Consider the following 57,671-nt stretch of genomic DNA (forward strand, 5'->3'; position numbering starts at 1 on the left):
GTATATAAAAAAACCGAACCGCTGGTGCGCGTTGGCATGATGGAAAAGGTGGAGCTCGATCAGCTTTCGGTGCAGGTGAACTCGCTGAAAAATGCAGTGCGTTCGGCCGAACGGCAATACGAAATGTCCAAAAACCTGTTGCGGGTTCAGATCGGGGTTACTGCCGAAACAGAGCTGGAACTTACACAGTCGCTAACCGATTTTTTGGCTGAAAATCCTGTGGATGGAACAGCCAATTCTTTTGTTCCGGAGCAAAACCTGGACTTTCAGTTGCTTGAAGTTCAGGAAGAAATAACCGAAAAACAAATAACCATGCAGAAAGCCAGCTATTTGCCCACAGTTTCGGGTTATTACAACTACACCGAGAAGATTCTGAAACCGGCATTCGACATGTCGCCGAGGCATATGATTGGTTTTCAAATGAATATTCCTGTTTTTTCGAGCGGCGAACGCAGAGCCAAAGTACGACAGGCAAAAATTGATTTGGAAACCATGCAGAACAACAAAGCGCTGATGGAAGAACAACTCGACATTCAGTTTAAGCAATTGCAGTTTAATTTAAGAAGCGCCATTGAAAGTTACCAGGTTCAAAAGAAAAATGTGGAAGTTTCGCGCGAAGTATATCAAAACCTGCGCAGAAAATACGAGCAGGGAATGATTTCGAGCCTGGAATTAACCACTGCCGACAATAACTATCTGCAAGCCGAGTCGGAGCACCTGACTGCTATGCTTGAAGTGTTACAGGCACAAAATGCTTTGAATACACTAACCGGAAAAATAATAAACAATTAAGACGATAATGATGAAACAGATTAAAAAATTGAATGCCGCATTAATTCTGGCAATTGCCGTTTTAAGTGCCTGCACTCCCAAACAGGAAGAATCATCTGCAAATCAGACTGATAATTCTGCTGAAAACAAAGAAGTAGTTAGGGTAATGGAGCTTCAAATGCAAACCGTAGCCCGCTCTGTTGAATACCCGGCAACACTTGAGCCCTACGAAGAAGTTCATTTGGTTCCGGCTTCTCCGGGGCGTATTGAGGGAATTTTTGCTGAAGTGGGCGACCAGGTTTCGTCAGGTAAATTGCTGGTGCAGATGGATCGCACCCAATTGCATCAGGCCGAAGTGCAGCTTAAAAACCTTGAAGTTGATTTCAGACGATTGGATACACTGGCCAAATACGGAAGTGTGCCCCAGCAGCAATATGACCAGTTGAAAACTCAATACGAAGTGGCCAAATCGAACGTAGAATTTTTAAAGGAAAACACCCAGCTTTTAGCTCCTTTTTCAGGGGTAATTTCAGGAAGGTATTTTGAACCGGGTGAAATGTATTCCGGCGCGCCAAATACTCAGGCCGGGAAAGCAGCCGTTCTGTCTCTGGTTCAAATAAACCAGCTAAAAGCACTGGTTCCGCTTTCTGAAAAATACTTTCCGCAGGTAAAAACCGGAATGGAAACAAAAATTAAGGTGGATATTTACCCCGACCGGAATTTTACAGGCAGAATTGAAAGGATTCATCCTACCATTGATGCAACAAACCGTACATTTCATGCAGAGTTGAAAATCAGCAACAGCGAAAGGCTGCTCAGGCCGGGAATGTTTGCACGTGTTACCCTCGATCTCGACAAAGAGGAGGCTATTTTAATGCCCAGTATTGCCGTGCTGAAAATGCAGGGATCTAATGATCGTTACCTTTTTGTGGAAGAAAACGGAATTGCCAGACGAGTAGCCGTTACTATCGGAAAAAGGTACGACGACAGTATTGAAGTGTTTTCGGATGATCTGGAGCCGGGCGATAAAGTTATAATTAGTGGCCAGGCCCGCTTGCTCGATGGCGTTCCGGTTAAAGTAATTCAGTAAAATCCTCCAAAATTCTTCATTAAAAAGAAAAGAAAATGAGTATTTATAAAAATGCAGTAAATAAGCCGATTACCACGGTCATGATTTTTACGGCAATCGTGGTAATGGGTATTTATTCGCTGGTGCAAATTCCTGTCGATCTTTACCCGGAAATGAACCCGCCGTTTATTTCAGTAATGACGACTTACCCGGGTGCCAACGCCAGCGATATTGAAACCAATGTTACACGAACCATTGAAGACGCACTAAACTCGGTGGATGATTTGAAAGAGATTACATCAACTTCAACCGATAACCTTTCGGTAATTAATCTTGAATTTGACTGGGAAACAAATCTCGATGAAGCTACCAACGACATTCGGGATGTAATTGATTTTGTAATCAATACTTTACCCGAAGGAGCAGAACGTCCGCAAATATTCAAGTTTAATACCAGCATGATGCCCATTGTGTTTTATGCGGTTACGGCCCAGGAAAGTTATTCTGGTCTGGAAAAAATTCTGGATGAAAAAATTGTGAATCCCTTGAACCGTATTGAGGGCATTGGTTCCATTGGGCTGATGGGTGCGCCGCGGCGTGTGGTTTATGTGGATGCCGATCCCAGGCTTCTGGAGGCTTATAATCTTACTATTGAGCAAATTGGCAGCACCATTTCCGCAGAAAATATGAACCTGCCCTCAGGAAACATAAAAATGGGAAAAATTGACTACCAGTTGCGGGTTCAGGGTGAATTTACAACAAGTTCGCGTATAGAAAACCTGGTAGTTGGAAATATGGCCGGTAAGCCGGTTTATATTCGCGATGTGGCGGTGGTGCGCGATTCCATAAAAGACCTTTCGCTCGACGAAAAGATAAATGGCCAAACCGGCCTTCGGATGTTTGTGATGAAACAGTCGGGAGCCAATACGGTAAAAGTAGCACGCGAAGTACGGGCAAATATCGAAGAACTGCAAAAAACACTTCCCCCTGATGTCGAAATTAACCTGATTATGGATACTTCGGAATTCATTAAAGGTTCGGTTAACAACTTGTCGCAAACACTTTTGTATGCCCTGTTTTTTGTTGTGCTTGTGGTTTTGTTTTTCCTCGGAAGGTGGCGGGCAACGTTTATTATTGTCCTTACCATTCCAATTTCTTTGATTGTGGCATTTCTTTATCTGTTTGTAACGGGGAGTTCCATAAACGTTATTTCATTAACCTCACTTTCCATTGCCATTGGTATGGTGGTTGACGATGCCATTGTTGTGCTTGAAAATATTACCCGGCATGTTGAACGCGGGGCCACTCCGCGCGAAGCCGCCATTTATGCAACAAACGAGGTGTGGCTGGCCGTAATTATTACTACACTGGTGGTAGTAGCCGTATTTTTCCCGCTGACACTGGTGGGAGGAATGACTGGTGTAATTTTTAACCAGCTTGGCTGGATTGTTACCATAACCGTTGTTACATCAACCCTTGCGGCAATTTCGCTTACACCAATGCTTGCATCCAAATTTTTGAGGTTGCGCCCGAAAAAGAAAAATCCGGGAGCATTGAGTTATGAAAACACCATTGAAAAAGGGTTGGGCTTTCTCGATAATTTTTACGAAAACACCCTGCGTTGGGCGCTCAGGCACAAACTGTTTACTTTACTTGTCGCCTTGGCCATTTTTATTGGGTCTATTTTTATGATGAAATTTATTCAAACTGATTTTATGCCCGAGTCGGACGAAAGCAGTATTCAGGCAGAAATTGAACTCCAGACGGGTACGCGGGTGGAAGAAACCATTAAAACAGCACGTTATCTTGAAAATGTAATTCGGGAAAAATTTCCTGAAGTGCAGGTTATGGCTGCTTCTTCCGGTTCAGATGACGAAGGGGGCATGTTTTCTCTTTTTACAACTACCGGTTCAAACCTGATTAATTTTATGATGCGCCTTTCAGATGTGGAGGACCGTGAACGGTCAGTTTGGGATATTGCTGCTGAATTACGCGAAGAAATTGCTGCTTTGCCCGAAGTGATCAATTTCACTGTGTCCACTTCTAACCAGGGAATGGGTGGAACAACCAACACCGTGGATGTTGAAGTTTACGGATACGATTTTAACCAGACCAATGCATTGGCCGGGGAGATTCAGAAAAGGCTTGAAACTGTTGAGGGAGCTATCGATGTTCAGGTGAGCCGCAAAACCGACAAGCCCGAACTGCAGTTTGTGCTCGACCGCGACAAACTTGCTCTGCACGGACTTACTACTTCGCAGGTCTCATCCATCATCAGAAACCGTGTAAGCGGAATGGTTGCCTCGCAGTATAAAGAAGAGGGAGAAGAATATGATATTCGTGTAAGGCTGAAAGAGGAATTCAGAAGTTCAATTACCGACCTCGAAGAGTTTACTGTAGTTGCTCCAACAGGAGGCCGTATTAAGCTCAAAGAGCTGGGTGAAATAAAGGAATACTGGTCGCCGCCAAATATAGAGCGCAAAAGGCGCGAACGTATTGTAACCATTTCTGCAAAACCCGATCGTATAGCTTTGGGTGAACTGGCTAACCGGATAAATGCACAACTGGAAGGACTTGAAATTCCACAGGAAGTTTTACTTAATGTGGGCGGTGCTTACGAAGATCAGCAGGAATCGTTTATGGATTTGGGATTGTTGATGGTAATCAGCCTTATTCTTGTATTTATTGTAATGGCATCCCAGTTCGAATCGTTTACCATGCCTTTTGTAATTATGTTCTCCATTCCGTTTGCATTTACAGGAGTTATTTTGGCGCTTTTCATTACAGGAACCACCCTAAGCCTTGTTGCTGCACTTGGTGCGGTATTGTTAATTGGAATTGTGGTGAAAAACGGTATTGTTCTTATCGACTTTACCAACCTTATGCGCGACCGTGGACTGGAGTTGTACGAAGCTATTGCCGTTTCCGGAAAATCACGTTTGCGCCCTGTATTAATGACTGCCGCAACTACTATCTTGGGTATGTTGCCTCTTGCACTTAGCACCGGCGAAGGCGCTGAATTATGGCGGCCCATGGGGATTACTGTAATTGGAGGACTTATATTTTCCACTTTGGTTACCATGGTAATTGTTCCGGTGATGTATGGGTTGCTGGCACATCATGGAGAGCGCGACAAAAAGAAAAATGTTGTAAAACAAATTCGTTTCCTGGAAAACGGAACAAATTAAAAGCATTGAAATGAAAGCAGTAATGATAGTATTCAACCAAACCAATACCGAACGTGTGGAATATATGTTCGATAAGTTGGAAATAAGAGGTTACACATGGTTTAGCGAAGTTAGAGGCAGGGGAACAAATACCGGCGAACCGCGCATGGGCACGCATACCTGGCCCGAAATGAACTCGGCTGCCCTTACCATAATTCCCGATGAAAAAGTAGATAAATTACTCGATGCCGTTGAAAAACTGGACAAAATACACGAAGAAGTAGGTGTCAGAGCGTTTGTCTGGAACATAGAAAGAACTGTTTAGCAGAATTTCTAATTCAAATGTGGAAAAGCAGATGCCGTGAAACCATGAATCTGCTTTTTTACTATTTTTTTTGAAATTTCAAATGACTTTTTATCTAAACCGGTTTATACACTAATAATTCAGGCTAAACTTTTCAACTTTATGTTGTTAGTTTTTGGTGATATCTTGCCGGCACAAAACAGCGCTGTTTTGGTTATATTTGTGCCAAAATTCAGGAAAAATATGACTCCGAATTACGACGAAGGAACAATACGTACACTCGACTGGCAGGAACATATACGGAAAAGGCCCGGTATGTATATTGGTAAGTTGGGCGACGGTACCGCCTCCGACGATGGCATTTATGTACTATTGAAAGAAGTGATGGATAACTCGGTGGATGAGTTTATGATGGGGCATGGGAAAAAAATAACCATCAAAATTGAAGACGATAAGGTTACTGTGCGTGATTTTGGCCGGGGGATTCCGCTGGGCAAGCTTTTGGATGTAGCCAGCAAAATGAATACCGGTGCAAAATACGATTCCAAGGTTTTTAAAAAATCGGTAGGATTAAATGGCGTTGGAATTAAGGCAGTAAACGCATTGTCATCGAAATTTACCATTCGCTCTGTTCGTGAGGGTGCAGCAAAAGAGATTGAATTCAGCCAGGGGATTATTGCCGGTGAAAAAGAATTAACCGGACTTGACGAACCCAACGGTACATTGGTAACATTTGAACCCGATCCCGAGGTTTTCAGCAGTTTTCACTACATCAGCGACTATGTAGTGAATATGATAAAAAACTACACCTTTTTGAACTCTGGCCTCACCATCGAATACAACGGAGAAAGATTTTATTCCCGTAACGGCCTTCGCGACCTGCTGGAAGAGAACATTGATGACAATCCCATTTACCCAATCATTCACCTGAAAGGCGAAGATATTGAAATTGCCATAACCCACGGAAACCGGTACGGAGAGGATTACTATTCTTTCGTTAACGGGCAGCACACCTCACAGGGAGGAACACACCTTCAGGCTTTTCGCGAAGTGTATGTAAAAACTATTCGAGATTTTTATAAAAAAGATTTTGATCCGTCTGATATCCGCGCCTCAATTGTGGCTGCGGTAAGCATTAAGGTAGAAGAGCCGGTTTTTGAATCGCAAACTAAAACGAAACTTGGTTCAAAAGATATTGGACCGAACGGCCCTTCGGTGCGGGCACATGTGGGAAATTTTTTGCAAAAAGAGCTGGACAACTACCTGCATAAAAATCCAGAAACTGCTGAAGCATTACACAGGCGAATATCAGAATCGGAACGCGAGCGTAAAGCCATATCGGGAATTAAAAAGCTGGCCAAACAACGGGCTAAAAAAGTAAGTTTGCACAACAAAAAACTGCGTGACTGCCGCATTCATTTCGACAGCAACCATGAACGTGCCGATGAGTCGAGCATTTTTATTACTGAGGGCGACTCGGCAAGTGGTTCCATCACTAAATCGCGCGATGTTAACACCCAGGCCGTTTTCAGCCTGCGGGGAAAACCGCTGAATACTTACGGGCTTACCAAAAAAGTGGTTTACGAAAACGAAGAATTTAATCTTTTACAGGCTGCTCTAAACATTGAAGACAGCATCGACGACTTGCGGTACAGTAAAATTATAATTGCAACCGATGCTGATGTGGACGGAATGCACATCCGTCTTTTGCTCATTACTTTTTTCCTTCAGTTTTTCCCTGAACTCATTCGCAAAGGGCATCTTTACATCCTGCAAACGCCGCTTTTCAGGGTTAGGAACAAACAAAAAACCTATTACTGCTATTCCGAAGAAGAACGTAGGGAAGCCATTAAAAAACTGAAAGGAAAACCCGAAATCACCCGGTTTAAAGGGTTGGGCGAAATTTCTCCCGATGAGTTTGGCAACTTTATTGGAAAAGATATTCGGCTTGACCCGATTTTAATGAAAAAACATGAATCGGTTTCGCAAATGCTCGAATTTTACATGGGGAAAAACACACCTGACAGGCAGGATTTTATTATTGATAATTTGTATGTAGAAAAAGATGAGGTGGCTTAAATTCACGATTTATCGCGAAAAGCCGTTACTTTTTAAGTGTAATATTTGTATTTTGAAAGTTTAAAAATTTCTGTAATGACTGACGTAGAATTGAAGAAAAGGTTAATCGGAAAAATAACCCGGATGAAGAACAAATATCTTTTTCAGGAAATTTACAGGTTGGTTGAAGAGGAGGAAACAGACACCGGGGTTTATCACTTTACTGATGAGGAAACCAACTCCATTAATGAAGCAAGGGAGCAATATCGTAAAGGTCAGTATTTAAACAGCGATGAAGCTGATAAAGAAATTGATACATGGCTCGGAGAATAGTTTGGGTTTTTCAGGCTCAAAATGACAGATAAGAAGTTCTGGCTTATTGGAAAGAAAAAAATAAATCGGTCAATTACAGCAAAAAACTCGATAAACTGTTTCGTGAAGCGCTTAAATTAATTGTAAAATATCCGTTTATTGGAAAACCAACCAACAAAAAGAACATCAGAATAAAAATAGTACGTAGTTACTTTTTAATTTATGAAATCACAGAGGAAATAGTTGTATTAAGAATCTGGGATTCAAGACAAAATCCGAAAAAGATAGAAAGCACAATATAGCAGAATGTCAGAAGAGAATTTAAATAGCGAAAATACGGAAGAACAACCAGACAAAGGTTCGGAAGGCATAAAGGAAGAAATTATTTATTTGCCGGGAATGTACCGCAACTGGTTTCTCGATTATGCTTCGTATGTAATTTTAGAACGTGCCGTTCCGTACGTAAACGACGGGCTGAAACCGGTTCAGCGACGCATAATGCATGCCATGCGTGAAATGGACGATGGCCGTTACAACAAAGTAGCCAACATTATAGGGCAAACCATGCAGTATCACCCGCATGGCGATGCTTCCATTGGCGATGCCATTGTTGGACTGGGACAAAAGGAATTGTTGATTGATACCCAGGGAAACTGGGGAAATATGCTTACCGGCGATGGTGCAGCCGCCCCACGTTACATCGAAGCACGTTTATCAAAATTTGGGTTGGAGGTGCTTTTTAACGCCAAAACCACCGAATGGAAATTGTCCTACGACGGACGGAAGAAAGAACCTGTTACCCTGCCTGCAAAATTTCCACTTCTTTTGGCCCAGGGAGTTGACGGAATTGCCGTAGGGCTGGCCTCAAAAATCTTTCCGCACAATTTTAACGAATTGATCGATGCTTCCATCGCATATTTAAAAGAAGAAGAATTTGAACTGTTGCCCGATTTTCCCACAGGCGGAATGGCTGACTGCAGCAAATACAACGACGGGCTTCGTGGCGGTGCAGTGAAGGTAAGGGCAAAAATTGAGAAACAAGACAATAAAACGCTGGTTATTAATGAAATTCCCTACGGAAAAACCACAACCACCCTTATCGAATCCATCATAAAAGCGAACGATAAGGGAAAAATCAAAATCAAAAAAATTGACGACAATACCGCTCAAAATGTAGAGATTCTGGTGCATCTGGCGCCTGGTGTTTCATCCGATAAAACTATTGATGCGCTTTATGCTTTTACCGATTGCGAAGTTTCTATTTCGCCAAACGCATGTATTATTCACGATGACAAACCTCACTTTATTGGCGTAAAGGAAATCCTTAAACGATCGACTGACAGTACGCTTCAATTGCTTAAACTGGAACTCGAAATTCGAAAGTCGGAGCTGGAAGAAGCCTGGCATTTTGCTTCGCTGGAAAAAATATTTATCGAGGAACGAATATACAAAGACAAGAAATTTGAAGACTCGGAAAATATGGATCAGGCGGTGGCACACATTGATAAGCGCCTGGACCCCTGGAAACCGAAATTCAAAAGGGAAATTAACCGTGAGGATATTCTCAAATTGATGGAAATCCGAATGGCAAGAATTCTGAAATTCAACACCGACAAGGCCAATGAAAATATTCTCGCCATTGAAGATGAAATTGAAGAGGTTCAGAATAATATAGATAATATAGTGCCGTACACCATCCAGTGGTTCAAGCATTTAAAAGATAAATATGGCAATGGCCGCGAACGGAAAACAGAAATAAGGAGCTTCGAAAATATTGTGGCAGCTAAAGTGGTGGTAAAAAACGAAAAACTGTATGTTGACCGCAAGGAGGGTTTTATGGGTATTGGCCTGAAAAAAGCCGAATACATTTGCGATTGTTCTGACATTGACGACATTATTGTTTTCAGGCGCGATGGAACCTATTTTGTTACCAAAGTTTCCGAAAAAGCATTCATCGGCAAAAATCCGCTCTACCTGGCCGTTTTTAAACGAAACGACAAACGAACCATTTACAACGTTGTTTATCGCGATGGCAAAACCGGATATTCGTATATGAAACGGTTCCCGGTTACCGGTGTTACCCGCGACAAAGAATATGATGTCACCAAAGGAACTCCAGGTTCGCGCATTACCTATTTTTCTGCCAATCCGAATGGCGAGGCCGAAACGCTGAAAATTCTGCTGAAACCAAAGCCCCGCATCAAAAAGCTGACTTTAGAAGCGGACATGGGCGAGCTGGCTATAAAAGGCCGGCAATCTATGGGGAACATTCTGACCAAACATGAAGTGCATAAAATCTCACTCAAGGAAAAAGGCGTTTCAACCCTTGGCGGGCGTAAAATCTGGTTCGACCAGGACGTACTTCGCCTAAATGCGGACAGTCGTGGGAAATACCTCGGCGAATTCCTGGGCGACGATAATATTCTTGTTATTTACAAAAATGGCGAATACGAGTTGTACAATTTCGACCTCAGCAATCATTTCGACCCCGGTATTCTAACCATAGAAAAATTCGACCCCGGGAAAATTCTTTCAGCGGTTTATTACGATGCTGAACAAGAGTTTTACTACGTGAAACGATTTGAAATTGACGAGGTAGAAGGCAAACGCATTCGGTTTATTGGTGAAAATGCCGAAAACAAATTGGTTAGCATTACCTGGGTGCGTTATCCACGCCTTGAAATTGAATTTGGCGGGAAACATGCCGAACGGGAAAATGAAATTATTGAGGTGGCGGAATTTATCGGAGTTAAATCGTGGAAAGCAAAGGGTAAGCGGCTTTCCAATTACAGCATAGAAAATATAAAAGAGGTTGAACCGGTTGTAAAAGATGAACATGATAAACCTGAAGATGAGGAGATTGAAGAAACCGAAAAACCAAAAGATAGCTTCGACGACATTCCTTTTGAGGTGAAAAGACCCGGGAAAGAGGAAGACCCGAATCAAATGTCATTGTTTTGATACCGGAATTTGTCTTTTTCGTTTTGCCTGTTATTTTTGCTGAATGATGAGAATTTACCTGATAGGATATATGGGGTGTGGAAAATCGACTCTGGGACGCAAACTTGCAAAGTATGCCGGGCTTCAGTTTATCGATATGGATCATTACATTGAAAAACGCAATTGCAAATCTGTTCCACAGATTTTTGCTGAAGATGGTGAAGCTGAATTTCGCAAAAAAGAGCGAAAGGCTTTGGAGGAACTTTCAGCATTTTCCGATGTGGTTATTGCCACCGGCGGAGGAGCCCCCTGCTTTTTCGATAATATAGATTTAATGAACCGAACCGGCAAAACCATTTACATGAATATAGACCCGAAAATTCTGGCCGGCAGGCTGCTGAAATCAAAAACCGAACGCCCGCTCATCAAAGGAAAATCGAAAGAAGAGTTGGTGGCCTTTATCGATGAAACCCTCAGAAAACGTAATAAATTTTACAAACAAGCCCATTACCAGATTACCCGACCCGATGTGGATTTGGACGACATGATGAAAATGATTCAAAAGGACTGAATCTGAGCATAGCCATATATATTCCGGTCATTATTCCTTAAATTGCCGGAAAATCTTTAATCCTGGTTTTCATGAATACAGTAGCCCGTGAATTTGCCCACACGCTGAAAGAAATCGGAGTAAAATTTGTTTTTGGAGTTCCCAGCGGGAATATGATTGATTACATCGAGGCAATCAGGCAAGAGGAAGGAATTGAATTTGTATTGACCGGACACGAATCATCTGCTGCATTTATGGCGGCTGTTTGCGGTAGGTTAACTGGTGTTCCGGGGGCCTGCTTCGGTACTTTTGGCCCGGGTGCCACCAACCTGGCCACCGGCGTGGGATGTGCTTTGCTCGACCGCATGCCGGCACTTGTTTTTACAGATGAAATGCCTGCGCATTTAAGGCACAGAACTGTACAAATGAACATCGACCACCAGACGCTTTTTCAACCGCTTACAAAATGGACAACCCGCATTGATAAAGACAATGTGGTCGAAGTTTTGTTGAAAGCATCCGGCATTGCAATTGAAGAATTGCCCGGTCCTGTTCATATTGGTGTGCCTGCAGGAATTGGAAATCAGTTGGCTGGTCATTCCGATGAACCTTTTCTCCGGTTTGAAAAAGAACCTGTTTTTGAGGCGCCTTCAGAATTAATGGAATTTGCAAAACGACGCTTTAAAAACGCCCGAAAACCTTTGCTTGCAGTTGGTTTGACTGCAGTTCGGGCAGGAATTCAAACCCTCATTTTAAATCTGGCAGAGAAGTTTTGTTTGCCCGTTGTTCTTACTCCCATGGCCAAAGGAATGTTTTCTGAAAACCACCCGTTGTATGCTGGTGTGCTGTTTCATGCGTTGTCGAATCACGTGGCACAAACCTATTCGGAGGCCGATTTGGTTATTGGAATCGGTTACGATCCGGTGGAATTCAATTACGAAGATTGGATGCTCCGCGTTCCTTTGCTCCATTTTTGTAACCGCCCTGCCGATGTGGATCGCGATGTGATTCCTGATGTAACTGACGTTTTGGGCGAATTACAATTTTCCGTAAACGAACTGTTGAAAGTTGATTGCCCGCCAAAGAGCTGGAACCGGAAAACGATTGAGGCACGCAAACTGGAAATGTTTCGTCTGCTGGAGCCGCCAGAAGGAAGTTTTGGTCCGCTTGCCGTGGTGAGCGGTTTACGGGAAGCACTGCCCGAAAACGGAATTTTAACGCTTGATGTGGGTGCTCACCTGCATCTGGCCGGCCAAATGTGGAAAACACCTTCGCCCGAAAAACTTTTGATGACCAACGGCTGGTCGTCTATGGGTTTTGGCATTCCCGCTGCCATTGCCGCTAAACACTGCCGCCCTGAATTGCCAGTTGCCTGCCTCACCGGTGACGGCGGTTTCCGGATGATGGCCGGCGAAATGGCCACTGCCCGGCAACTGGGTTTAAACGTTGTTTTTGTGGTAGTGGTTGATGATAGTTTATCCCTCATTCGAATAAAACAAAAGAAACAGAAATACCAAAGCAACTACGGGACTTCACTTCCCGTGCAACCTGAAAAGCCTTCATCCCATTATTTTGGCGTGCCTGTTTACCAGGCAAAAGATTATAAAAGTTACATAAAAATTCTTGCAGAAGCTTTTTCGGCCAGTGGCCCGGTAATTATTGAAGCGTTTGTAGATGGAAAAGAATACGATGAACTGGTGCTGCAGAAAAACAAGTAGTATTCGGAATCAGACGGAAATATAGGTGGGCCCTCTCCAAAAAAATGATTCGTTTTAAAAAGTAAAGTTTCTCTAAAAAGCTTTAAAAGATCAACACTTCTGACATAAGTCGGAAAATAGATAAATGAAGGACTTTACTTTTGAATACATTAATGTTAAATATGACCAGGTTTTATGTGCGCAACTTAATCTGTTTTTAAGAAAATTTTTTAAACCCGACTACTTTTATTATCTGTTTTTTAAATCTAAAATTTAAGTCATGAAACAAAAATTTGCATTATTATCATTCATTATTTTCTGTTTTATCAGTTCAGTTAGCGCCCAACCCGAAAAAAATTCGTGGAGTATTGGAGGATCAGGATATTGGGTTAAAATGAGATCTCACGGTGAAAATAAATTAACCAGATTTGATTATTCTTTAAATAGGCAGTATTTTCTTTTCCGCCATATTGCTTTGGGTGCTGAAATTGAATACAGTGGAGGCAGAGCTTTGGATATCGCCGGAAACCCCCGCTATCACGAACTATATGTTTCCCCGGTAATGGAAGGTTATCTGGTTAACCACAAGAATTTTGGTATTTCTTTTAAAGGCCTCGTTAGTTTAAATGCTTCAATAAAATCCAATTTTGATCCTGAAAAATTGGTTTCATTTTATATGTTCGGGCCTAAACTTTCCTATAATATCACACCCAATTTTTCAATATTTTCGTGGTTTACCTATCGTAAACTTTCTGATGAGGGAACAAATAATTATCCAGGAAGGACTGTAATTTTTCCCAGTGATAACAATGATATTCGTTTTGGTTTTTCCTATTATTTCCATCCCAAAAAAAGAGAAGATAAATAAGATAAACGAAAAAAGCCACCTGCTTTCCGGCAGATGGCTTTTCATAAGCATTTATGTTTTTAAAATTAGTTGTTGTCTTCTTCAGAAGGCATCGGAGGAATTTCATCTCCTGAACCGGTTTCCGGAACTGTGGTGGGGAAATTGGGAACCTGCGTGGGATCTACCGCGGTTTCAATCTGTTGCTGAACCCTCGATTGTTCCTGAGTCATTCTTTCGCGTGGAATAAAAGCAGAACCCATAATGGAAAGTACGAGCAATGCGCCGGCCAAAACCCAGGTTGCTTTTTCCAGAAAATCGGTGGTTTTGCGAACGCCCATAATCTGGTTCGATGACTGGAAGTTGCTGGCCAAACCTCCACCTTTTGAGTTTTGCACAAGTACTATCAGAATCAGCAAAACACAAACTATAAATATTAAAACTGTAATTAACGTGTACATTGTATATCAGTTAAATGTTTTTTAATTTTTCTATTTCTTCAATTCGGCTTGCAAAGTAAACACTTTTTTCCGGATATTTCAAGCTTAATTTTTGAAAAGCTTCGAGGGCTTTATCGTATTTTTTTTGTTCGAAATAAAGCATGGCCAGTGTTTCGGTAACCAGTTCGTCACTTTCGCTAACTGATTTTTCAACTATTTCATTATCAAACTTTTCTGTTATATCTTCAGATTGAATTTTCCCTCGTTTTATTGGCCCTGGCTGCCCCGAAAGAAATTTGTCTATTAAGTTGTTGCCCGAAAGGTTTTCTCCGGAATTTTCCATAATGTATTCGGAAGGTGTTGCCAATTGTTGTTCAAAAACCCAATTCCCGGTACTTTTTTCACTATCAGAATTTAAAATCCTGTTCAATTGTTTTCTGTCGGCAACCAGTGGCGCGACTTTTTTTAGTTCTGAATCCAAATCAGGGTGACCGGTAATTTGAAGATTTTTTAAATAGAGTAACCAGGCTGCCTGGAAGGAGGGGTGTTCATCCGTTAATTTTTTCAATTCCGGCAGTGTTTCTGCATCAAGTAATTCCGGATTTTCAATTAAGTTGTAAAATGTTTCTTTTTGCATGGTTACCAGTTTGCCAGTGTTGCGTTAAATATATCTTCAGTAAGTTTTGTTATAATTTCGGGTACCAAACCATCCTCTACAGCGCTGAGCGAACTTGCAGCATCAAAATCTTCGAATGCCGAAAATGTTTGTTCTATGCTTTGGTCCGGATCAATGTTGTTGGTGTATTTCACTCTCACAGAAACTGTTAAGCGGTTCAGTGCGGCCATGTCTTCTTTTTGAATAGACATGGGACGTACTTCGTAGCCTGTAATTTGTCCTTCAAAAATCAAATCACCGTCCTCCGCCAATTCATTCAGCGGGGTTTGTCGTTGCAGTTTTTCGCGCAAGGCTTCGGTAAACGACTGGCTGAGTGTGGGATTTACCAGTCTTGCCCGGTTCGGAAAATAGTAAACAGAAAAGGTTTTTACGGCAGGAGAAATATTTGCCCCTGTAAACGAATATGAAATTCTGCATGAATTGGTAATGCCTGCAAACAGAATGGTGATGATAAAAAATAAAACAAACTTTTTTTGCATTTTTCAACCTTTTATGTTGTGCTCTTTAATTTTCCGGTAAAGTGTCCGTTCCGAAATTCCCAATTCCTCTGCGGCATATTTTCTTTTTCCGTTATATTTTTCCAGCGCTTTTTTAATCAGCTCTATCTCTTTGTCTTCCAGCGATAAAGATTCCTCTATCACTTCTTCGGTATCCTGAATATTGTTTTTATCGATTGACGGAATGTGTATTGGTTTCGACGAATGTTCGCGCTGCGAAAGATTAATATCTTCCGAATCGTAAAGATTACGAATAATCTGCGCCTGATCGCCGGAAATGGGTGCTTCTTTATTTTCCACAATGTCGAGGACGAGTTTTTTCAGATCATTCATATCCCGTTTCATATCAAACAGGATTTTGTAAAGAATCTCGCGTTCATTCGAAAAACTTTTTTCTTCGGTTTTGGAAAAAAGAGCAGGCAGGTTTTTAGATGAATGCGGTGGCAGATACCTTTGCAGCACATCGGCTGTTATGTCGCGGTTTTGTTCAATTATTGAAATTTGTTCCGTAATATTTTTTAGTTGTCTGACGTTACCTGGCCACCTGTAATTTTCCAGCATAATGCGCGCTTCTTCTTCGAGCCGTATCGGGGGCATCCTGTATTTTTCGGCAAAATCACGGGCAAATTTTCTGAAGAGGAGGTGAATATCTTCTGGCCTTTTACGCAACGGTAAAACAACTATGGGAACCGTATTTAACCGGTAATACAAATCTTCTCTGAATTTTCCTTCTTCTATTGCCCTGGTAATATCTATATTGGTTGCCGCAATTACCCGCACATTGGTTTTTATTACCTTTGATGAACCTACCCGTATGAATTCACCGGATTCAAGCACACGCAAAAGACGCACCTGGGTAGAGAGCGGCAATTCACCCACTTCATCCAGGAAAATAGTGCCTTCATCAGCTTCCTGAAAATAACCTTTGCGGTCGGAGAGTGCACCGGTAAAAGACCCCTTTTCATGCCCGAACAATTCAGAGTCGATGGTTCCTTCAGGAATGGCGCCACAGTTCACTGCAATGTACTTTCCATGTTTACGGCTCGAAAACTGGTGAATAATTTGTGGAAATACTTCTTTTCCTGTTCCGCTTTCTCCTGAAATTAAAACAGAAAGGTCGGTTGGGGCAACCTGAACCGCTACTTCAATAGCCCTGTGCAGGCCGGGTGAGTTTCCAATTATTTCAAACCTTTGTTTTATATCCTGAATATCCATTGTCAATTGTAATTCAATAAAGGCACAAATTTACAATTTTTCGCCGGCAATATTCCCCAACAGATTTCAATTAACCTTTTTTTGTTTTTTCTGTTGGCTGATTGTCAATATTCTGAACCAATTTCGGTATCTGGTATTTATAATCGTTATCTTTGGCACGCAAAAATTTTAAAATATAAAAATGAGGTTTATTGCACTAATACCTGCCCGTTTCCAATCCACCCGATTCCCGGGAAAACCTTTGGCCTTGCTGGGTGGAAAGCCTTTAGTACAATGGGTTTATGAAAATGTGAAGCAGGCACTTGACCATGTTTGGGTGGCTACAGACGATGACCGGATTTTTAATGCAGTTGAAGCTTTTGGCGGGAAAGCAGTTTATACCGATTCTTCTCACCGAAGCGGTACCGACCGTTGTGCCGAGGCGGCCAGGCTGTTGAAAAATGAAGTTGAATTTGATGTCGTCATTAATGTTCAAGGCGATGAACCGTTTATAAAAGCTGAACAAATCCGGCAACTGATGGCGTGTTTCAACGGAAAAACTGAAATAGCTACCCTTGTAAAAGCCATTGATTCAACAGAAGAACTTTTTAACCCGAACCGGCCCAAAGTAGTTCTAGACAACGATCAAAATGCATTGTATTTCAGCCGGTTTTCTATTCCATATATCCGTGGCGAAAAAGAAAACAGTTGGTTGCTGGCCAATAAATTCTGGGCTCACATTGGCATGTATGCTTATAGAAATGATGTTCTTCAGGAAATTACGCGGCTTGATCCTGGGAAACTCGAACGGGCCGAGGCGTTGGAACAATTAAGATGGCTTGAAAACGGATACCGCATAAAAACAGCAGAAACCAGTTTTCAAAGTATTGGTATTGATACGCCAGAGGATTTACAATTGGCTGCAGAGTGGCTTCTCAAATAAAAGGCATAAAATTTGCTTGATAGACTTATAAATTGTAAATTTCCAGCTATGAAACGATTAATACTTTTAATGTTATTTTTTGTAATCACTTTTACCGGATTTTCAGGCAATCCGGGAAATTTGTTTTTGCAACAGGACCAGCCCGCATTAACACAGGAAAATCGTTTCGAGCTGAAAATCTACCCAAATCCAACCGAAACCGGACGAATTACCCTTGAAATGAATACCGGTGAAATCAATGAAATCAGGTTAATTGATATTGCCGGCAAAGAGGTTATTTCTCGCAAAATTGATTTTGGAACTCCGAAATATCTTTTATCACTTGATGAAATTCCCAACGGAATATATTTTGTTCGGGTAAAAACCACCGAAAATAAGGTTGTGGTTAAAAAACTTGTTGTTTCCTCCCGGTAAAAACTTTTCCAGCACGAGTTTATCTCATGTTAAAATTTTATGATTGAAGTAGTTATGTCACCCGGATTGTTTGGTAATTAATTTCCAAACCGTTTTTTTGCTTCTTCCAACATGGTAATTGTGGCAGTGGCTCCGCAGCGGGAACATCCGGCTTCCTTCACAGCGAGTAATCCGTCAAGCGCGCGCACCCCGCCGGCTGCTTTTACCTTAATTTTTGGCCCTACGCTGGCTTTCATCAGTTTCAGATTGGGGACTGTTGCTCCCTGATAGGAATATTTTCCGTCGTCGCCTTTTACGAAACCAAATCCCGAGGATGTTTTCACATAATCGGCACCCACTTTTGTACAGATTTCGCACAGTTTGACAATGTCCTCTTTTTGGGTCACATAATCGGTTTCGAAAATTACTTTTACGATGGCACTGTTTTCATGGCATTTTTGTGTAACTGCACCAATTTCATTTTCGATGTAATCCCAGTCACCCTGTAGTGCTTTGCCAATATTAATCACCATATCAATCTCCACAGCGCCGTCGTTGCAGGCTACTTCGGTTTCGAATACCTTTACTTCTATGGATGAATTCCCTGCCGGGAAACCGATTACACAACCTACCAGTACATCCGAACCTTTGAGCAGTTCAACGGCTTTTTTTACGGCATAAGGTTTAACACAAACCGATGCTACATCATACTTTTTAGCCACATCGCATTCCCTGCGCAAATCTTCATCAGTCATGGTCGGATGAAGAATAGAGTGGTCAATCATTTTTGCGAGTTCTTTTACTTTGTTCATTTTTAATATTTTAGTCATCAATAGTTTGAAAAACAAGTTGTCTGAATTTCCAGCCAGTCTGATCGTTTGTGGGTCCCTGGGTTTGTTTCATAATTATTCCGATTACATTTTCTTCGGGGTCGGCAAAATACTGAGTGTTAAAATAGCCGCCCCAGTCAAATGTGCCTTCACTGCCAATTCCACCTTTATCCTGCCCTTCAGGAGTAACCACACCGAAAGCCAGGCCGTAGTGTTTTTCAATTCCCCCAAATAATTCACCGGTCTGATTTCCCATAATACTTCTTACAGTTGTCCTGCTTAATAAGCGTACTCCGTTGTATTCTCCGCCATTCAGGTACATTTGCAGGAATGTGGCATAATCTTTTGCCGTGCTCGAAAGCCCTGCGCCACCTGAGAAAAAGGATTTTGCACCTTTTACCGGGTAATTGGTATCGTAAAAGGTAACCGGGTATTTTACCCATTCTCCGTTTATTTTGTGCTGAACGGCAACCAGCCGGTCAACTTTTGCTTCGGGAAAGTAAAACCGGGTGTCATTCATTCCCAGCGGATCGAAAATGCGGGTTTTCAGGAATTCATCGAACGGCATTCCCGAAACTACTTCAATGAAGTACCCAAGCACATCCAGCCCTTCGCTGTAAGTATATTTCTCACCCGGGTGATGGTGAAGGGGAAGTTTAGCCAGTTTTTTTACACTCTCTCCAATGGTGATTTTTTCGGTGGTAAACAAGTCGGTAATTCCAGCCTTTTGATAAATCATCTGCATGCGTTCATCACCATCGATCAATCCGTAACCAATGCCGGAAGTGTGTGTTAACAAATGCCTTATGGTAATTTCTTTGTTGGCAGCAATTCCGGTCCATGTTGTATCGTTGTATTTGAACCTGCTTAATACCTGCGGATTTTTAAATTCCGGGATAAATTTTGAAATGGGATCATCCAGTTGAAATTTACCTTCTTCCCAAAGCATCATTACTGCCGTTGATGTGATGGCTTTTGATTGAGAAGCAATACGAAAAATATCGTCGCGTTTAAGCTGGCGGTTTTTTTCATTTTCGGCCATTCCGTATGCTTTCCAGTGCACAATTTTACCATCGCGTGCCACCAGCGAAACAATTCCAGGCACCTGCCCTTGAGCAACTGCCTCATCACACATTTGGTCAATTCGGGCCAGACGTTCGGGGGAAATCCCAACACTTTCAGGCGAAGCTTCTGCCAAAACAGGCGATTTTTGAATGGATTTGGTTTGGGCTGAAAGAGCAAACGAAAGCAAAAGGGTTATTGAAAATAATAAGATTGATTTTTTCATCGTTTAAATTTTGTAAATATATCAATTAATTTTTCTGCATCTTTCCCGTTAAATAAGTTCCATCGGGTTTTATCAAACCAATTACGTAGAATCCAGATTGGAATTTTTCCACCGAAATCTCATGCCCGCCCCTCAAATCGGTTTGAAAAACCTTTTTTCCCTGGTAGTCAAAAATTTCTATCAGCGATATGCTGTCCAGACTTTTGCTGAAGTATATCTTTTCGGTTGCCGGATTGGGATAAAACAGCGGCTGACCATTTATATCAACCAATTTGGCGCTTGTTGAGGGGCAATCGGTTCCCTGATTGGTGACCAGCACGGTAACCGTATCGCTCAGGGCATGATTATCTGCCGCATACGCATGAATTTTAATGTACCCTTCATCGCCGCAAATTCCCGAAGCCTTGATGTGAAGCCTTCCCCCCGAAAGCGGAGTTAGAATACTCTCCGTAGTATTTTCAGTTACATCGAGAATGGCAACAGTGCTGAAAGCGTTTGAAGGCAAAATTTCAGTACGAATAATATCTGTTTCAAGGTTTGCATCGATAATAAAATTCCGGGTGGAAGTTACATTCAGGCTTTCAGGTCGAACACGGTCGTAGTAACCCAACGGAAGTTGTTCATAACCGGGGTCTTCGCCCTCTATGGAGACAATAACCATGGCATGTTTTGGAACACGAATAAGCAAATCATCGGAAAGCGTTACTTCCGTTGAATCGATATTTGTTTCAAACGAACTGAAATCCTCCTGCCAAATGGTATAAACAGTGGCATTTTCAGAAAAATCAAAACCGGCAGGCAATTCCAGTTGAATGGTAAAATCGTTTTCAAAGTCACGGTTCATCATCAAGATACTGAATTGTTCTCCCGAATTGTAGGCATAAACTCCAACTGCGTCGTAATTAATAATTTTGTTATTGGAATCTGTGATTTTGTTGTTCGATATAAACTCAGACCCCAGAATGTGTCCCTTGCAAAACCGGTTAAAGTATTTACCGGTATGGTAAAGCGGCAGTTGTTTGTAGTTTTCTGCCGGCTGGGTAATTCTCCACTGACCACCGGTAAGGTGAAAAATACTGGGTAAAATAGTTCCGTAATTCATGGAATTGGCCAGGTAATCAGTTAAAACAATGGCTTGTCCGAACCTCCCGTTGTATGAAGTGGTGGTCATGTTCGATTCGTACAGATAGAATGTTTTCAGTGTGCCGGTCAAACTCAGCATCTCTTTCATGGTCAGCACAAAACCTTCGATGTTCTTTCTTGACATTTCCAGACTGTTTTTGTAGTAATCGAGTTCCGACTCGCCTTTCGGAATTTCAGGATCGTAACTGAGATTACCACCCATGTATCCTGAAACACCCAAACATTCGGCATGACCTTTGTCGCCCGTCAATACTTTTGTATTTACACCGTAACTGTTGTCGGGGTGAGGGTATCTTCCACTGTACACCATAATAATTTTTTCCGGATCATAGTAAGGTGAAGATCTGACAACTTCCGTCATATCTCTGACCCACTTGGCATATTTGGCATAATCGGAACCGATTTCAGCATCGTGTACCGCTGCACCCCAAACTTCATTTCCAAATTCCAGCAGGATACCTTTGCCTTGTTGCAAAAGAGGCTCGGCAAATCCTTCGGAAGTGCGGACTGTTCCCCAGGCGGTGTTAGCATCTCCTGCAAGGTATTCCAGAAGGTATAAAAAGGTATTCGGATCGGTGCGGTAATCCAGACCGTTTTTAACCCCAACTGTCAGGGCAAACCAGGCGCCAATTTCATTGGCAAGGTTCATCATTTTGCCGTAAGTATTTGCTTTGCCAGGCCCTACCGAACCCTGGAATGATTTTGAGTTGGCAGAAATGGCGCCCCACCTGACTGCTCCTGCCTGAAAATCCTTAACCAATTGCCTGACTTCCGGTTTGTTTACCATGTCGCCGTTTTCGTAAGGGCCGTTCAATCCGATTCCTTCGTTCCACGATGTGTTTTTATTGTGAACCACTACCTTCCCTATCCGTTCACCAAGATTGGGCCCGGTTGGGTCGAATTCTGCGGTGGAAACGCTGAATATTTCACTCTTGTCAGAAACGTTCAAGCCGGCATCAATGGCCTCAATGGATATGGAATATACAGTTTCGGGGAGTAAATTGTGAATCACAATTTTGTTTTCAAAAATATAATCAGAAGTATTGTAAAGTACATCGTCAATATAAAAATTGTAACCAATTACCTCGGTTTCGTTATCGGTTGCTCCGCTCCATTCGAGTTTCAAAGCCAGACCGGTTGCCTGCAGTACCTCTAAATTTTGGGGTGGCGCAGGTGGTTGGTTGTCTGCTTTATGGGTTTCCAATTCAAGTATTTCACTGATAAAGGACTCATTTCCGGAATAATCCACTGCTGTAACAACAATCTGCCAGCTTGTTTCGGCTGTAAGATTTTCAACCCTGTATGTTTTTTCTTTAATGAGTTCTTCATTAATCCGGTATCCGTTCAGGTACATATTGTATCCTGATACCTTGTTGTTGTCTGAAGAAGGACTCCAATTCATCAAAAAACCGAAAGATGAACGCCAGGATAGAATGAGATTGGCAGGTGGAGTGGGTTTGGTTACATCATAAACCGGCATGGTATGTTCTCCGGGAATGTAACCCATATTAATACCGGGGCCATCCCATAAAATGCCTCCAATGGTGGTATGAATAATCCACTGTGTGGCATAAAATGCATAAACTTTCCCGGCTTCCAGTTCTACTGGTGCCGATTTGGTTGTCTGGTTCCCGATTTCAGTGCCCGCATTGCCATGATTTGAGCTTCGGGCGACAATTTTTTGAGCATTTGAGAAATTTTCATTCGGGCTCAACCAAAGGGTATGCCTGTCCTGTGAACGCATATAAAAATGATAGGTACCACTGGCAGGTGGAATCAGGTACCCTTTATACAAAGAGGTAAAAAAATCGTGTCCGGTGCAGGAAGCGCCAGTGCAATCCATATTTACCGTCAGGGGAATTTCGCTGTAATTGAGTTGATTGTAAGGTCCTGCTGAAGTTTGAATGATTTTTTCGTAAACCGGTTCGTTTGTCAGGGGAATGGCTTCCTGCCAAAATACAATATCGTGAATCTGAAAAAGCATACCTGGATTATGGTAGGGATCAATTCGCACCATGTAATCAATTGAATCAGATACTTCTTCATATTGCAGCTTTACTGTAAGGTTAACAATCCCGGTAATTCCTTTTTCTTCAACATTCACAAGAACGAAGGTTTGCCCGGAAACGTAATCGGTATTCAATACTTCCAACAAGTTGGCATCTGCCGAAAACACTTCAATTTGAGGATTTTTAGATGATATCGAATCGAGAATAGGAATTATAATCTGATTTTGCCCCGAACCAATAAAAATTTTCGTCGAATCCTGGTTTAATCCTGTTTGTGCTGATATTACTCCATTTAAAGCAAAAAGGATAATGAAAATAAACCTGAAAAAAAATGTGTACATTGTTATGATTTTATAATTCTGCAAGCAGAATCTTAGCTTTCCAGACAAAAATATTAAAAATCAAATTGGAATTACCTTGAATAGATGAACAAAATATCGGAATCATAGTATATAATTCTAATTAATAAAAAACTAATATTATGGCAGACCGCAGAACATTTTTAAAATCACTGGCAGGATTAACCGCAGGTTTATCCGTTAGCAGTGCCGCTTTTGGGAAAAATTCAGAAAATGACCGGCTGGGTGAAGTCCTTCCCAAAAGAAAATTTGGCCGGACAGGCGAGTACGTTACCATGCTTGGCACGGGAGGTTACCACGTTGGCTGGACGACTGAACGCGATGCACAGGAAGTAATTGAAGCTTCGCTGGAAGGTGGTGTGCGGTTTTTCGATACCGCCGAAAGTTACTCAAAAGGTGTAAGTGAAGAACGATACGGAAAGTACCTGACACCGAAGTACCGCGATTTGATTTTTTTGATGACCAAAACCACCGGCCCCGATGCCAAAACAGTGCAGGAACACCTGGAAGGTTCGCTTCGGCGATTAAAAGTCGATCAGATAGATTTATACCAGGTACATTCCATTCGCACCCCGCAGGATGTGGACGACCGTATTTCAAACGGAGTGCTGGAAGTATTGTTAAAAGCAAAAGAACAGGAAAAAATCAAATACATTGGTTTTACCGGCCACCAAAATCCGTATGCACATGCCCGTATGCTGGAACAAACTGAAAAAAGTGATCTGTTTGATGGTGTTCTAATGCCGGTAAATGTTCTTGATCCGTCTTATTTCAGTTTTACCGAAAATGTAATGCCGAAAGCACTCGATCGTAACCTGGGAATTATGGCTATGAAATCGTTGGCCGACGGGCGGTTCTTTGCCAAAAAAGAGCAGGCTAACTGGACGAATGATGATCCTGTCATTCCCAATTATTTGAGCATTAAAGAAGCCATGTATTTTGTGTGGTCGCTGCCTGTTTCGGTATTAATTGCCGGATGCGAAAATGCCACATTTATGAACGAGAAGATTGCACTGGCACGTTCTTTTTCCAAATATTCCGAAGAACAACGAATGGCACTCATCGAAAAAGTAAAAGATATTGCACTTACAGGGAAAGTGGAATATTTTAAACGGCAGGAAGCTTAAAAATTGATTAAGCTTATTTTCAAGGTAACACGGAATCTTTGCAAAAAATTATCTTTGCAACATATTCGTCATAGTATCGCTCAAAGTGATGCTATGACTGTTATTTATTGAACAGAATTAATTTACGAAACCATAAAAAAATAAATATATGTTGCCAAAAATAAATCCGATGACAACCGCAGCCTGGGAAAAACTGGAAGACCACTATTTTAGTTTTGAAGGCACTCACATGAAAGAAATTTTTGAAAAAGATTCCAACCGTTTTCATAGTTATTCACTGATGTTTGAAGATATTTTTGTGGATTTCTCGAAAAATATAGTTGATGACAAAGCGCGTGAGTTGCTTGTTGAACTTGCCGCGGAATGCAAAATGAAAGCAGCCGTTGAAGGCATGTTTTCAGGTGAAAAAATTAACGCCACCGAAAACCGTGCAGTGCTGCATGTGGCTTTACGAAACCGCAGCAATGATCCCATTTTTGTTGATGGCCAAAATGTTATGCCCGAAGTGAACGCTGTCCTCGACCAGATGAAAACTTTTTCTGAAAAGGTAATTTCGGGCCAGTGGAAAGGTTTTACGGGCAAAACTATTACCGATGTGGTGAACATTGGTATCGGTGGTTCCGATCTTGGACCGTTGATGGTTACCGAAGCGCTAAAACCTTACAAAAATCACCTCAACCTGCATTTTGTATCGAACGTGGACGGCACGCACATTGCAGAAACGCTTAAAAAAGTGAACCCTGAAACCACGCTTTTTATTGTAGCTTCAAAAACATTCACCACCCAGGAAACCATGACCAACGCCAACACAGCTCGTGACTGGTTTCTGAAGGCTGCAAAAGATGAGGGATTTGTAAAAAACCACTTTGTGGCTGTTTCCACCAACGAAAAAGAAGTGGCGAAATTTGGCATCGACACCAAAAATATGTTCCGGTTTTGGGATTGGGTAGGTGGCCGTTATTCGCTCTGGTCGGCCATCGGACTTTCCATTGTTTTGGGGATTGGTTTTGAAAACTTCATTCAGCTTTTAGAGGGCGCCCATGCCATGGACAATCATTTCCGCCATACCGAATTCGATAAAAATATACCTGTGACTCTGGCACTTTTCGGCATTTGGTACAACAACTTTTTCGGCGCCGAAACCGAGGCCATTTTGCCCTACGACCAGTACATGCACCGCTTTGCCGCCTATTTTCAACAAGGCAACATGGAAAGCAACGGTAAATATGTGGATCGTAACGGCGAGCCGGTGGAACACCAAACCGGTCCGATTATCTGGGGCGAACCGGGAACCAACGGCCAGCACGCTTTTTACCAGCTCATTCACCAGGGCACCAAGCTAATTCCGTGTGATTTTATTGCCGCTGCCATCAATCACAATCAGATTGGAGACCACCATCAAAAACTGCTGGCCAACTTTTTTGCCCAAACCGAAGCGCTGATGGTGGGAAAAACAGAAGAACAGGTAGTTGCTGAACTGAAAGCTGCGGGGAAAACCGAAGAAGAAATAGCAGCACTGGCACCGTTTAAAGTTTTCCCCGGAAATGTGCCCACCAATTCTATCCTGGTAAAAAAACTAACTCCGCGTGCACTGGGCTCTTTAATAGCCATGTATGAGCACAAAATTTTTGTGCAGGGAATTATCTGGAATATTTACAGTTTCGACCAGTGGGGTGTTGAACTGGGCAAACAACTGGCCAATGCCATTTTGCCCGAACTGAAAAGCGACGAACCGGTTTCCGGGCACGATGTTTCTACAAACGGGTTGATAAATGCATATAAGAAAATGCGAAAATAGGTACAGGTAAATTCAAAAATCAAAGCCGGATTGTAGAAGTCCGGTTTTTTTATGCAAAAAAGAAAAGGCCTGATCACACATCGTCTAAATAAATTCTCCAATATTTTCGGAATGAAAAAATATTTATCAATTTGATAATTATTGGCACAAAAGTTTAAAACGTCATAATTGATTCAACCTCTATTGAATGGCTCTGAGTTTCAGCGTATAATCTGCTTTCAGACTTCTGGGTATTTTAAAAACAGTTTGCTTTATAGATTTTTGGAATCTTTTTTGAAGAATAAACGTCAATATTCAAAGATTTCATAATCATAAATTAGAATATTATGAAATTCGATTTTTAACAAAAAACAAAAAACAAATAAATTATGAAAAAGCTCAGACTTAGTTTATTGATGATGTTGAGTGTAGCCCTTATTTTGGGAAGTTGTGCCTCATGGAACAAAACACAAAAAGGAGCTGCAGTTGGCACTGCTGCCGGAGGTGCTGCCGGTGCAATTGTTGGAAAAGCATCCGGGAACACAGCATTGGGGGCAATTATTGGAGCCGCAGCAGGTGGCACAGCAGGTGCAATTATTGGCCGTCAGATGGATAAACAGGCCGAGGAAATTGAAAAAACTGTTCCTGATGCCCGTGTAGAACGCGTGGGTGAAGGAATTGTAGTGGAATTCAACAGTCAGATACTTTTTGGTTTCGACCAGTCAAATCTTTCGGCTGATGCCAGAAATAATCTCGACAAACTGGTGGCTGTGCTGAATAACTACCCGGATACCAATATTGAAATTCAGGGACATACCGACAGCACCGGCTCGGAATCCTATAATCAAAGATTATCAGAACAACGGGCCGGCTCAGTTTCCGGCTATTTAAAACAGAAAGGAATTTCAAGCCAGCGAATTACTCAGGTTGGAATGGGAGAATTGTATCCGAAATATTCCAATGATAACGAAGAAGGCCGGACTCAAAACCGCAGAGTCGATTTTTTAATTACAGCCAACAAAAAAATGAAAGCTGAAGCAGAGCGTGAAGCCGAAAGCTAACAGGAGAAACCTAAATGCCTTAACTTCCTGGCACATTCAGTTTTTAAATAAAAAGGAACTTTTATTAGAAAATTAAAAAAATGAGAACAAAATTTTTAACAAGTGCAATACTCATCGTTTTTACGGCAATGTCAGTGGTTGCCCAAATAAATAATCCTGCAAAAACTTCATTTGCAGTGCTTGGTGGATTGAACTTTCAAAATTTAAACGGAAAAAATGCCACCGGAAATCAGCTCGATAACGATTTAATGCTGGGCTATCATGTAGGAGTGAATGTTCAGATTCCTGTAGCACCTGAGTTTTATTTTCAACCAGGATTAATGCTTTCGACAAAAGGTACAAAAAACAGTGAATTTGCCGATAAACTCAGCTTGATGTACCTGGAAATGCCATTAAATTTTATGTACAAAGCAGCACTGGGCACTGGTCATTTTATGCTGGGATTTGGGCCTTACCTTGCCTACGGTGTTGGTGGTAAAGCAACCTGGGAATCGGGCTCCGGTGAGGTGAAATATGATGTTAAATTTAAAAAAGAGGATAACTCAAGTAGTGCCACGGAAGTTTATTACAAACCTTTTGATGCAGGCGGAAACATTTTTGCCGGATATGAACTTCCGGGCGGTCTGTTTTTTCAGTTCAATACCCAGCTTGGATTGCTGAATATTAACTGGGATTACGAGCTAAATCCGAATGATCAATCGGTGGTAAAGAACACAGGTTTTGGCTTTTCTGCAGGATACCGGTTTTAATAATTAGCACGAAAAAAAATTGTACCCTTCGTATCTCGCGAAGGGTATTTTTGGCTCAAGGAACAAGATTTAACTCAGTTTTTCGGCTAAACGAATCATCTCTTTTTTTGCCTGAAGGTTTTTGTAAAGAATATTGTAAACCGTATCACAAATAGGTAAATTAATCTGGTGTTTTTGGTTTATTTCAAAAATGGACTTTGTTGCGTAATAACCCTCGGCCACCATGTTCATATCCAGAAAAGCATTGCGTACCGAATAGCCCCTTCCTATGAGCGTTCCCAGCAAACGGTTACGGCTGAATTGCGAATATACGGTAACCATCAGGTCGCCAAGGTAAGCCGAATCTTTTATGTCGCGGGTAATGGGATGGACGGTATCCACAAACCGTTTCATTTCCTGAATGGCGTTGGAAACCAGCACCGCCTGGAAATTGTCGCCGTAACGCAATCCGTGGGCAATTCCGGCGCCAATGGCAATTATATTCTTCATTACCGAAGTATATTCCGTTCCCCAAATGTCATCGGAAATAGAAGTGAAAATGTAGTTGCTTTGAATTAGTCTGGCAAAATTGGCCGCTTTGGTTTCATCGATACTAGCCACGGTGAGGTAAGAAAGTTTTTCAAGCGCCACCTCTTCGGCATGGCACGGACCGGCAATCACTCCAACACTTTCGTAAGGCACGTTGAAATATCTGTTCAGGTATTCCACTATCAGCAGGTTTTCAGGAGTTACAATTCCTTTGATGCCCGACAAAAAATATTTTGAACTGAGGTCTGTTTTCAATCCGCTCAAAATTTCAGGTAAAAAAGCTGAAGGAACGGCCAAAACTATAATGTCTGAATCCTCCACAATTTCATCCACATCATTATAAAAATTGATTCTTTCCGTTTCAAATTCCACACTTTGCAGGTAACGCGGATTGTAGCCCAGTTCTTTAAAACTTTCAATAGTTTCTGTTTTTCTGAAAAACCAGTTGATTTGTTCCACATTCTCCAACAGCATTTTGGCGATGGCCGTTGCCCAGCTTCCGCTTCCAATTACTCCTACCTTGTCTGTTTTAATGTTCATTCCCTTTTTTTCAGATGGCAAAAATAAGAAGATTATAAAACATCCTTTCAATTTCCCGGAATTGTTGTATTTTCAGGGCAGAAATCAATAATATACATCTGACCATGCAAAAATACATTCTTGCACTCGACTCAGGCACAACCAGCAACAGGGCCATTCTTTTTAATTATTCCGGAGTAATAGCCGGAACTGCCCAGCAGGAATTCGAACAAATTTATCCGCGCCCCGGGTGGGTGGAGCACAGTCCGAAAGCCATTTGGGAAAGCCAGTTGAAGGTGGCCCGCGAAGTTTTGGAAAAACATAAAATTTCTCCTTCGGAAATATCAGGAATTGGTATCACCAATCAGCGCGAAACCACGTTGGTTTGGAACCGCGAAACCGGCGAGCCGGTGTATAATTCCATTGTGTGGCAGGACCGCCGAACTGCCGGAATTTGTGATGAACTGAAAGACCGCGGACTGGAAAAAACGTTTGCTGAAAAAACCGGTCTGGTAATCGATGCTTATTTTTCAGGAACAAAAATAAAATGGATTCTGGATAATGTGGAAGGTGTAAAAGAACTGGCCAAATCCGGAAAGCTGGCTTTTGGAACTGTAGATACCTGGCTTATCTGGAAACTTACAGGTGGAAAATTGCACATTACGGATGTGACTAACGCAAGCCGAACGTTACTTTTTAATATTCATACTTTGGAATGGGATGATGAACTGTTGAAAATTCTTGACGTTCCGAAGGAATTGCTGCCCGAGGTAAAACAAAGCAGCGAGATTTACGGGAAAACGGAAAAGGAATTGTTTGGGGAAGAAATTCCTGTTGCGGGAATTGCCGGCGACCAACAGGCATCCTTGTTCGGGCAAATGTGCATTCAAGAGGGGATGGTAAAAAACACTTACGGCACAGGTTGTTTTGTGGTAATGAATACCGGAAGCAAACCCATTTCATCAAAACATAAATTACTTACAACCATTGCGTGGCAGGTAAACGGCAAAACAACCTACGCACTCGAAGGGAGTATTTTTGTGGCCGGAGCAGTGGTGCAATGGCTGCGCGATAAACTGGGAATTATAAAATCTTCGGCTGAAATAGAAGACCTGGCGTCGCAGGTGCCCGACAGTGGAGGCGTTTCGTTTGTGCAGGCATTTGTGGGGCTGGGCGCTCCGCACTGGGACCAGTATGCCGCCGGAACAATTATCGGTTTGAGCCGTGGTACCGGAAAAGCCCACATTGCCCGTGCAGCGCTCGAAGCCATTGCTTTGCGTTCAATGGAGGTTATAAAAACCATGGCCGAAGATTCCGGTATCGATGTACACGAACTCAGGGTGGATGGTGGAGCGGCAGTGAATAACCTGCTCATGCAAATTCAGGCCGATGTGGTGAATACCGATGTGGTTCGACCCAAAGTAACTGAAACCACTGCGCTTGGCGCTGCCTACCTGGCCGGCCTGGCAACCGGCTTCTGGAAAAATATGGATGAGGTAAAAGAACAATGGCAGGTGGATCGCAAATTTCAACCCGCTGAAAACAGGGAGGAATTCAAAAAAGTGATTTCAAACTGGAAAAAAGCGGTTGAACGCAGCAAAGCCTGGTACGAATCGCATTAATCATTGAAAATAAATTTAACGGAAAGAAAATGGAACGGGATGTCATTCTGAAGAAAATTCAAAAAACAAAATGGGACATTATAATAATCGGTGGAGGAGCAACCGGACTTGGATGCGCTGTGGATGCTGCTTCCCGCGGTTATAAAACATTGTTGCTGGAACAGACCGATTTTTCCAAAGGAACTTCGAGTCGCAGTACAAAACTAGTACACGGCGGAGTTCGCTATTTACAGCAGGGCGATGTTTCTCTGGTATTCGAAGCATTAAAAGAGCGGGGGTTGATGTTTAAAAATGCCCCGCACCTGGTTACCAATCAGTCGTTTATTATTCCAACTTATGATTGGTGGGGCGGACCGTTTTACACCGTCGGGCTGAAAGTTTACGACTTCATGGCAGGGAAACTGGGTCTGGGACCGTCAAAACATCTTTCGCGTGAAGAAGCCATTGAAGCTTTGCCAACGGTTGAACAGGAAGGATTGAAAGGTGGGGTGATTTACCAGGACGGGCAGTTTGACGATTCAAGAATGGCCATTACACTTGCCCTGACTGCGGTGGACTATGGCGCTTCATTAATGAATTACTGCAAAGTTACCCAACTTTTAAAAGATGGTGAACTGATAACAGGAGCAATTGCAGTTGACCAGGAAACCGGCGAAGAAATGAAAATTAAATCGAAGGTAGTTATAAATGCCACCGGCGTTTTTGCCGATGAGGTGATCCAGATGGACGAACCCGGCAAACCGGAAATGATAACACCCAGCCAGGGAATTCACCTGATTCTGGATAAAAGCTTCCTTCCGAACGATTACGCCATAATGGTTCCCCATACTTCCGACGGACGGGTTATGTTTGCCGTTCCATGGCACCATCACGTGGTGGTGGGAACAACAGATACATTAATTGAAAAACATTCGCTTGAGCCAATAGCGTTGGATTCAGAAGTTGATTTTGTGTTGGAGACTGCCGGGCAATATTTGGTAAAACAGCCCACCCGAAAGGATGTATTAAGTGTTTTTGCGGGATTAAGGCCACTGGCCAAACCCGAGGGTGGGAAAAAGGCCACAAAGGAAATTTCGCGGGGTCACAAAATCCTTATCTCCGTTTCAGGACTCATTACTGTTATAGGTGGAAAATGGACCACATATCGAAAAATGGCCGAAGATACCATAGATAAAGCCATTATGCTGGGCGGACTGGCTGAGCGCGATTGTATTACACACCACTTACCCGTTCATGGGTATCGTATGGATATGGACCCTTATAACGATCCATTGGCACCGTATGGGCTCGATAAGGAAGAAATTTTAGCTATTGGTGAAGAAGAGAAAGGCTGGGAAGGGTGGTTGAGCGAAAAATTGCAAATACGCAAATCGCAGGTAGCATGGGCTGTACGAAAGGAGTGGGCCCGCACGGTTGATGATGTACTTGCGCGGAGAACAAGAGTTCTTTTTCTCGATGCCCGGGAAAGTGTCCGCATTGCTCCCGATGTGGCCAAACTTATGGCAAAAGAACTGGGTAAAAAGAAAAAATGGCAAAAAGAACAAATTGCGCAGTTTAATGAAATAGCTAAAAATTATTATTTTCAGGATTAATAAATTAAAAAAGGAAATCTATGTTAGAGCTTTTCGGAGAAGTTTTAGGCACTTTTATTCTGATTTTACTCGGAAATGGTGTAGTAGCCAATGTTAACCTCGACAAAACCCACAGTCATGGGAGCGGCTGGATTGTTATAACTGCAGGATGGGCCATGGCCGTGTTTGTTGCTGTTTTGGCTACAGCCGATTTAAGTGGAGCTCACATCAATCCGGCAGTTACATTAGGGTTGGCATTTAGCGGTTTGTTTGAGTGGGCCAAAGTTGCGCCGTTTATTTTGGCACAAATGCTGGGCGCAATGCTGGGTGCTTTCACGGTTTATGTTTTCTTTCGAAATCATTTTAATATTACAACAACTGCCGGAGCCAAAAAGGCTTGTTTCTGCACGGCGCCGGCCATCAGGCATTTTCGGAATAATTTTTTTTCTGAATTTGTTGGAACATTTGTTTTGGTTTTGGCTGTGCTTTTAATCACCATGCCTCAATTGCCATACGAGAGTTTTGGCAGCACTAAAGTGGGTTTGGGTTCACTTGGCGCTTTGCCGGTTGCTTTGGTAGTTTTTTCTCTTGGTTTGAGTTTAGGCGGTACCACCGGCTATGCCATTAATCCCGCCCGCGATTTGGGACCCCGAATTATCCATTCCCTGCTTCCACTTAAAAATAAGGATAATAGTGACTGGCCATATTCATGGATTCCAGTATTTGGGCCTGTAGCAGGAGCAGGGTTTGCTTCACTGGTTCATTATTTTATCAGTTGCAATTGTTAAACAAAAAAAAATGAAAAAAAAAGCTGAAAGATTTTTGGTTTTGGGAAAAGGTTTCTTACATTTGTAATGCAATACGTTCTGTATTGCTTGTGTGTTTGGGGGTTAACATTTGAGGGCAGCTGATGAGCTGCCCTTTCTTTTTACCTTTTTTCGAAAAACTGTTTTTCAAAAACAATTTATTTTAAAAATGAGCTTTGTTCAATTACATTTTTGTTTTATGATATCCAAAAAATAAATATCTTACAAATTATTTTAATCAATCTTGACAAAGCTGAAATTGCCATGGAAAATACTGACCAAAAAAATAAGAAATATCGTGGTAAACTGAATGAAAGATTTGCAATTTTGCAAGCTTTTATTCATAGTGAGTCTGGCTTTGAGCATAGCGAAAAGTCCTTATTATCAACTGAAATTAGCACCGAAGAGCTTAAAAAGGCTTTTTCAGAAACTATTCATGAGAATCTAAGGTTCACTGATTTATTCTTCAATGCACCGGTTGGATATGCAATTCTTAATTCTCAATATAAGATTAGCGAAATAAATGAATTGGGGTGTAAGTTCCTAAATGGAGAAGAATCTGATTTGCAGGGCAAAATATTTTCAGATTTTATTATTCCAAAAGATAATGATGCTTTTCAGTTTTTTATGAAGAATTTAAAAGCTGGTAAACCAAATGTTCAATGTGAATTAAAGTTGAAAGATAATTCAGATTCTTTAAGAATATTTGGTGCTTCAGGAATGGAGAAGAAACTTGATAGTCAGACCTATCGTCTTGTTTTTTTCAAAGCTTCTGCGTATTCGGATACTGGTGCAAATAGTGATTTTCATTTGGATACTTCTGTGGATGAAAATGATTCAGCGGAAACAGCTTCTGATTTAAACCGGACAAAATATTCTACAGATAAGATTCTTGAAAGTTTGACCATTCTTGTGGCAGATGACGATGAAGTGACCCGTTTTTATTTGTCGGAACTGTTGGAACAAAAATGCCGGAAAATGTTCTTTGCCAAAAACGGGAAAGAAGCATTTGAGATTTTTCAGAATAACCAAAACATTGATCTTATTTTAATGGATATAAAAATGCCCGTTTTGGATGGTTATTCAGCCACAATAAAAATAAAGGAAACCGACAAAAAAGTTGTTGTTGTTGCGCAAACAGCATACGCACTGGCCAGCGACAGGGAAAAAGCACTGGCGGCAGGCTGCGACGATTACCTGGCCAAACCGTTAATGAAAAAGGACTTGTATTCTGTAATCGAAAAATTCTTCAAATAAATTGGGTAAAACCATCCCTTTTTTAGGGAGTTAATTCCAAAAAGGCCATGTTTTTTTGGTTTCCAATCCGGATATATCTTCTGCTTTTTAAGATTTCTGCTGAATTTTCTTTTTGAAATTCTGAAAGAATCAGATAACCGCCTTCCTTTTCAGGCAATGAGATGAAATATGGAATGTTTTCCCTGCCAAAAGGTTTTGTTTCAACTTTTTGACTGTTTTCGGAAATTACATTTCCGTCCGCATCCAAAAGTTTTACGGTAACTGTTCCTGATGATTTTAATTCCAGATCGTTAATTCCCACCAGGTTGAAAACCAACCTTTCGCCCGGCTGGTAAAAGCCATTTGGAAAGTAACGCTGGTCGGCCAAATCAATAAAAACGTTTGCAGGAACAAATGCATGTTTGAACCATTTTAGCGAAATACCTGGTTCAAGGTTTTTAATGTGATTGATGTACCAGTCGCCGGTATATCCATAGTTGTTGGTAAGGTGTGTAAATGCAAGCACGCCTGCCATGGTGCGTTCGGCACGAATCCATTCCGTTTCGCAGGCCAGCCAGTAAGCCTGTAACTCCCGGCGCTGTTGGGGTGTGGCATCTTCACCCAGCAAACTGTCGTACATGTTCTTGGTAAGTTTGGCAGGCCGGCCGTCGCGCCAAAGCCAGTTCCAGCCATATTCATTAACCAGTTGGGTGGCCGAAGCTTCCAGATATTTCAGATGTCCTGGTTCCCAGTCGTCCATTTTTCCCAGCCGGTATGGGTTTTCTTTTAGAAACTCGTACGGATTTTCCTGCTGAATTAAATGCCAGCCTGCCCGGTAGAGGTGCGGTTCGTCCATCGGATCAACTCCCGCCAAATCATTTTCCTGCATGTACCCGGCATCCCAAATCCGGGTCGGATCGAGTTGCTGCAACTCAGGAATCAGTGTATTCCCAATGTAATCGTTCCAGTTTTCGTTAATGGCATCCCAAATAACAATACTTGGGTGATTGCCGTCGCTCCAAACCCAATCCGAAAATTCTGTCCTGATTTGCTCATCCCAACCGTGGTTTTGCCAGTACAGCCATTCATTCTGAAAAACCATTCCGTATTCGTCGGCCAAATCGTACCAAAAATCGGGGGCAATACCCACACAAATGCGCATGGCATTCCAATCGATGGCTTTCGGGTCGTCAATCAGCATTTTTTTCACCCACTCCCTGTCCCACGGCAACGCCTGGCAGTCGGGGTCCTCGAAAAACCGGTGCAGCGTAATATTGCTTCCGCGCAGGTAATACTTTTCACCATTCAGGTAAAAGAATTTCCCGCGCCTTTCAAAATCGCGCATTCCAAACCGGGTAGTTGAAACATCTGAAAAATTATCGCCGTCGTAAAGTTTAATTTCGGCTTCGTATAAAAACGGGTTTTCCGGCGACCACGAATGAAAATTTTCAAATGGAATTTCTGTCACGAGTTGAGTTTCGTTGTCGCGTGTGGTTTTGCCGGTCAAAAAACCTTTGGCAATTTCTTTACCCGATTTCCTTTCTTTAACAATAATCTCCGCTTTTACTTTATCCAGCATCGGGTCGCCATACATCACCTGTTGCGGGTAAAAGTTGCGAACCAAAAGTTTTATCGTAACTTTTTTGTCTTTAACTGAAGGCAGTACCAGCTTTTTCAACACTTTTTGTTTACCCGAAAAGGAAAGATTCACATCATCCCAGATGCCGGGAATGTAATTTGCCTTTTCCTTGTCGGTGCTTCCGGCAGCCCAGGGCGGAAGCCAAACGCGCTCTCCAACACGAATCAGAATTTCGTTGTCTTCACCGTACTTTAGAGCCTGCGTTACTTTTAAATCGATGGGGGTGTAACATGAAACCGACTGTCCCATATCCATTCCGTTCACGTAAACCTGCGTTACATATTTGCTTTTCAGAATGGATAATATCGCTTCCGTTCCCTTCATTTCCGCCGGAATATGAATGGTTCTCCTGTACCAACTGTACCGCGGTTCATATTCCAGTTCACGGTAGTCCGAGGCTTCCTCGCTCACGGTTTGCTCCGGTTTCTTGAATAGTTTTTCGTAGCTGTCGATTCGCGGTTCAGCCAGGTGAATGAGTCCCGGCACCGGGCATTTTCGTGTGAATTCTGCCGGAGGAAAAGCTTGTACAGTTTGTTCAAAATCCCAACTGCCGTTCAGGTTTATCACTTTTCCTTCGTTTTGGGCAAAAGTAGAAACGGTAATAAATAGAATCAGGATGGAAGAAGTAAGGTTTTTCATGGTTCAGATATTAAAAATTTCAGACTCTAGAAACAAGTCAATATAAAAGATTTTGGTGTTTTTGCAGTCATTTTCAACTCAAAAACACCAAAACTTAAAATATCAGACAACGCCTCTGTTTTCCTCCCTTTTGGGGAGGGCAGGGTGGGGCTTCAATTCACAATTGCGGCAATCCCTGCCCCGATAAGGCTCGAATTGGGAACTTCCACAATTTCATAAAAACGACGGTTTTCGCCCGAGAAGAATCCCTGCAGGAATGCCTCGAACATCAACTGAAAGTTTTTCATTTTGTAGAACGTGGTTCCTTCAATGGTCATCAGTACGGGCTTGTCGGCCGATTTCCCTTTGCCGGTTTTCAGAATTACTGCGGCCAGACTTGCAGCCGTTAATTTCGCAGAGCGGGTAATCATTGCATTAATAATTTCAGCAGCAGCCTCTTTGTCCTGCTTGCTCATTAAAACGGTCGTAAGTGTATTTGCCGGTAGATCGACCCCACTTACGAAATTGTTTACTTCTTCGGAGGTCAGTTCATCCATATTCTTCATTTTAACTTTGGTCTCGGAACTGAAAACCTCTTCGGCAGCAGCCATTTTCAATGTAGTGGTGCAAAGACCGCCAAAATAGCCACCGGAAATCATTTTTTCGAACGTATAACGTCCGGGCTGTTTTGTGGTGTTATCAAAAGCGATATCAATATCGGTGCGCGGCATCATACTGAAATTGCCCGATTCGATGTTGATAATCATGTTCCCTTTCGGGTCGAGATTTGCCGTTTTTGAAATGTTCTTATTTTTCTCGATGTAACATGCGTTGGTTCCTGTGCCAAGAATGAACCCAATGTAGGTATCGAATTTGCGACCTGCCGTAGCAGCCTGACCAGCCAAAAGCGTTGAAACCGTGTCGTTCATCAAAACAATATGTTTTCCCGGTGTACCCATTGCTTCGAGCAAATTTTCACCAACCATCTGGCCAATTACTTCGGGGGCTTTTACTTCTTTGCTCCATTCCAGCAGTTTACCGTCTTTGTTGGGAAACATCTCTACTGCATAGGAAAAACAAAAACCGATTTTTTCCGAAACATCCTTGTAGCTTGTAAGATAAGCGGCCAGCGTGGCAAAAAATTCCTTGTTCGACAACTCTTCGTCAATAGCAGGCATTTTTCGTTGCTGCAGGTTTTCGGTCACCAGGTTCATGTCATTGTCGAACGACATTTTTACTGCCCTGAAGTTGGTGCCACCCGCATCGATAGCCACAACCGGCTCATTGGGTTTGATTTTGCCTTCGGCACCCAAATACGTTGGGATCATTTGCAGAGAACCCGGTTTACCTTCGAGGCCATGTTTCATGTCCGCAATAAAATCATCGGTAATTTTTTGAATGTCAATTTCCGAAGAATTAAGTTTGTGTACTTTTAAAAATTGTTGTGCTTTATTCATATCTATAAATTTTATAATGAATCTTCAATTTTAAATACCCAGGCATACGGGCTGGGATTGTTTATTGGCGATAAAACCGGTGGAGTAATGGTAATTGTATTCCCCGACTTTTTTGACTTTACTTTTCCATCAAACCCAAGCATGGAAACTTTTCCGACGTTTTTTATTCCTTTTACGATAACTGGTTTTTCAGGGAATTTAGTACATAGAACATATAAATCATTTCCTTTTCTGGTGAAATAAACATTTTCTGCATCGTTATTTTCTGCGCCTTCCCATTTGCGGGTTTCGTAAATGGCTTCTCCGTTAATATCGAGCCAGCTTCCGATATCGAGCAAACGTTGTTGTTGAATAACCGGAATTCGTCCGTCGGCTGTTGGGCCAATATCCAGCAACAGGTTTCCGCCGCCTGCCACTTTTTCTATAAGCAGGTCAACCAACCCGTCCGAAGTCATGTAATTATCCAGGTCTTCAATCTGGTTGTAACCGAACGAAGTTCCAATTCCACGGCATTCCTCCCACGGGCGTTCAACTTCGCCAACACCTTCGCGGTCGTGAACCAAATCGTATTCTGTGGTGAAATATCCACCATGCACGCCGCGGGTCTCCTTGCCCCAGCGATCGTTAACAGCAACGCGGTCTTTTACCGGTGATTCGTTATACAACCAGGCCAGAAATTCAGTGCTTTTCCACTTTTCGCTTGGATGGTCCCATTCCCCGTCGGTCCAGAAAATATCGGGTTCGTAACGGGTAACCAAATCTTTCATCTGCGGAATCATGTGGTCGTCCACATATTTTTCGAGATTGTTGTGATACAGCGGATTGTACCATTCATACAACGAGTAGTAAAAACCCATGTGCAGTCCGGCGTCTTTTACCGCCTTGGTCAGGTCGCCGCACAAATCGCGGTGCGGACCAATGTCCACACTGTTCCAGTTCCAGCTTTGTTCACTTGGCCAAAGGGTAAACCCTTCGTGATGTTTCGATGTGAGCACCACATATTTGGCGCCGGCCTTTTTAAACACATCTGCCCAATCATCGGGTTCGAAATGTTGTGCCTTCCACATGGGCGCAAAATCCTGGTATTTAAAATCCTCACCATACATTTGGTTGTGGTAATCGCGGAATAGTTTTCCGGCTTCGCTGTCTTCATTTTTCCGCCACCAGTACCATTCCGAGTATTTGGCATAAATACCAATGTCGGCATCGGCTGGTGCCCACGCCGGAACAGCGTAAACTCCCCAGTGAATAAAAATTCCGAATTTCACATCCTCGAACCACTGCGGCACCGGTCGGCTATCAATAGATTCCCAGGTGGGCTGGTATTTCTGTGCAAACACATGTATAGAAAATAATAAGAACAGAATTGGAATAAAATTTTTTTTCATTTTAAATGGTTTTATACTTGTATTATTTTATTTTGACCGTTTCCCTGTCAACTAAAGGTCCACTGCGACTGTCCACTTCCTCATCTTCCGTTAAATTCCCGTATCGCTTCCAGCATCGCTACCATATTTTCAACCGGTACATTTGCCTGAACATTGTGCACTGTATTGAACACAAAACCACCGTCTTTGATGAAAATCTCGCAGTTGCGCAGCACTTGTTCGCGTACCTCTGCCGGTGTGCCGAACGGCAATACTTTTTGCGTATCAATTCCTCCGCCCCAGAACACCAGGTCGCGACCGTATTTTTCTTTCAGTTTTTTGGGATCCATATTGGCAGCGTTTATTTGCACCGGATTAATGATGTCGAATCCTGCCCGGATGAACCCATCCAAAAACGGCTCGACCGCGCCGCACGAGTGTTTGAAGGTTTTCCACTGGGTATTCAAATGAATCCAGTCGTTCATTTTTTTATAATAGGGCAACCAGATTTCCTCAAATTGTTTCAGCGAACAAAAAGTGGAATCCTGTGTGCCAAAATCGGTGCCACACATAAAAACAGCGTTCACTTTGTTACCTACCACCGAGTAAATCCGTTTCAGGTTTTCGATGGCAATCTCCACCTGTTTTTCGAATATCTTTTTGATGTATTCCGGCCGGCTTATCGTACTCATGTACCACTCGGCCACATCGCGGATTCCTCTCGGATGGCGGAGTTGCATTCCCGGAACCAGCGCGATATCACCCAGTGCTGTTCCGCCAAAAGCGACAATTACCGCCTTGCCTGAAAAATAAGCTTTATCCACTTCAATGCGCCAGTGCTCAAGGTCTTTTTCAGTTATCAGCCCAAATTCTTCGAGGTTATCATCCACGTTCAGGTTGTCATCATCAACGGGTTCCTGACGGATGATGGCATCGAAAAAATACCCGGTTTTGGGCATTCGCGCCGAGGGTGGAATGGAAGTATCGCCTTCGGGGTACATCAGCACATCGCCTTTTTCGTCGTAAGTCACATTAAAATTCATCGGAACCATTACCCGCTGTCCCCAGGGTGTTTTCCATTCTTTGTAGGGTGCATGGTTGTGAAACCCGAACATGTTGTTTTTCCCCCAGGCGCCAATTACGTCAATGCCAATGGAATCAATAAGTTCCCAGCCCACTTCTCCCAGCATCTGGAAAGGTTCAATCACGCGGATGGGTTTGCGCTGTAACCCAAAGTGCCTGCGCAGGCGCGAAATGGCATGGATATGAATGCCGGTTACGGCTGTTGAGCCCAGGTCGAGCACCACACGGTCGGGTTGCCGGTGATTCACGGTTTTTATAAATTGTTCTCTCGAGTTCATATTTATTGTTTTTATTTTCCGGTTTAGAAACGATGTAATATACTTCAATTTCCCGGTTTGTAAAATTTCGTTTACAAATTTGCGCATTTCTGTAAAGAAATTTTTACAAATCTGTTACACAACAGGTCCCTTTTTTGGTTACCAAACCTTTATTCTGTTTTCCCTTTTTTGTAATTTTTCGAATGGACCGGGGGTTGGTTTGCCTGGATTTCGTTTCGCTCCAAAATAATCATAGTCGATTTTCACAGGTGTTCCACTCCGATTTTTAAACGGAAGATTTGGAATGATGGCTTTTCCAAGCAATTCAGTGGTTACTGTCCGGGTTTTTAGCATGTTTAATTTTCTGTCGAAATCAAACCGGACTGAAACGTTTTCATTCTCCTCCAAAACTCTGATTTCGGGATTTGTTTCCGACTGAAGAACGTTTTTTTCACTGGGAAATGGTTGTGCTCCGTTTAGGTAAACATTTCCGTCGGCAGTTACAGGAAGCTCCGTATTTGCATAACCTTTCAGTCCAGAAAATCTGCCCTGAACTTCGGGCGCACCTCCCACAAAAATATTGTTGAAAAAGCGGTTGTCTCCGCAACGTGTTTCTTTTAATCCGGCCAGTCCGGTGGAGTGGGCCAGATGAAATGGCGTTAGCCTGCTTTGAGGCCGCACCTCAATATTCCCGGCAAACAGGTTGTGCACATACGCTCCGCCTTGCGACCAGTCGCGCAGTGAAAGTTCAGAGAGGAACAGGTTGTTTTCGATTAAAAACGGTCCGTGGTTCACCTCCACAAACAGGTCGTCGGTGGTGTTGTTATACAGGAGGTTGCCGGTTACCCGTGTTCCCTGCGCCATCCAGTCGAGCCACAATCCGCGGCCACAGTTCGCCAGCCGGTTGTTTTTAATGAGCATGTCAATGGACGCATGGATTTTTATCCCGCCCATTTCAGCGCCGGTAAATTGCCGTTTTGTCCAGATGTTGTAAATATTGTTGTTTTCGATGGTACTGAAAATGGCCCCAAGACTTCCGCAAATACCGGTTTGTTCGCAATTGAAAATGGTGTTGTTGCGGACTCTGTGTGAACCGATATTTTCCTTGTTCCAGCCCATTTTTATGGCGCGGTGAATGGTTTCCACATAGCCTTCAGCAGAGTTTTCGGAAGTGTTGTCAAACTCGTCGCCATGTTTACCAAGTGTAATGCCCGAGCATTTGGAATCGCTGATTACATTGTTTTCAATAATCCAGCCTTTGCTCCAGTTGGTTCCGATAATCCCTATTTGTTCGGCAGTTGGCGGCGCCCACTGTGTGGCAGCCTGGCTCATCCGAAAACCGCGAACGGTGATAAAACTTATGCCTGTTTTTTCAGAATAAAAGCAACTTTTACGGACATTGATTTCCACCTGCTCTTTGTTTGGATCGGCACCCTGAAAGTTGGCATAAATAAAAGTGTTTTCGTCGTTGCTCTCACAGAACCAGGTGTAAGCAGAACCTTCCGGATCAAACCGGTCTGTTTTTGGTTTCGGATGAAGTACATCTTCCAGCAAAGCCATTTCCCAAAGCGATTTTCCGTTCAGGTAAACTTCGCCGGTGTGGTGCACTCTGCCTAGCGGATTGAACCAGTCGCCGTGAATCAAATCCTTGTACGGATTGTAATCCCCGAAAAAAGAATTGGGAAGGACAACCCGCCAAACCGTTCCGGTAAGATTTTCCCAGCCGTTAATGATTTCGGAACCTTTTATTTCCACTTTATCCCCTTCGGCAGCTTGGTAAACAATGCGTTCAGTATCAGAATTTCCGCCGCGGGGAGGTTTCACCCATTCACGGTAAACGCCTTCGTGAATAGTAATTATATCACCCGGTTGTGCAACATCTGCCGCTGCCTGAATAGTGAGAAACGGATTCTCTTTTGTGCCGGGATGGCTGTTGTTTCCGGTTTTGGCCACGTGAAATTCTTTTGCAAAAAGATGGAATGCGACAAAAACAAAGAAAAAAATCAAAGTTAGTGACTTCATTTTTCAAAGTTTATTTTGATTTTGGATAAATGGTTTTCCCAACTCTGTTAATGTGGTTAATTAATTCAGGATTATCTAATTGATTATAGATTGAAATATCAAAACTATAAGGAAGTAATAGATCGTCAATTTCGGTTTCAATTTTGTTGATCAGAGTCAAATCCAGGTTTTCACCAAATAAAGTTAAATCAATATCCGATCCTTTCTTAAAATTTCCTTTGGCCCTCGAACCGTAAAGAACAGCTTTTTCAATTTGAGGAAATTTTTCAAAAACAGAGGTTATTTTGAGAATCGTTTCTTCCTTCAATCCAAACTTCATAACAACGACTTCATTTTCTGATATAATTGTGAAAAAAGATCGAAATAAACATCATTGATTTTCCGTACAATTTCTTCTGCAGTTTCTTCGTGATAGGTGTGGCTTGATTTAATCCGGCTTGCAATCATATCCATCCATGATTCTCCATCGCTGATGAGCCCTCTTTTAAATGCCAGCCTGAATGCATCTCTGCTTCCGGTAATTGCTTGTTCCCCCTGGTATTCAAAATAATCTTTTATCAAGTTCCATGCGAGCTCGAAAGTATATTCAAATGCCTGAATCAGACCTTGTTCTTCAAATTTATTTAAATCCCCCTTTTCAATAAATTCAGTAAGTTGTTCAAATGCTTTTTTGTAATTTGAAAAGCGTTGTTTCCATCGAATATCTTCTTCCATAATTTCTATTTTAACTATTCTTTCACCAGCATCTTTTCCAGTTTTTCCAAAGTTACGCCTTTTGTTTCGGGAAGGTATTTAAAAATGACCAGAAATCCAACGATACAAATTACGGCATAAAGCCAGAACGTGTTCGATGCGTTGAACAATTCCACAAATATGGGGAATGTTAAGGTGAGTAAATAACAGGCAACCCACAACGAAAGTGTTGCAACCGACATGGCAGCCCCACGTATTTTATTTGGAAAAATTTCAGACAAAATCACCCAAACCGTAGGACCCAGTCCGAAAGCAAAAAATGCCGGTGTTATAATTATGAATGTCAAAAGCATCCAGTCTCCGGTGCGACCGGTTGAAAAAAGAAATCCGATAACTGCATAGCAAACCGCCATTCCTGAGGCTCCAATAAGTAACAGTTTTTTCCGGCCCATTTTGTCGATAACTTGCATAGCTATAATAGTAAACACCACATTCATCAGGCCAATGAGTGTGGTTTGGAAAAGTGCTGTGTCAACACCCAGGTTGGCTTTGGCGAAAATATCGGGCGCATAAAAAAAGATGACGTTAATGCCCGACCACTGCTGGAAAACAGCCAGGAAAATGCCGAGGAACAGAATAAAAGCATATTTTTTTTTGAAAGCGTCTTTGAGCGTGCCGCGTTTTTCATTTCCCTCCAGCGAAGCTTTTATTTCTTTCAACTCGAAGGATGCAAAATCACCTCCCCCAATTTTTCCCAAAACTGTTTTGGCCTTTTCTTCTTTTTCGCGGGTAACTAACCAGCGTGGACTTTCAGGAATAATAAAAAGTGCAACAAAAAACATCAGAGCCGGAACAGCTTCGGCAGCAAACATCCAGCGCCAGGCGTTTTCGCCAATTCCGAGCAAAAACCAGTTGGAATAGTAGGCTAGTGAGATTCCGATTACGATTGTCAATTGGTTGATGGAAACCATCCTTCCGCGAAGGTGTGCCGGCGAAACTTCGGCAATGTAAACAGGAGCCAGTACCGACGCGCCGCCCACGGCCAGGCCGCCCAGAATCCGGTAAAAAACAAATGCCGGGATAGAGTTTGAAAAGCCGCTTCCAATAGCCGAAATACCAAACAGTAGCGCGGTTACCATCAATACTTTTTTCCGCCCGAACTTATCACCCAGCCGGCCACTGAAACTGGCGCCCAAAATGCAGCCGATGAGCGCACTACTCACCACCCAGCCTTTCATGGTTTCATTCAACCCGAAAAACTCCTGGATAAACGGGATGGTTCCGGAAATAACAGAAATATCGAAACCGAAAAGTAATCCTCCCAGGGCAGTAACCATCGAAATGGTGAGCAAATAGCGGAAATTGACATTCATAGAATCCGGTTAAAGTTGATTTGCCCGAAAATACAAAAATTTCAAACACCTGAATATGTTCAGGTGTCTGGTTACCACGGCACCCTTTCCGAGCGGTAAAAATCAATTTCCATTTCTTCAAACCGTTTTCCATGGTTTGCTAATCGAAAATAGACATAATCGTTTTGGCGAGGAACGGCCATTTGTCAGATGCAGTAACAACAGGTGATGCCGGAAGTTAAACAATACCGGTTGATGATTAAGCCGTTTTAAGCAAATTGAGGATAAAATTCGTGGCACAACTCAAGTCGTGCCACGAATAATTTTATTCATTTTCCAAAACAGTAGATTTAGTTGTTCTTTTAAACCAAATCATATCATCCAAACTGTAAAATTGAGCATCATATTTTTTTGGGTCCAGTTTATATTGCTCATTGCTAAATGGTCTGTAGGTAACCAGCACATCATCTCCTCTATTCCAGTTAACCGGAGTAGAAATATATTCTTCGTCGTCGGCAGTTTTTAAAGCTTCAACTATCCGAATGATTTCATCCATATTCCTTCCTATTTCAACGGGATAGAAATTGATTGCTCGGACAACATTTTTAGAATCAATGACATAAACTCCCCTGACGTCTTTACTTGTACTGGAAGGTCTGTGAAGCATGCCATATTTTATTGAATTGAGTGCATTCGGGTCTTCGAAAAGCGGAAACTGAATTGATTGCAGCCCGCGACCTTTAAAATCTATGCTTTCGAGGTGACGCTTCCAGTTTTCGTGCTGCTTTATATTGTCCACCGAAATGACGGCAACCTTAACTCCAAGTTTTTCAAGCTCCGGTTGCTTATAAGCAAGTTCCAGTAACTCAGTTGTACAGACCGGAGTAAAATCCTGCGGATGGCTAAAAAGAATTTTCCAACTCTCCCCAAAGTCGTTTGGAAATGTCAGCACCCCATTTGTTGAATTTGCTTTAAAGGAAGGCGCATTAGATCCAATTAAGGGTATCTGTTTCTGGGAATAAGAAATCCCTGTGAAGAATAGCACGGCAAAAAGTGGTATAAATAATTTTTTCATAATTTATTGTATTTAAATGTACAAGTAAGTTACTGTGCTTTAACGGCGGTTTTAACTAACAGAATAATTGATGCGAAAAACCTGAAATCTGTTGCTATTCTAATTATTTGATTTTTTCAGGTTAAAAAACAGCTATTTGCTAATTTGTAGGTGTTTCAATACCGTAATTCTGCCAATTGGTTAAAATAAGCTGGATTTTTAGCTATTATGAGTGGTTGAAACAAAATGACATTTTAATGTTTTTTAACAGTTCCGACACAAAGAAAATGAACTTTTGATTCGAATATTTAAAAGCATAAAATTGGACAAAAGTTAAATGTTTATAATGATGAAACTGTTATATTATCCCCATTTTTTTCATCAAAAAAGTAGCATTCATGGTTTTGGTAACGCCGTCGGTAAGCAGGTAGTCGAAAATCATTTCATCGTTTTCCAGTTCGATTTCGAAACATTTGTTGAACACCATTTGCGGGTATTCTTTTTCCATTTCGCTGATTTTCAAATCGTGGGTTGCAATTAAAGCCACAGCTTTCAGCTCCAGTAATTTTCGAATCAGTTGGCGCGAACCGTTCAGTTTATCCACCGAATTGGTCCCTTTCAGCATCTCATCGAGAATAACAAAAATCTTTTCCCCTTTTTCCAGCCGATCGAGCACTGTTTTGATGCGTTTGAGTTCGGCAAAAAAATAGGATTCGTCTTTCAGCAGGTTGTCGGTGGTGCGCATGTTGGTGTAAACTTTTATCGGACTAAAAACCAGCTTTTTCGCACACACCGGAGCGCCCGTTCGGCCTAAAATCAGGTTTACGCCTACCGTGCGCAAAAAAGTACTTTTCCCGGCCATGTTGGCGCCGGTTATTATCAACACTTTTCCCCATCCGTTGATGAACAGGTCGTTGTTTATCCGTTTTTCTGCCGGCAACAGCGGATGGCCCAGTTGTTTGGCATGAAAAGTAAAACCGCCGTCGTGAATTTCTGGATAAACAAACTCCGGATGGTTGTATGCCAGGTTTGCCAAACTGATGAGCGCATCCGTTTCGGCAATTACATCGAGCCAGACCGTCAGTTTTTTTTGGTTGCGCCGGTGCCAGTTCCAAAGTTTGTAAACGCAACGTAAATCCCATAAAAACAGGGAATTAAAAACAATGGCAATTACAAGGTTTTGGCGGTATTCAAACTGCCCAACCAGTTTTTTTAATTGCCTGAAAATGTGGCTTGCCTTGTCGGGTTTTCGTACTTTTTTCTGCAAATCCAATAGAAATGGAGCCTGAAATTCGCGTTCTTCAATGAATTCGAGCAGTTGCATGTATTTTCCCAGTAATTCAGACTTTCGGCCAAAGAATTCATAATACTGCGCAATTCTTTTTCTTGAAAACCATAGGATTGCCCATTGGATGAAAACCATCAGGACAATCCACAGATTGGAAATTCCCATGAATGCCGGAATAGCTGCCAGGATGGTCAGCAATGGAATGACAATAATCGATACACGAATAACAGCAGGACGGTTCAGTTTCAGGTCGGTTTCCGACCAGCGTTTGATTTCTTCATTCAGTTCCGGAGTTTCTTTAAACAGATGACCGTTTGCCAGAAAATGCAACCGCCAGTTGGGAATTTTGGAAAGTTCGCGAACAGCTTCCTGGCGCTGTTCAATTTCAGTTTTATCGAGTGGCGGAGATTGCAGCCACTCTGCCAGCCGCTGTTTTCCGCTTAAGGTTGAGGTGCGGTTGATAAACTGAAAAACTGAATCTTCTCCAAATAAATCCAAATCGTAGGAGTTGAAATGGGCCGGATTCAGAAATTCTTTCCCGTTTTCGAAATGACTGAACTGATGTTTCAGGGCGAGTAACTCATCTTCGGTGATTTTTTTCAGCGCTTTAAACTTCTTTTTTTGTCTTTCAAGCTGAATGTTCTTCTTCACCAAAAAGAAAAAAAAGCCCATAAAAAACATTGCAGGAAAAACGGTGAGCCAACCTTTCCAGCCCCAAACGGCAACCGGAATAAAAATCAAAATAAATGCGGCCAGCCGGTACCAGGCAAAAAGTCTGATTTTTTGTGAAACGGTCTTTAGTTTCGATTTGAAAGTTTCCTGTTTCGATCGATAAAATTCACTGGCAGAAGTTTCCATTTCACAAATAATTGTAATGATGCAATAGGGATGTCATAATAACAACTGTAATTGCCAGTACACAGAAAACCAGAAAGATAAGACCCGATTGTTTTGAATCCAGATTGGTTGTTTCAATTTTGGGAATTTTGGCCAGAAAAAAATAGTTTTCCGTAAACATGAGCGTTTTGTATGTTCCCACTCCTATGAGCCATCCTAAAACAGCGCCGCCCAAAATATCGAGCGGATAATGAACGCCGGAATAGATACGTGAATAAGAAAATAGCACAGCCCAAAACAGCATCAGAAACCAGTAGCCCCGGTTGCGAAACAGCCGCGTTGTAAAGGCAAACAAGGCAAAAGAGTTGGCCGCGTGAGAAGAAACAAATCCGTGCAGCCCGCCTTTTCGCAACACATTATGAACAAGATGCTCAATTTCGGGGTTGTGCACCGGTCGGAGCCGCTGAATCGTTTCCTTGAGCAAAACCGAAAGCTGGTCGGCAAGTAAAACGGTTAAGGCTACAAAAAGGATTACCAGCCACCATTTGCTCCGGTAGTTTTTGAAAATGAAAAACAGGATAATGGCAAAAAACGGAATCCAGGTTTCTTTTCGGGTAATCATCAGCATCATGGTATCCCAGAAATCGTTGTGAAAACTGTTCAGGTATAAAAAAAACTCAGTGTCAAATTCCAGTATTTTTTGAAAAAATGCCATTAACTATTCAGTATTTGCCAGATTTTGTCTTTTAGTTGCTGAATGTTGAATCCGGTAACCGATGAAAAAAACAGGTGCGAGATTCCTTTTAATTCTTTACTGATTTCTTTCATCAATTCCTCGTCGAGCATGTCGGCTTTGCTGATGGCCAGAAAACGTTGCTTATCGAGCAACTCCGGATTGTATTTTTCCAGTTCGTTCAGCAAAATGTTGTATTCTTTTTTATGGTCGGCGCTGTCGGCGGGCACCATAAACAGCAACATCGGATTGCGTTCGATGTGGCGCAGGAACCGCAGCCCCAACCCTTTTCCCTCATGGGCGCCTTCAATAATTCCGGGTATGTCGGCCATAACAAACGACTGTTCTTCGCGGTGGCTCACAATGCCCAGGTTGGGCGTGAGTGTGGTAAACGGGTAGTCGGCAATTTTGGGTTTGGCTGCCGAAACCACTGAGAGGAGGGTCGATTTTCCGGAGCTGGGGAAACCCACCAAACCAACATCGGCCAATATTTTTAATTCCAGAATTTTCCAGCCTTCTTGGCCTTCTTCGCCGGGCTGAGCATAGCGTGGCGTTTGGTTGGTTGATGACTTAAAATGGTCGTTTCCCAGTCCGCCGCGGCCTCCCTGCATCAGGGTTTTTTGTTCGCCGTGTTCTGTTATTTCGAAAATAAATTCATTAGTTTCCGCATCTTTGACAATAGTGCCCAACGGAACTTCCACGATGATGTCTTCGCCATCGGCGCCGGATTTTTTCTGGCCGCCGCCCGATTCTCCGTTGCCTGCTTTCAGGTGTTTTCGGAACTTCAGATGAAGTAGGGTCCATTTGTGCTGATTTCCTTCCAGGATAATATGGCCGCCGCGCCCGCCGTCGCCTCCATCGGGACCACCTTTGGGCACAAATTTTTCGCGCCGCAAATGGGCCGAACCGGCTCCGCCGTGCCCCGATTTGCAGTGGATTTTTACATAATCAACAAAATTTGTTTCAGCCATTTTCTATCCTTTTACTTTCAAAATGTGTTTTAGGGATTTTTGTTTGATTTTACTGAAGTTGGTGAACTGCAGAAAATTTCAATTCACAATTTTTCCACAACCGCTTTTAACCGTTCAGCAATTTCATCAATGGTTCCCATGCCGTTGATACCGAAATGTTTTCCCTGCTTTTTGTAATATTCAATAAGCGGTGATGTTTTTTCGTTGTAAACGTTAATTCGGTTTTCAATAATGGACTGGTCCTGGTCGTCGGCACGACCCGAGCTTATTCCGCGACTCAGCAAACGGTCGATGAGTTCCTGCTTTTCAACTTCCAGGCTCAACATGCCGGAAATGGGCGTACCATTTGCATTAAGCAATTCGTCAAGCGCTTTGGCCTGATCAACTGTGCGTGGAAAGCCGTCGAAAATAAACCCTTTGGCATCTTTATTGGCTTCCAGCTTGCTTTTTATCATGCCAATAACCACGGCATCGGGCACCAGTTCGCCTTTGTCCATAAATGCTTTGGCTTCCAGTCCAAGTTTAGTTCCGGCTGCAATTTCACTGCGCAATAAATCGCCGGTTGATAAATGAATCAATCCGAACGCATTGATTAAAAACTCGGCTTGTGTTCCTTTTCCTGCCCCGGGGGGGCCAAATAATACAATATTCAACATGATGTTTTGGTTTTATTCGTTAATAACTGAGTAAATGTCAATGAGGTTGCGTCCGTGTCCGTCGTAATCCAGACCGTAACCGACAATAAAATCGTTTGGAATTTCCATGCCGATGTAGTCCAGTTGTACCTGTGTTTTTAAAGCATCAGGTTTAAGTAACAGGGTCGCAATCAATACTTCTCTTGGATTTAGCAGCACAAGTTGTTCCTGTATATGCCCAATGGTTAAACCGCTGTCCACAATATCTTCCAGCACAACCACCGTACGCCCTTCAATTTTTTCGTTCAGTCCGATAAGCTGTTTTATTTCGCCGGTGGTCTTGTCGCCGGCATACGAAGCCAGTTTTACAAACGAAATTTCGGTTTCCACAAGGTTGATGCGCTTAAACAATTCGGCAGCAAACATAAATGATCCATTCAGGATGCAAATGAACAATGGGTTTTTTCCGGCCAGATCGTTATTCATGCTTTCGGCCATTTTTTCAACAGTTGCACGGATTTTTTCGTAAGGAATAAATAGCTGAAAATTTTTATTGTGGATTTTAACTTGTTTCATTAACGGGAAAAATTATTTTTATAAATATCTTTAATGCTGTATTTTCGCCTTAAAATTTTGAAGCCACAAAATAACAAAACAAATTGATTAACTGAAAATTTAAAATGCAAAAGATGGAACCAAAAGTTAGTATTATCATGGGGAGCACATCTGATTTGGATGTGATGGCAAAAGCGGCACAACTGCTTGATGAGTTTGAAATTCCGTTTGAAATGAACGCCCTTTCGGCCCACCGTACGCCCGACGAAGTGGAAAAATTTGCCAAAAGCGCCAAAGACCGTGGCGTGAAAGTGATTATTGCAGGTGCCGGAATGGCTGCCCATTTGCCCGGCGTAATTGCGGCTATGACTCCGCTACCGGTTATTGGTGTTCCCATTAAAGCCAGTCTTGAAGGATTTGATTCCATCTTGTCAATTGTACAGATGCCTCCGGGAATTCCGGTTGCTACTGTAGCAGTAAATGGCGCTATGAATGCAGGAATCCTTGCCGTGCAAATGATGGCCACCGGCGATGCCGAACTGATGCAAAAAATGATTCAGTACAAGGAAAGCCTGAAACAGAAAATTGTAAAAGCCAACAAAGAACTTTCAGAAGTGAAGTACAAGTTTAAGACGAACTGAAAATTATTCTCATAAAATGAATTCGGATGAAAGCAGATGAACTTTTAAAGGAAATTGAAAAACTGCCGTTACATAAACGTATGTATTTGGTAGAAAAAACATTGCATACGATTAGAAAAAAAGAGGATTTAGATCAGATGAATCTGGCTGCTGAGGCTTTATACTCAGATTATAAAAAAGACAAGGATTTAACTGCTTTTACCGACATTGATTTTGAAGATTTTTATGAAACAAGGTGAAATCTGGCTGATAAATCTTGACCCTACGGTAGGAGCTGAAATAAAAAAAACAAGACCTGCCGTTGTTGTTAATGATAATACTTTAGGAAAGCTTCCTTTAAAAGTGATAGTACCTGTAACAGACTGGAAGCAAAAGTTTGAAAATGCTCCGTGGATGATCAGAATTGAACCCGCCCAAATAAATGGTTTAAGAAAGCTATCCTCTGCAGATTGTTTTCAGGTTCGTTCAGTTTCAGAAAACCGGTTTGTGAAAAAGTTAGGTACTGTTTCAAATGAAATTCTCAATGAAATAAAATACGGGTTAGCAAAGGTTTTATCTATTGACACAGAATAATTTGATTGTTTGAATAAATACTTAAACACATATCAATTAAAATTTAAAACTTATAGTCAGTTAATAAGGATAAATATTTTACTGGCTTGTTTGGTTTTCTGTGTCGGGGTAAAAGTTCAGGCCATCGAAAACCACCCCATTGGTGCCCGTTCACTGGGCCTTTCAGATGCTTCTGTTTCGTTTTCCGATGTGTGGGGAACGTTTCATAACCAGGCGGGAATTGCCGGGCTCGACGGATTTTCTGCCGGCTTTTTTTACGAATCGAGGTTTGGCGTTGACCTGCTATCACTTTCTGCCGGTTCGATAGTTTTGCCTGTGGGCGAAGGGGCATTTGGTTTGAGCTTTTTTCAGTTTGGCAGCGGGTTATTTAAAGAAAACAAATACGCACTGGCTTACGCCCGACAGTTGTCGGAAAAATGGAGTGCCGGTATTCAGCTAGATTACCTTACCCAGACTTTCCCCGAAAATGCACGGGCAAAAGGTTTTGCAACGGTTGAGGGCGGCGTACTTTTTCAACCTTCGGAAAAACTGCATTTGGGCGCACATGTTTTTAATCCGTTGAAAGGTGGAATTGAATCACCAGCAGGAAAAGTTGAAATGCCTGTGGTGTTCCGTGGTGGTGGTCATTACCGGTTTAGTGAGATGGTTTTGGTAGCATTTGAAGCTGAAAAAGACAATCAAAATCCGGCACTTTTGAAAACCGGCATCGAATTTTTGCCCATGGAAAATTTGGCACTGCGGTTTGGTGTTTCGGGCAAGCCATTTAAATACACAGCCGGGGTGGGCTACAAAACCGGTAATCTTTCAGCCGACCTGGGGTTCAGTTACTATGGTAATCTGGGTATAACGCCTTCTGTTTCAATTCAAATTTATTTGTAATGAGACGATTCCTCAAACATACTGCACTGTTTTTGCTGACTGCTTTTCCCTTTTATGTTTGGGCACAAACGCCTGAATCTGCAGTTCAGTTGGAAGCCATTATCGAATCGATTCTGGAAGAATTGGGAGAAGAAACAGATGCAGCTCTGATTATGGAAGATTTGGAAGGATTTGCCAACAACCCGTTGAATATAAATGCAACAACTCGTGAACAATTGTCGCGGTTGCATTTGCTGGATGATATTCAGATTCAGAAGTTGCTTAATTACCTCAAGGAATTTGGTCCGGCGTTATCCATTTATGAATTGAACACCATTGACGGATTTTCGCCTGAATTGCTGATGAAAATAGAACCTTTCATCTGGTTTGGGCCTAAAGAAGAAAAAACCCGCTCCGTTCCGGAAATGCTGAAATACGGCCGGCACGAACTTTTGGCACGAACGCTGGGAACATTGCAGAAACCGCAGGGATACAAGGAAAGGGACGACAGCACCACACCGTATGAAGGCAACCGGGCCCGATACTACACCCGCTACCGGTTTCAGTCGGGCGATAATATTTCTGCCGGAATCACCGCTGAAAAAGATCCTGGCGAGGCCTTCTTTTCAGGTTCAAACAAGCAGGGTTTTGATTTTTATTCAGCTCATTTAAGTCTGAAAGTCAGTCCGGTGATTGAAAACATTACCGTGGGCGATTTTGTGGTACGCAGCGGCCAGGGTTTGGTGTTGTGGCAGGGTTTTGCCATCGGAAAATCGCTGAACTCGCTAAACATTTCCAAAACCAACCAGGGGGTTCGGGCATACACTTCCACCGACGAAAACCAGTTTTTCAGAGGCGCTTCCACCACACTGAAACTTGGCGATGCTCGGGTGAGTTTGTTTTATTCTCAGAAAAACAGCGATGGTAATCTGGCCTATTCAGATTCGCTGGGGAATTATTTTACCAGTCTGCAAACCTCGGGATACCACCGTACACAAAGCGAAATTGAAGACAAAAACAGTGTAAATGATTTGAATGTGGGAGCAGTTGCCTCGTGGAGTTTTCAAAACCTGAAAATTGGCGCCACAGTTCTTTACCGGCAGTTCAATATGCCGTTCATCAGGAGCGACCAGCTTTACAACCGCTTTCGATTCAGTGGAAAAGAAAACATGGTGGCAGGTGCTGATTACCTCTACAGCAAAGGCAAATACCAGCTTTTTGGAGAGGTTGCTGTTTCCAAATCGAAAGGAAAAGCAATTTTGCAGGGTGCCACTGCACATCTTCACGATCGCATCCAGTTTTCAGGATTGTTTCGCCATTTTGATAAAAATTACCACGCCATGTGGGCTACACCATTTTCTGAAGTGAGTTCTGCAGCTAACGAAACCGGTTTGTATTTAGGCACACGCATTTTGCCCGTGAGATTTGTTACACTTTCTGCTTATTCCGATTTTTACCGCTCAGAATGGATAAACTTTACAACTGCCGGACCTTCAACCGGATGGGATGTTTTAGCTCAGGCTGATTTCAGATTTTCAAAAAAAGTGCAGTTTTACCTTCGCTATAAAAATGAAGAAAAGGAACAAAAATTCAGAGTAGAGGAAAAGTATGAGGATTTGCCGGAACAGTTCAGGAAATCGCGGTTACATTTTCAATACAATCCGTCAGATATCATTACACTGAAAACCAGACTTGAGCATGTTTTTTACAAAGGGCTGGAATCAGAAAACGGTTGGATGGTTTTTCAGGATGTGCAATATTCGCCGGGAAAAATTCCGCTTAACCTTTCAGCCAGGCTGGCTTATTTTAATACCGAAAGTTACAACTCCCGCATTTATGCTTATGAAAATGATTTGCTTTACACGTTTGCCGTTCCGGCATTTTTCGGAAAGGGTTTTCGCACGTACCTCAATCTGAAATACAAAATTAGCCAAAATGCCGAAATCTGGTTTAAACTGGCAAACACCTTGCAAGGCGGCGCCGAATTAATCAGTTCGGGTTACAACGAAATCGCTGGAAATCAAAAAACTGAGTTAAAATTTCAGTTGAGGTTGAAAATGTAAATCCGAATTCGTTACTTTGTTCCCGCAATTTGAACAGCTACAAAATGGAGTATAATTTTGACGACATTCGCCCTTACACCGATAAGGAGGCAAGGGAGAAGATTAGAACAATGGTAAAAGACCCTGCTTTTGAGAGGGTGTTGATGTACCTTTTTAAAAACCGTCCGAAGGTGGAAATGGTGAAGTTACAGTTGCGGATGATTCGTAAAATAAAGCAGTTGCAAGGCACTTTTGTGTACGATTTGCTGCGGTGGATCATCAACAAAACTTCAGACGGACTCCAATGCACCGGGTTTGAAAACCTGGACAAAACCAAACCCTACCTTTTTATTTCCAATCACCGCGATATTATTCTCGATGCCGCTTTGCTCAATTACCTCATTTTTGAAAAAGGGATGAACACCACCCAAATTGCAATTGGCAACAACCTTTTGTTGTACGAGTGGATTGAGCATGCGGTGAAACTCAACCGGGCATTTATTATTAAACGCAATTTGCCACCACGCGAGCTGATGGAAGCGTCGCAAAAAGTTTCGCATTTTATCCGGAAATCCATCACCGAAGACAACCTTTCTGTTTGGATTGCCCAGCGCGAAGGCCGCACCAAAGACGGTTTCGATAAAACCCAGGAAAGCGTTTTGAAAATGCTGAACATGAGCAATAAAAAGAGTTTTTCTGATGGATTTAATGAGCTCAATATTGTTCCGGTTTCCATTTCGTATGAAATTGAACCGTGCGGTTTGGCCAAAATGAAGGAACTCATTAAAAAGGAACATTACGGACAAAAGAAAACAGATAAAGACGATTTGAAAAGTATGTCGATGGGAATGTTCAATCCGAAAGGCAGAATGCGCTTTTCGTTCGGGCAGCCCATTGAAGTGAATTTCGAAGAGGTAAAATCCAAAGAGCAGCAAAATCAGCAAATTAAGGAACTGGCGCAAAAGGTTGACAATCAGATTTACGCCAACTTTAAATTGTGGCCCAACAATTTTATCGCCTACGATATGCTGATGCCCGAGCCAAAGTTCAAACACAGATACACTTCGCACGAAAAGAAAGTTTTTAAAACCATGCTCGAACAGGCGATGATTTTTATCGACTTTCCCATTACCGATATCCAGGAACGTTTCCTGAAAATGTATGCCAATCCGGTAATTAACAAAATGAAAGTGGTGGATTTGAAATGAATGCACGGGCAATTATCTGGGACTGGAACGGAACGCTGCTGAACGACCTTGGCTTGTGTGTTTCATCAATAAATATTTTGCTCGAAAACAGAAAACTGCCAATATTAAACCCTGAAAAGTACAAGGAAGTTTTTTCATTTCCGGTAAAAGATTACTACCAGGCAGTTGGATTCGATTTCACCAAAGAAGCTTTTAAAGTTCCTGCCATGGAGTTCATTTCATTATACGAAAGCCAGGTAGAAAATTGTACGCTTCAACCCGGACCTTTGGATGTTCTCAGTTTTTTCGAAGAAAAAGGATTAAAGCAGTTTGTGCTTTCGGCCATGCACCAGGATATGCTAGAGAAAACATTAAAGCACAATGGCATTTTTCGGTTTTTTGAAGCTGTTGCCGGACTGGGCGATCATTACGCCGTTTCGAAGGTGGAGCGCGGGCAGCAGCTTATTAATCAGTTCAAAATTGAAAAAGAAAAAGCCCTGATAATTGGCGATACCATTCATGATTTTGAAGTGGCACAGGAACTGGGAATCCGCTGCATTCTGATTGCCGACGGGCACCAGTCGGAAGAAAGGCTGAAAAAAACCGGTGCTTTCGTGTTGAATAATCTTTTCGAGATGAAAAAAGTTGAAGACATTAATTTTGTTTGACAAACTACCTAACCATTAAAATGAAAACACTATTCTCTGAAAAGTACATTTTGCTGACTTTTTTAACTGTTTCGGTTTTATTTCGCCTTTTCAGTTTTTTTCCCAGTTTGCTCGATCACGATGAATCGACCTACCTGATTATTGGCCGCGAAATTTTACAGGGGAAAGAACTTTATACCGATGTTACCGACACCAAACCAGCCGGCATTTTTTTGTTTTATGCTGCGCTGGAGTTTCTTTTTGGCGGCTCCATTTTTATGAAACGGTTTGTTTTTGCGCTGGTGGTCGGATTTACGGCTTTTCTCGTTTATAAGGTTTCAAAACGATTTTTCAAAAACAGAAAAGCAGCTATTGCATCAGGACTGATTTACATTTTTTATACCTCCATTTGGGTTTACCATGGCCGGTCACCCAATACCGAATTGTTGTTTAACCTGACCACAATCAGTACTTTGTTGCTTTTTCTTCAACCCAAAATGAAACCCTGGATTTTGGGCGGCCTGCTCATGGGAATTGGGTTCATTATAAAATACCTCGTGTTGTTCGATTTGGTGGCATTTTTCCTGTTTTTCTTTGTAACAGAAATTATTAGTGATACAAAAATATTACAGCGAACCGAATTCTGGGGAAGGTATGTTTTGGCCGGATTGGCTTTTTTGCT

General features: G+C 42.3%; 51 protein-coding genes (1 of these 51 running past the window's edge). 29 read left to right on the top strand and 22 right to left on the bottom strand.

What is annotated here, in order from left to right:
• The 11 genes from ACESMA_RS10200 to ACESMA_RS10250 form a co-directional block, all read left to right on the top strand.
• Positions 1-792, top strand: a 792-nt coding sequence (locus tag ACESMA_RS10200; RefSeq protein WP_372948704.1) for a TolC family protein, incomplete at its 5' end; no start/stop codon positions are given.
• A 7-nt stretch (positions 793-799) separates the two neighbouring features.
• Positions 800-1,861: an efflux RND transporter periplasmic adaptor subunit gene (locus tag ACESMA_RS10205; RefSeq protein WP_372948705.1), complete on the top strand. Its 1,062-nt coding sequence runs from the start codon at positions 800-802 to the stop codon at positions 1,859-1,861.
• 35 nt (positions 1,862-1,896) lie between these two features.
• Positions 1,897-5,028, top strand: coding sequence for an efflux RND transporter permease subunit (locus ACESMA_RS10210; protein WP_372948706.1), 3,132 nt, complete (start codon positions 1,897-1,899; stop codon positions 5,026-5,028).
• A gap of 10 nt (positions 5,029-5,038) precedes the next feature.
• Positions 5,039-5,332, top strand: a complete 294-nt coding sequence (locus ACESMA_RS10215; protein ID WP_372948707.1) for a PG0541 family transporter-associated protein — start codon at positions 5,039-5,041, stop codon at positions 5,330-5,332.
• Positions 5,333-5,473: 141 nt separating this feature from the next.
• The gene (locus tag ACESMA_RS10220) at positions 5,474-7,390 is read left to right on the top strand and encodes a DNA topoisomerase IV subunit B (protein ID WP_372948708.1); all 1,917 of its coding nucleotides are present in this window, start codon (positions 5,474-5,476) and stop codon (positions 7,388-7,390) included.
• A 75-nt stretch (positions 7,391-7,465) separates the two neighbouring features.
• Entirely contained in the window at positions 7,466-7,702 is a 237-nt protein-coding gene (locus ACESMA_RS10225) for a hypothetical protein (protein WP_372948709.1), read from the top strand.
• Positions 7,703-7,740: 38 nt separating this feature from the next.
• Positions 7,741-7,983: a type II toxin-antitoxin system RelE/ParE family toxin gene (locus tag ACESMA_RS10230; protein WP_372948758.1), complete on the top strand. Its 243-nt coding sequence runs from the start codon at positions 7,741-7,743 to the stop codon at positions 7,981-7,983.
• Positions 7,984-7,987: 4 nt separating this feature from the next.
• Complete coding sequence (locus ACESMA_RS10235) at positions 7,988-10,642, top strand: DNA gyrase/topoisomerase IV subunit A (RefSeq protein ID WP_372948710.1); 2,655 nt, start codon at positions 7,988-7,990, stop codon at positions 10,640-10,642.
• 43 nt (positions 10,643-10,685) lie between these two features.
• Complete coding sequence (locus ACESMA_RS10240) at positions 10,686-11,192, top strand: shikimate kinase (protein ID WP_372948711.1); 507 nt, start codon at positions 10,686-10,688, stop codon at positions 11,190-11,192.
• Between the two features lie 71 nt (positions 11,193-11,263).
• The gene (locus ACESMA_RS10245) at positions 11,264-12,889 is read left to right on the top strand and encodes a thiamine pyrophosphate-binding protein (protein ID WP_372948712.1); all 1,626 of its coding nucleotides are present in this window, start codon (positions 11,264-11,266) and stop codon (positions 12,887-12,889) included.
• A gap of 259 nt (positions 12,890-13,148) precedes the next feature.
• On the top strand, positions 13,149-13,736 hold the full coding sequence (locus ACESMA_RS10250; RefSeq protein ID WP_372948713.1) for a hypothetical protein: 588 nt from the start codon (positions 13,149-13,151) through the stop codon (positions 13,734-13,736).
• A gap of 65 nt (positions 13,737-13,801) precedes the next feature.
• Here ACESMA_RS10250 and secG read toward each other — a convergent pair whose 3' ends face one another.
• The 4 genes from secG to ACESMA_RS10270 are packed head-to-tail and all read right to left on the bottom strand — an operon-like array spanning position 13,802 to position 16,540.
• Positions 13,802-14,173: a preprotein translocase subunit SecG gene (secG, locus tag ACESMA_RS10255; RefSeq protein WP_372948714.1), complete on the bottom strand. Its 372-nt coding sequence runs from the start codon at positions 14,171-14,173 to the stop codon at positions 13,802-13,804.
• A 10-nt stretch (positions 14,174-14,183) separates the two neighbouring features.
• Entirely contained in the window at positions 14,184-14,789 is a 606-nt protein-coding gene (locus ACESMA_RS10260) for a tetratricopeptide repeat protein (RefSeq protein ID WP_372948715.1), read from the bottom strand.
• Positions 14,790-14,791: 2 nt separating this feature from the next.
• Positions 14,792-15,307 (bottom strand): LptE family protein, encoded by a 516-nt coding sequence (locus ACESMA_RS10265; protein ID WP_372948716.1) that lies wholly within the window; start codon positions 15,305-15,307, stop codon positions 14,792-14,794.
• 3 nt (positions 15,308-15,310) lie between these two features.
• Positions 15,311-16,540 carry a sigma-54 interaction domain-containing protein gene (locus ACESMA_RS10270; protein WP_372948717.1) on the bottom strand — a complete coding sequence of 410 codons (1,230 nt, stop codon included), beginning with the start codon at positions 16,538-16,540 and terminating at the stop codon, positions 15,311-15,313.
• A 181-nt stretch (positions 16,541-16,721) separates the two neighbouring features.
• Here ACESMA_RS10270 and kdsB point away from each other — a divergent pair, with 181 nt between their 5' ends.
• Together kdsB and ACESMA_RS10280 are read left to right on the top strand one after the other, a co-directional pair.
• The gene (gene kdsB, locus ACESMA_RS10275; RefSeq protein ID WP_372948718.1) at positions 16,722-17,462 is read left to right on the top strand and encodes a 3-deoxy-manno-octulosonate cytidylyltransferase; all 741 of its coding nucleotides are present in this window, start codon (positions 16,722-16,724) and stop codon (positions 17,460-17,462) included.
• Positions 17,463-17,510: 48 nt separating this feature from the next.
• Positions 17,511-17,876, top strand: a complete 366-nt coding sequence (locus ACESMA_RS10280) for a T9SS type A sorting domain-containing protein (protein WP_372948719.1) — start codon at positions 17,511-17,513, stop codon at positions 17,874-17,876.
• A 77-nt stretch (positions 17,877-17,953) separates the two neighbouring features.
• On the opposite strand, the gene deoC is transcribed toward ACESMA_RS10280, so the two are convergent.
• The 3 genes from deoC to ACESMA_RS10295 are packed head-to-tail and all read right to left on the bottom strand — an operon-like array spanning position 17,954 to position 23,466.
• Positions 17,954-18,667, bottom strand: coding sequence for a deoxyribose-phosphate aldolase (gene deoC, locus ACESMA_RS10285; RefSeq protein WP_372948720.1), 714 nt, complete (start codon positions 18,665-18,667; stop codon positions 17,954-17,956).
• Between the two features lie 10 nt (positions 18,668-18,677).
• On the bottom strand, positions 18,678-19,973 hold the full coding sequence (locus ACESMA_RS10290) for a serine hydrolase domain-containing protein (protein WP_372948721.1): 1,296 nt from the start codon (positions 19,971-19,973) through the stop codon (positions 18,678-18,680).
• A 25-nt stretch (positions 19,974-19,998) separates the two neighbouring features.
• Complete coding sequence (locus tag ACESMA_RS10295; RefSeq protein WP_372948722.1) at positions 19,999-23,466, bottom strand: T9SS type A sorting domain-containing protein; 3,468 nt, start codon at positions 23,464-23,466, stop codon at positions 19,999-20,001.
• Positions 23,467-23,606: 140 nt separating this feature from the next.
• Between ACESMA_RS10295 and ACESMA_RS10300 the strand changes: the two genes are divergently transcribed.
• The 4 genes from ACESMA_RS10300 to ACESMA_RS10315 all read left to right on the top strand — a co-directional run bounded on the left by ACESMA_RS10300 (position 23,607) and on the right by ACESMA_RS10315 (position 28,198).
• The gene (locus ACESMA_RS10300; protein WP_372948723.1) at positions 23,607-24,611 is read left to right on the top strand and encodes an aldo/keto reductase; all 1,005 of its coding nucleotides are present in this window, start codon (positions 23,607-23,609) and stop codon (positions 24,609-24,611) included.
• A 148-nt stretch (positions 24,612-24,759) separates the two neighbouring features.
• On the top strand, positions 24,760-26,409 hold the full coding sequence (gene pgi, locus ACESMA_RS10305) for a glucose-6-phosphate isomerase (RefSeq protein WP_372948724.1): 1,650 nt from the start codon (positions 24,760-24,762) through the stop codon (positions 26,407-26,409).
• A gap of 368 nt (positions 26,410-26,777) precedes the next feature.
• Complete coding sequence (locus ACESMA_RS10310) at positions 26,778-27,449, top strand: OmpA family protein (RefSeq protein ID WP_372948725.1); 672 nt, start codon at positions 26,778-26,780, stop codon at positions 27,447-27,449.
• An 80-nt stretch (positions 27,450-27,529) separates the two neighbouring features.
• Complete coding sequence (locus ACESMA_RS10315) at positions 27,530-28,198, top strand: porin family protein (protein ID WP_372948726.1); 669 nt, start codon at positions 27,530-27,532, stop codon at positions 28,196-28,198.
• Between the two features lie 69 nt (positions 28,199-28,267).
• On the opposite strand, the gene ACESMA_RS10320 is transcribed toward ACESMA_RS10315, so the two are convergent.
• Positions 28,268-29,266, bottom strand: coding sequence for an NAD(P)H-dependent glycerol-3-phosphate dehydrogenase (locus ACESMA_RS10320; RefSeq protein ID WP_372948727.1), 999 nt, complete (start codon positions 29,264-29,266; stop codon positions 28,268-28,270).
• A gap of 104 nt (positions 29,267-29,370) precedes the next feature.
• On the opposite strand from ACESMA_RS10320, the gene glpK reads away from it, so the two are divergent.
• The 4 genes from glpK to ACESMA_RS10340 all read left to right on the top strand — a co-directional run bounded on the left by glpK (position 29,371) and on the right by ACESMA_RS10340 (position 34,501).
• On the top strand, positions 29,371-30,867 hold the full coding sequence (glpK, locus tag ACESMA_RS10325; RefSeq protein WP_372948728.1) for a glycerol kinase GlpK: 1,497 nt from the start codon (positions 29,371-29,373) through the stop codon (positions 30,865-30,867).
• 29 nt (positions 30,868-30,896) lie between these two features.
• Positions 30,897-32,459, top strand: a complete 1,563-nt coding sequence (locus ACESMA_RS10330; RefSeq protein ID WP_372948729.1) for a glycerol-3-phosphate dehydrogenase/oxidase — start codon at positions 30,897-30,899, stop codon at positions 32,457-32,459.
• Between the two features lie 20 nt (positions 32,460-32,479).
• Positions 32,480-33,226 carry an MIP/aquaporin family protein gene (locus ACESMA_RS10335; RefSeq protein ID WP_372948730.1) on the top strand — a complete coding sequence of 249 codons (747 nt, stop codon included), beginning with the start codon at positions 32,480-32,482 and terminating at the stop codon, positions 33,224-33,226.
• 282 nt (positions 33,227-33,508) lie between these two features.
• Entirely contained in the window at positions 33,509-34,501 is a 993-nt protein-coding gene (locus ACESMA_RS10340; protein ID WP_372948731.1) for a response regulator, read from the top strand.
• A 22-nt stretch (positions 34,502-34,523) separates the two neighbouring features.
• On the opposite strand, the gene ACESMA_RS10345 is transcribed toward ACESMA_RS10340, so the two are convergent.
• The 14 genes from ACESMA_RS10345 to hpt form a co-directional block, all read right to left on the bottom strand.
• Positions 34,524-36,758 (bottom strand): glycoside hydrolase family 2 TIM barrel-domain containing protein, encoded by a 2,235-nt coding sequence (locus ACESMA_RS10345; RefSeq protein WP_372948732.1) that lies wholly within the window; start codon positions 36,756-36,758, stop codon positions 34,524-34,526.
• Between the two features lie 152 nt (positions 36,759-36,910).
• Positions 36,911-38,194, bottom strand: a complete 1,284-nt coding sequence (locus ACESMA_RS10350; protein WP_372948733.1) for a hexokinase family protein — start codon at positions 38,192-38,194, stop codon at positions 36,911-36,913.
• 11 nt (positions 38,195-38,205) lie between these two features.
• On the bottom strand, positions 38,206-39,582 hold the full coding sequence (locus ACESMA_RS10355; protein ID WP_372948734.1) for an alpha-L-fucosidase: 1,377 nt from the start codon (positions 39,580-39,582) through the stop codon (positions 38,206-38,208).
• 80 nt (positions 39,583-39,662) lie between these two features.
• The gene (locus ACESMA_RS10360) at positions 39,663-40,922 is read right to left on the bottom strand and encodes a uroporphyrinogen decarboxylase family protein (RefSeq protein ID WP_372948735.1); all 1,260 of its coding nucleotides are present in this window, start codon (positions 40,920-40,922) and stop codon (positions 39,663-39,665) included.
• 138 nt (positions 40,923-41,060) lie between these two features.
• Positions 41,061-42,923 (bottom strand): right-handed parallel beta-helix repeat-containing protein, encoded by a 1,863-nt coding sequence (locus ACESMA_RS10365; protein ID WP_372948736.1) that lies wholly within the window; start codon positions 42,921-42,923, stop codon positions 41,061-41,063.
• Positions 42,924-42,933: 10 nt separating this feature from the next.
• Positions 42,934-43,242, bottom strand: coding sequence for a nucleotidyltransferase domain-containing protein (locus ACESMA_RS10370; protein WP_372948737.1), 309 nt, complete (start codon positions 43,240-43,242; stop codon positions 42,934-42,936).
• Complete coding sequence (locus ACESMA_RS10375) at positions 43,239-43,637, bottom strand: nucleotidyltransferase substrate binding protein (protein WP_372948738.1); 399 nt, start codon at positions 43,635-43,637, stop codon at positions 43,239-43,241. Before ACESMA_RS10375 ends, ACESMA_RS10370 begins: the two co-directional genes overlap by 4 nt.
• A 14-nt stretch (positions 43,638-43,651) precedes the next feature.
• On the bottom strand, positions 43,652-44,989 hold the full coding sequence (locus tag ACESMA_RS10380) for a sugar porter family MFS transporter (RefSeq protein WP_372948739.1): 1,338 nt from the start codon (positions 44,987-44,989) through the stop codon (positions 43,652-43,654).
• 304 nt (positions 44,990-45,293) lie between these two features.
• On the bottom strand, positions 45,294-46,043 hold the full coding sequence (locus ACESMA_RS10385; protein WP_372948740.1) for a redoxin domain-containing protein: 750 nt from the start codon (positions 46,041-46,043) through the stop codon (positions 45,294-45,296).
• 337 nt (positions 46,044-46,380) lie between these two features.
• A complete protein-coding gene (locus ACESMA_RS10390) occupies positions 46,381-48,168 on the bottom strand; it encodes a MutS-related protein (protein WP_372948741.1) in 1,788 nt (595 codons plus the stop codon).
• A gap of 1 nt (position 48,169) precedes the next feature.
• Entirely contained in the window at positions 48,170-48,862 is a 693-nt protein-coding gene (locus tag ACESMA_RS10395) for a phosphatase PAP2 family protein (protein WP_372948742.1), read from the bottom strand.
• Positions 48,862-49,851, bottom strand: a complete 990-nt coding sequence (obgE, locus tag ACESMA_RS10400; protein WP_372948743.1) for a GTPase ObgE — start codon at positions 49,849-49,851, stop codon at positions 48,862-48,864. Before obgE ends, ACESMA_RS10395 begins: the two co-directional genes overlap by 1 nt.
• An 83-nt stretch (positions 49,852-49,934) precedes the next feature.
• The gene (locus ACESMA_RS10405) at positions 49,935-50,507 is read right to left on the bottom strand and encodes an adenylate kinase (protein ID WP_372948744.1); all 573 of its coding nucleotides are present in this window, start codon (positions 50,505-50,507) and stop codon (positions 49,935-49,937) included.
• Between the two features lie 12 nt (positions 50,508-50,519).
• A complete protein-coding gene (gene hpt, locus ACESMA_RS10410; protein ID WP_372948745.1) occupies positions 50,520-51,062 on the bottom strand; it encodes a hypoxanthine phosphoribosyltransferase in 543 nt (180 codons plus the stop codon).
• 104 nt (positions 51,063-51,166) lie between these two features.
• Between hpt and purE the strand changes: the two genes are divergently transcribed.
• The 8 genes in view from purE to ACESMA_RS10450 are tightly spaced (at most 44 nt apart) and all read left to right on the top strand, a layout consistent with a single transcriptional unit that may run on beyond the window.
• Positions 51,167-51,682, top strand: a complete 516-nt coding sequence (purE, locus tag ACESMA_RS10415) for a 5-(carboxyamino)imidazole ribonucleotide mutase (protein ID WP_372948746.1) — start codon at positions 51,167-51,169, stop codon at positions 51,680-51,682.
• A gap of 26 nt (positions 51,683-51,708) precedes the next feature.
• Entirely contained in the window at positions 51,709-51,921 is a 213-nt protein-coding gene (locus ACESMA_RS10420; RefSeq protein WP_372948747.1) for a hypothetical protein, read from the top strand.
• Complete coding sequence (locus ACESMA_RS10425; RefSeq protein WP_372948748.1) at positions 51,908-52,255, top strand: type II toxin-antitoxin system PemK/MazF family toxin; 348 nt, start codon at positions 51,908-51,910, stop codon at positions 52,253-52,255. Before ACESMA_RS10420 ends, ACESMA_RS10425 begins: the two co-directional genes overlap by 14 nt.
• Before the next feature lie 9 nt (positions 52,256-52,264).
• Positions 52,265-53,134 (top strand): hypothetical protein, encoded by an 870-nt coding sequence (locus ACESMA_RS10430; RefSeq protein WP_372948749.1) that lies wholly within the window; start codon positions 52,265-52,267, stop codon positions 53,132-53,134.
• Positions 53,134-55,176 (top strand): ComEA family DNA-binding protein, encoded by a 2,043-nt coding sequence (locus tag ACESMA_RS10435; protein ID WP_372948750.1) that lies wholly within the window; start codon positions 53,134-53,136, stop codon positions 55,174-55,176. The genes ACESMA_RS10430 and ACESMA_RS10435 overlap by 1 nt, the downstream gene beginning before the upstream one ends.
• A 44-nt stretch (positions 55,177-55,220) precedes the next feature.
• Positions 55,221-56,363: a 1-acyl-sn-glycerol-3-phosphate acyltransferase gene (locus ACESMA_RS10440; protein ID WP_372948751.1), complete on the top strand. Its 1,143-nt coding sequence runs from the start codon at positions 55,221-55,223 to the stop codon at positions 56,361-56,363.
• Positions 56,360-57,010: an HAD family hydrolase gene (locus tag ACESMA_RS10445; protein ID WP_372948752.1), complete on the top strand. Its 651-nt coding sequence runs from the start codon at positions 56,360-56,362 to the stop codon at positions 57,008-57,010. The genes ACESMA_RS10440 and ACESMA_RS10445 overlap by 4 nt, the downstream gene beginning before the upstream one ends.
• 20 nt (positions 57,011-57,030) lie before the next feature.
• Positions 57,031-57,671, top strand: the start of a protein-coding gene (locus ACESMA_RS10450; RefSeq protein WP_372948753.1) for an ArnT family glycosyltransferase. 790 nt of this gene lie beyond the right edge of the window; the window shows 641 of its 1,431 coding nt (coding positions 1-641); its start codon is at positions 57,031-57,033; its stop codon lies off the right edge, out of view.

The sequence above is a fragment of the Mariniphaga sp. genome (assembly GCF_041687215.1).
Lineage (GTDB): Bacteria > Bacteroidota > Bacteroidia > Bacteroidales > Prolixibacteraceae > Mariniphaga.

Bases quoted from the DNA above. Each gene is read 5' to 3' on its own strand.
- ACESMA_RS10205 (WP_372948705.1), top strand. From the start codon at position 800: ATGATGAAACAGATTAAAAAATTGAATGCCGCATTAATTCTGGCAATT.
- ACESMA_RS10210 (WP_372948706.1), top strand. From the start codon at position 1,897: ATGAGTATTTATAAAAATGCAGTAAATAAGCCGATTACCACGGTCATG.
- ACESMA_RS10215 (WP_372948707.1), top strand. From the start codon at position 5,039: ATGAAAGCAGTAATGATAGTATTCAACCAAACCAATACCGAACGTGTG.
- ACESMA_RS10220 (WP_372948708.1), top strand. From the start codon at position 5,474: ATGTTGTTAGTTTTTGGTGATATCTTGCCGGCACAAAACAGCGCTGTT.
- ACESMA_RS10225 (WP_372948709.1), top strand. From the start codon at position 7,466: ATGACTGACGTAGAATTGAAGAAAAGGTTAATCGGAAAAATAACCCGG.
- ACESMA_RS10235 (WP_372948710.1), top strand. From the start codon at position 7,988: ATGTCAGAAGAGAATTTAAATAGCGAAAATACGGAAGAACAACCAGAC.
- ACESMA_RS10240 (WP_372948711.1), top strand. From the start codon at position 10,686: ATGATGAGAATTTACCTGATAGGATATATGGGGTGTGGAAAATCGACT.
- ACESMA_RS10245 (WP_372948712.1), top strand. From the start codon at position 11,264: ATGAATACAGTAGCCCGTGAATTTGCCCACACGCTGAAAGAAATCGGA.
- ACESMA_RS10250 (WP_372948713.1), top strand. From the start codon at position 13,149: ATGAAACAAAAATTTGCATTATTATCATTCATTATTTTCTGTTTTATC.
- secG (WP_372948714.1), bottom strand. From the start codon at position 14,173: ATGTACACGTTAATTACAGTTTTAATATTTATAGTTTGTGTTTTGCTG.
- ACESMA_RS10260 (WP_372948715.1), bottom strand. From the start codon at position 14,789: ATGCAAAAAGAAACATTTTACAACTTAATTGAAAATCCGGAATTACTT.
- ACESMA_RS10265 (WP_372948716.1), bottom strand. From the start codon at position 15,307: ATGCAAAAAAAGTTTGTTTTATTTTTTATCATCACCATTCTGTTTGCA.
- ACESMA_RS10270 (WP_372948717.1), bottom strand. From the start codon at position 16,540: ATGGATATTCAGGATATAAAACAAAGGTTTGAAATAATTGGAAACTCA.
- kdsB (WP_372948718.1), top strand. From the start codon at position 16,722: ATGAGGTTTATTGCACTAATACCTGCCCGTTTCCAATCCACCCGATTC.
- ACESMA_RS10280 (WP_372948719.1), top strand. From the start codon at position 17,511: ATGAAACGATTAATACTTTTAATGTTATTTTTTGTAATCACTTTTACC.
- deoC (WP_372948720.1), bottom strand. From the start codon at position 18,667: ATGAACAAAGTAAAAGAACTCGCAAAAATGATTGACCACTCTATTCTT.
- ACESMA_RS10290 (WP_372948721.1), bottom strand. From the start codon at position 19,973: ATGAAAAAATCAATCTTATTATTTTCAATAACCCTTTTGCTTTCGTTT.
- ACESMA_RS10295 (WP_372948722.1), bottom strand. From the start codon at position 23,466: ATGTACACATTTTTTTTCAGGTTTATTTTCATTATCCTTTTTGCTTTA.
- ACESMA_RS10300 (WP_372948723.1), top strand. From the start codon at position 23,607: ATGGCAGACCGCAGAACATTTTTAAAATCACTGGCAGGATTAACCGCA.
- pgi (WP_372948724.1), top strand. From the start codon at position 24,760: ATGTTGCCAAAAATAAATCCGATGACAACCGCAGCCTGGGAAAAACTG.
- ACESMA_RS10310 (WP_372948725.1), top strand. From the start codon at position 26,778: ATGAAAAAGCTCAGACTTAGTTTATTGATGATGTTGAGTGTAGCCCTT.
- ACESMA_RS10315 (WP_372948726.1), top strand. From the start codon at position 27,530: ATGAGAACAAAATTTTTAACAAGTGCAATACTCATCGTTTTTACGGCA.
- ACESMA_RS10320 (WP_372948727.1), bottom strand. From the start codon at position 29,266: ATGAACATTAAAACAGACAAGGTAGGAGTAATTGGAAGCGGAAGCTGG.
- glpK (WP_372948728.1), top strand. From the start codon at position 29,371: ATGCAAAAATACATTCTTGCACTCGACTCAGGCACAACCAGCAACAGG.
- ACESMA_RS10330 (WP_372948729.1), top strand. From the start codon at position 30,897: ATGGAACGGGATGTCATTCTGAAGAAAATTCAAAAAACAAAATGGGAC.
- ACESMA_RS10335 (WP_372948730.1), top strand. From the start codon at position 32,480: ATGTTAGAGCTTTTCGGAGAAGTTTTAGGCACTTTTATTCTGATTTTA.
- ACESMA_RS10340 (WP_372948731.1), top strand. From the start codon at position 33,509: ATGGAAAATACTGACCAAAAAAATAAGAAATATCGTGGTAAACTGAAT.
- ACESMA_RS10345 (WP_372948732.1), bottom strand. From the start codon at position 36,758: ATGAAAAACCTTACTTCTTCCATCCTGATTCTATTTATTACCGTTTCT.
- ACESMA_RS10350 (WP_372948733.1), bottom strand. From the start codon at position 38,194: ATGAATAAAGCACAACAATTTTTAAAAGTACACAAACTTAATTCTTCG.
- ACESMA_RS10355 (WP_372948734.1), bottom strand. From the start codon at position 39,582: ATGAAAAAAAATTTTATTCCAATTCTGTTCTTATTATTTTCTATACAT.
- ACESMA_RS10360 (WP_372948735.1), bottom strand. From the start codon at position 40,922: ATGAACTCGAGAGAACAATTTATAAAAACCGTGAATCACCGGCAACCC.
- ACESMA_RS10365 (WP_372948736.1), bottom strand. From the start codon at position 42,923: ATGAAGTCACTAACTTTGATTTTTTTCTTTGTTTTTGTCGCATTCCAT.
- ACESMA_RS10370 (WP_372948737.1), bottom strand. From the start codon at position 43,242: ATGAAGTTTGGATTGAAGGAAGAAACGATTCTCAAAATAACCTCTGTT.
- ACESMA_RS10375 (WP_372948738.1), bottom strand. From the start codon at position 43,637: ATGGAAGAAGATATTCGATGGAAACAACGCTTTTCAAATTACAAAAAA.
- ACESMA_RS10380 (WP_372948739.1), bottom strand. From the start codon at position 44,989: ATGAATGTCAATTTCCGCTATTTGCTCACCATTTCGATGGTTACTGCC.
- ACESMA_RS10385 (WP_372948740.1), bottom strand. From the start codon at position 46,043: ATGAAAAAATTATTTATACCACTTTTTGCCGTGCTATTCTTCACAGGG.
- ACESMA_RS10390 (WP_372948741.1), bottom strand. From the start codon at position 48,168: ATGGAAACTTCTGCCAGTGAATTTTATCGATCGAAACAGGAAACTTTC.
- ACESMA_RS10395 (WP_372948742.1), bottom strand. From the start codon at position 48,862: ATGGCATTTTTTCAAAAAATACTGGAATTTGACACTGAGTTTTTTTTA.
- obgE (WP_372948743.1), bottom strand. From the start codon at position 49,851: ATGGCTGAAACAAATTTTGTTGATTATGTAAAAATCCACTGCAAATCG.
- ACESMA_RS10405 (WP_372948744.1), bottom strand. From the start codon at position 50,507: ATGTTGAATATTGTATTATTTGGCCCCCCCGGGGCAGGAAAAGGAACA.
- hpt (WP_372948745.1), bottom strand. From the start codon at position 51,062: ATGAAACAAGTTAAAATCCACAATAAAAATTTTCAGCTATTTATTCCT.
- purE (WP_372948746.1), top strand. From the start codon at position 51,167: ATGCAAAAGATGGAACCAAAAGTTAGTATTATCATGGGGAGCACATCT.
- ACESMA_RS10420 (WP_372948747.1), top strand. From the start codon at position 51,709: ATGAAAGCAGATGAACTTTTAAAGGAAATTGAAAAACTGCCGTTACAT.
- ACESMA_RS10425 (WP_372948748.1), top strand. From the start codon at position 51,908: ATGAAACAAGGTGAAATCTGGCTGATAAATCTTGACCCTACGGTAGGA.
- ACESMA_RS10435 (WP_372948750.1), top strand. From the start codon at position 53,134: ATGAGACGATTCCTCAAACATACTGCACTGTTTTTGCTGACTGCTTTT.
- ACESMA_RS10440 (WP_372948751.1), top strand. From the start codon at position 55,221: ATGGAGTATAATTTTGACGACATTCGCCCTTACACCGATAAGGAGGCA.
- ACESMA_RS10445 (WP_372948752.1), top strand. From the start codon at position 56,360: ATGAATGCACGGGCAATTATCTGGGACTGGAACGGAACGCTGCTGAAC.